Below are 57,671 nucleotides of genomic sequence, written 5' to 3' on the forward strand. Positions count from 1 at the left end.
CACGTTCAGTCCTCTTTGTTCCGACCAAATATCCGTTTAGGTATAAGCGTTAGCGCTTATCCGAATGGCATTAAGCAATAAATGCTGGCCTTAAGTAAGAGTTAACCCTTAATCAACTTGCTTAATTTGCAACTCTTTAGGCACTTCAAAGAACATGTTCTCTTCACGGCCTTGAATCTCTTCTACTGAGCGAGTACCAACCAGATCTTTAATACGACCTAAGATTTGATTCACAAGCTCTTCTGGTGCAGAGGCGCCAGCAGTAACGCCAACCTTAACTTTACCTTCGAACCATTTCGGTTCGATATCTTCAGGGCAATCCGTTAAGTAACCTGGCGTACCTAGCTTTTCGGCCAGCTCTTTTAAACGAGTCGAATTCGATGAGTTTTTAGAACCAACAACAATCACCACATCTACGTCTGTTGCCATTTCACGCACCGCATCTTGGCGGTTTTGTGTCGCATAACAGATATCGTCTTTACGTGGACCTTGAATATCAGGGAATACGCGACGCAGCTCTTCAATCACATCTGCCGTTTCATCAACGGATAACGTAGTTTGGCTTACGTAATGCAGATGGCTTGGATCTTTCACCAACTCTTTCAACTTAAGTACGTCTTCTGGTCTTTCAACCAAGTACATACCGCCTTCATCACTGGCGTATTGACCCATAGTGCCTTCAACTTCAGGGTGACCAGCATGACCAATTAAGACGACTTCCATATGCTTGCGACTCGCACGAGCTACTTCCATATGAACCTTAGTCACAAGCGGACAAGTTGCATCAAACACGGTTAAGTCACGAGCTTTGGCTTCTTTGCGTACTGCCTGAGATACACCATGAGCAGAGAAGATAACGATGTTGTCATCTGGCACTTCACTTAACTCTTCAACAAAGATAGCCCCGCGCTGCTTTAACCCTTCCACAACAAAACGGTTATGTACCACTTCGTGGCGTACATATATCGGTGGTTGGTACATTTCTAAAGCACGCTCAACGATGCTGATGGCACGATCTACACCGGCACAAAAACCGCGAGGGTTAGCTAACTTAATTTTCATTTCATTGCTCATGGAGTCGTTTTCTTCTTTGGGCGCTTATTCTACTGACAAAATCTCAACTTCAAAAGTCACATCTTGCCCTGCAAGTGGATGGTTGAAGTCTACTGTTACTGAATCACCGGCGATTTCGGTAATAATGCCTGGGATCTCCATACCATCACGGCCAGAGAAGGCCATTATAGTACCAACTTCAACCTCAGCATCACCGACAAACTTTGCGCGGTCCATGTGGTGGACGTGATCAGGATTTGGCATACCAAACGCGTCTTCCGCTTTAAGCTCAATCGCTTTTTGGTCACCAGTCTTTAAACCGACTAAGCACTGCTCAAAGTTTGCACTTAAGCTGCCATCGCCGATCACAAGCTTTGCTGGTTTACCCATATTATGGGTACTGTCTGCAACCGAACCGTCTTTCATTTTAATGGTAAAATGCAGAGTCACTGCTGAATCTTGGGCAATTGTCGTCACGTTACTGCTTCCTTGAAGTCATTCTAGTTTTATAGGTGTATACCCTAAATAGTTGGAGTTGCAGCTAGGCGACAAGATAATTCAACCCTATGAGCATAGTGCGCTATGTGATTAGGGGGAATTATCGCAGTCAACAACGCTGCAGCTTCAAATATGACGGGTATACTAAAAAGCGCCACCGGAATCAACCAACAGCGCTTAAGGTTATTTGATCAATCACGAATTACGCTTTGGCTTCTTCTTTGTTACGAAAGCCATCAAGAATAATCATGGCTGCGCCGATACAAATCGTGGTATCCGCCAGATTGAATGCAGGCCAGTGGTAATCACCCCAGAAGAAGTCTAGGTAATCGACAACAAACCCATGCACTACACGGTCAAACACATTACCTACAGCGCCACCAATAATCATCGCATAAGCAATATTATTCCACTTCTCTTTTGCTGGTAGTTTGCTCATCCAGTACGTCAGCATACCGGTTACCGCAAAGGCAATACCCGTAAACAGCCAACGCTGCCAGCCTGCTTGATCACTTAGGAAGCTAAATGCTGCGCCGTAGTTGTGCACATACAGCAGGTTAAAGAACGGTAGCACTTCGATACGATTTGCCCAGCCATAACCCATGTTGTCCATCACAAACAACTTGATACCAATATCAGCTAAGAAGATAACGATCGCTAGCCAAAGCCAACGTACACCTGATTGTTTTAATGGAATATTTGACATTCTATCCCCTAAAAAATGAGCCCTAACAATGGAGCCTAAAAATAACCCCAGTATGTACTGGGGCTATAATATTTCAATAAAGTTCAACTACTAGTTGCTCTAAATTATTGACGTTGTAGCAAGGCGACAAATTTACGAGGCTCCTGAGCATAGTTGTCCTATGTGATGGAGCGAGTCAATGTAGTCAACGCAGCTACAACGCCAAGAATGACGAGCAATTATGCGAATTTACGAACTTCACCTTCACCATCAACGTTAGTTGCACAGCGACCACAGATCTTCTCGTGACCTTCGATTGTGCCTACGTCTGGCGTGTGGTGCCAACAACGGTCACACTTCTCGTTTGCCGTTGCTGCGACTTCTACGAACAGGCCTTCAACGTCAGTTGCTTGGGCAGCTTCTGTCTTCTCGCTTAGAGGCTTCACTGTTGCTGCAGACGTTAGAAGAACAAAGCGTAGTTCATCTTCAAGTTTGTTGATTTTCGCCGCTAGCGCATCATCTGCGTATAGGGTTACTTCTGCTTGTAGTGAACCACCGATCGTCTTGTCTTTACGCGCATCTTCTAGCAGCTTGTTCACGCCACCACGAACCGTTTGCATCTCTGCCCAGAATTCGTTATTGAGCTCTTCGCCTTCAGCAAGACCGAATAGGCCTTCGAACCACTCACCAGTGAAGACGAACTTATCGCGCTCACCAGGCATTTCGTTCCAGATTTCGTCTGCGGTGAATGACATGATTGGCGCCATCCAACGAACAAGAGCTTCTACAATGTAGTAAAGCGCCGTCTGACAACTACGTTGAGCGTGACCACCCAGTTTCGCTGTGTACTGACGGTCTTTGATCACGTCTAGGTAGAATGAACCCATTTCAATCGAACAGAACTGCATTAGACGCTGTGTTACTGCGTGCGTGTTGTACTCACCGTACGCTTTAACAATCTCTTCTTGCGCAGCCAGTGCACGACCTACAGCCCAACGGTCAAGTGCCACCATCTCTTCTGCAGGAACGATATCTGTCTCAGGGTTAAAGCCGCTTAGGTTCGCTAGGAAGAAACGTGCCGTGTTACGGATACGACGGTATGCATCTGCGCTGCGCTTCAAGATTTCATCAGATACTGCTACTTCACCAGTGTAGTCTGTAGACGCAACCCATAGACGTAGGATATCTGCACCTAGCTTGTTAGTTACATCTTTTGGCGCAACTACGTTACCGATAGATTTAGACATCTTACGGCCGTGACCATCAACCACGAAACCGTGTGTGAGTACTTGTTTGTATGGCGCTTCACCTTTCATCGCGATAGATGAGATCAGTGAAGATTGGAACCAACCGCGGTGTTGGTCAGAACCTTCTAGGTATAGGTCTGCGCTTGCACCGTTGTACTCTTCACGAGCATCAACCACTGAGTAGTGAGTCACACCTGAATCGAACCATACGTCTAGTGTATCAAGTACTTTCTCGTACTTGTCTGCTTCTTCGCCTAGTAGGTCTGCGATTTCCACATCCCACCATGCTTGAATGCCTTTCTCTTCAACTAGCTGAGCGACTTTCTCAACCAGTTCAATTGTGTTCGGGTGAAGCTCTGCTGTTTCTTTATGAACGAATAGAGCGATTGGCACACCCCAAGTACGTTGACGAGAGATACACCACTCTGGGCGACCTTCAACCATACCTTCGATACGGCTTTGACCCCACTCAGGCATCCACTCAACACCCTTGATTGACTCTAGTGCTTTTGCACGTAGGCCAGCTTGGTCCATAGATACGAACCACTGTGGTGTTGCACGGAAGATGATTGGAGTTTTGTGTCTCCAACAATGTGGATAGCTGTGCTCGTAAGCGTGGTGGTGTAGTAGTGCGCCTTTCTCTTTCAGTACTTCAAGTACTGAATCATTCGCTTTGAAGACGTGCTGACCAGCAAATAGCTCTGTGTCAGGTAGGTAAACACCGTTAGAGCCTACTGGGTTTGCGATTTCTAGGTCGTATTTCTTACCAACCACAAAGTCTTCTTGACCATGGCCTGGTGCAGTGTGAACGACACCTGTACCTGATTCAGTCGTCACGTGATCGCCAAGGATAGCTGGCACTGTGAAGTCGTAGAATGGGTGGTTGAACTGAGTCAGTTCAAGATCTGAGCCCGTAGCAAAACCAAGGTTGTGGAAGTGCTCAATACCAGCACGATCCATTACGTCTTTCGCTAGCTCAGACGCGACGATGATACGTTGCGCTGCTTGCTCACCATTTGCTTCCACTTGGATAAGAACGTATTCCAGATCATCACGTAGACATACTGCGCGGTTTGCTGGCAGTGTCCATGGCGTAGTAGTCCAAATAACGATAGAAATATCGCCTTGGCCTTCGTGACCTTCTGCTAGGTTAAATTTAGCCAGAAGAGCGGCTTCATCTGCTGCTGTGAATTTCACATCAATAGATGGCGACACTTTATCTTTGTATTCAACTTCCGCTTCAGCAAGCGCACTGCCACAGTCAGTACACCAGTGAACAGGCTTGAAGCCTTTTAGCAGGTGGCCGTTATCGGCGATTTTACCTAGCGCACGGATGATGTTTGCTTCGGTACCGAAGTCCATAGTGCGGTATGGCTTATCCCACTCACCCATGATACCTAGGCGTTTGAAGCTCTCTTTTTGACCTTCAACCTGACCTGCCGCGTACTTACGACACTCTTCACGGAATTCTGCCGCAGAGATTTTTTGGCCTGGTTTGCCTTTTTTCTTTTCTACCATTAGTTCAATTGGTAGACCGTGACAGTCCCAACCAGGAATGTACGGTGCATCAAAACCAGAAAGTGTTTTGGATTTAATAATAATGTCTTTAAGAATCTTGTTTAGTGCGTGACCAATGTGGATGTCACCATTTGCGTATGGAGGGCCATCATGCAGAACGAAAGATTTTTTGCCTTTCTTCGCTTTACGGATCTCACCGTAAAGGTCTTCTTTGTACCAACGCTTAAGCATTTCTGGCTCGCGATTCGCCAGATTGCCGCGCATCGGAAACCCTGTTTCAGGAAGGTTCAGGGTATCTTTATACTCACTCATCGATTCTTAATTCCGTTGTGTTGGGTGACAGTTAGACATTATGCCAAGCAGCGAACTAAACCGCTTGGTCTTTACGCTGACGCAGCCACACCCTTGCTGCTTCAGCATCCAATTCAATTTGTTGTTTTAAAGCTTCGAATGATTCAAATTTATGCTCATCTCGAATCTTATCTAAAAGTACAATTTCTAGCTGTTTACCATATAAATTGGCTTTAAAGTCGAATAGATGTACTTCTAGTTGTTGGCGAACCCCATTTACGGTTGGTCGGTTACCAATGTTCGCCACGCCTCCTATTGGTTGTTCACCAAGGCCAAGAGCCTCAACGGTATACACACCAGAGACAGGAGATACGCAACGCTTTAGGGGAATATTCGCCGTAGGAAAGCCGATCGTACGACCTAATTTGCGACCATGTGATACACGGCCGCTAATACTATAATCTCGCCCTAGCATTTCTGCTGCGGCGTAAAGCTTATCTTTCGCTAATGCTTTACGGATGGCAGTGCTGCTAACTCGCAGTTGTTCCAAACGAAAACTTTGAGTACTCACGACTTCAAAGCCATACTGTTTGCCCGCTTTTTGCAACATTGCAAAGTTGCCTTCACGGCCACGGCCAAAGCAAAAGTCATCACCTACGACGAGAAACTTAACACCCAAACGCTTCACCAACAAGTCACTAATAAATTCATCAGCACTTTGGTTGGCAAACCTATGGTTAAAATTAACACAAAGCAGCCTTTCAATGTTGAGCTTACTCAACTGGACATATTTATCTCTTAAGCGAGTTAAACGTGCTGGCGCTTTATCTTTAGCAAACAATTCCAAAGGCTGAGGATCAAAGGTCATCACCGTTGACGGTAAACCCAATACGCTTGCCTGCTCAGACACTTGGCGTAATACTTCTTGGTGGCCTAAGTGCACACCATCGAAGTTTCCGATCGTCAATACACACCCTTGATGGTGTGATTTGATGTTATGAATGCCTCGGATCAATTCCATTGGAAACCGCTAAAAACCTATCTTTGTATTAATTACTCTTCGAAAAAGAGTCATGTTGCGTAAAACTGACGGATTATATACTAATCAGGTTCACTCTGTCGCTGCTTTTAAGTCTTTTAACCGAACACCTAAAAGGAGCAAGGTTACTAGATAAGCCGCAGCACCTAATCCAATCAACATCACCAGTCCCGTCGCCCGCTCAACAAAGCTCCAAGTGAGCCAAACAGACATGTCTTCTAATTGCCACAATATAGCAGCGACCATTAAGCCACCAGCAATCACTAACTTGATAATAAAGGTGATGGTTCTACGTGTTAGCTTGTACACCCCAGCGAGATGCAAACCACGATAGAGTAATGACATATTGACGAAGGCAGACAGCGCAGTCGCGATAGCCAAGCCCACATAACCATAGAACCAGGCAAAGATAGCATTGAACACCATATTGGTGACCATAGCGATAATGCCGTACTTAACTGGAGTTTTGGTGTCTTGTCGAGAGTAATATCCCGGCGCTAATACTTTGATCAGCATGAAGTTTAATAGGCCTGATGCGTAAGCAACCAAAGACATCGATGCAAACTGAACATCTTGCGGGCTAAATTCACCACGCATAAATAGCACCATCAGCATGGGTTTAGCGAGAACCATCAACCCCAACATCGCTGGAATACCAAGCAGCGTCACCATACGCACGCCCCAGTCCATAGTCTGGGCGAAGCCGTCACTTTGCGCATCAACGTGTTTACGCGACAGCGCAGGAAGGATTACTGTCGCAATCGCAATACCGAACAGACCTAGAGGGAACTCCAATAAACGGTCTGAGTAATAAAGCCAACTGATTGAGCCAGTTTGTAAGAAACTGGCAATGAAGGTATCAAACAAAAGGTTAATTTGACTCACTGACACACCAAACAGAGCTGGAATCATCAGAGTGCGAATTTTGACAACACCAGGATCGCGCCACCCCCACTTTGGCCTAACCATGACGCCTGCTTTAATAAGGAAGGGAATCTGGAACAAGAACTGCACGAGGCCGCCAAGGAACACACCGATGGAGAGACCAATTTCTGGCTGGTCTAACTGAGGTGCGATATACCATGCCGACAAAATGATCATGACATTGAGGAAGACAGGCGTAAAAGAAGAGACCGCAAACTTACCCATGGTGTTGAGTATCGCTCCCGACAGAGCGACAAAGGTAATGAACCACAAATACGGGAAGGTAATTTTGAGCATAAAGCTCGCTAGCTCAAATTTTTCTGCTGAAGGCCCGCCATTCATCCAATCAAGGAACCAGCCAAAACCGAACATCGCCGTCACTACACCAGAGCCTAAAATGCCAAGTAACGTAACAATAGAGACAATCACCCCGAGAGTACCCGCCGCTCTAGCGATCAGCTCACGGGTTTTGTCCATGTCCCCAGCCGCATGGCTCTCAGTTAATACTGGAACAAAGGCTTGTGAAAATGCCCCTTCTGCAAATAAGCGACGCAGAAAGTTAGGAATTTTGTTAGCAAAGAAGAAGACATCAGCGCTCGCCCCTGCCCCCATTAAATTGGCAACAACAACGTCTCGCACTAAGCCTAAAACGCGAGAAATCAATGTCATGGCACTTACAATCATGCCTGACTTGAGTAGACGTTTACTCACAATAACCTCGGGATTTAAAAATTTTGCCTTACTTTACACTAGGAATGTCATAACCAGAGCAGATTAGTATTAGCATTGAAAAAAAAATACTGTTAGAATCCCCGCCATCTTAACCGTGAAGACCTTTCATTCCAAAATTTGTTTGGCTCGATTGGTTTTTGCACAAATTATTTGACATTTAAGAGCAAATAGGGGATATTCCTCGCCCTTAAATTGTCACTGAACTAAGTTTTTGGGAGTTAGACCCTTGGCAAATAGTAAATCTGCTAAGAAGCGCGCTATCCAGGCTGAGAAACGTCGTCAGCACAACGCTAGCCGTCGCTCAATGATGCGTACTTACATGAAGAAAACTGTTGCTGCTATCGAAGCTGGCGACAAAGCTGCTGCAACTGAAGCATTTGCTACAGTTACACCAATCCTAGACCGTATGGCAACTAAAGGCCTTATTCACAAGAATAAAGCTGCTCGTCATAAGTCTCGTTTCGCTGCTGCAATCAAAGCTCTTTAATTAGAACTCTGATTATACAGTGAAAGAAAAAACCGGCTTGCGCCGGTTTTTTTATATCCAAAATTCAGGTTTTCTACTCAAACCCACACTATTTACTCGCTGCAGTAGAGATCGTGCAATAACTGGATCATCGCCTTCACTTCTTCACTACTCAAAGTGTAGTAAACCGTCTGCGCTTCTTTACGAGTATTCACTAACCCATCACGCCTTAACCATGCAAGGTGCTGAGAAAGTGCCGATTGGCTTAGTTCAAGCTTACTGCACAGCTCTCCGACTGACAGTTCTTGGTTATGCAGCAAACACAGAATCTGTAGGCGACGTTCATTTGCCATCGCCTTAAGTAGTACTACCGCCTGTGCAGAGTTTTTTTCCATCTCTTGTAAATTCATCGGCTACTACCCCTAAAACTATCTAACAACAAGGATTACCTCTCGCTATCCCACAACCAAACTATATAACCACAATTTAAGTAATGAAATTTAACGAGAGTATTTCAAATACTAATCGAATTGTTACAACTAATCTATTTGTTCAAATGAAAAAGGTTCTTAATTAAACAAGGTTGTGAAGTCTGCATCACAAACATTCTTCACTGCAGGGTGTTGAATCATTCGTTCTGCAAAGATGACGTAGTACTCTTCTTTCAACTCTTCGATATGACCAATCAACTGTAGAGGGAGGTCACTCTCAACCTCTGTTACGTATATAGAAGGCGCTAAGAAGATCACATCATGGTGGTAGCGAGCAAATGATTTCATCAATGCGACGTCATCAAACTCACCTAAGATATTCGGCTTTAAGCCTTGGCGATCAAACCACTGCAACACTTTACGCCCCATCGCAGTCCGGCTGCCAGGGATCAGCAATTTTCTTTGCTCTAGTACCGCAGGGAAACTGACGTTGTCGACATTACCAGAGCAGAAGAAGCTCATGTTCGACTCGCCAAGCTTTTTACTATACAAACCAGGGCTTTGACTCGAATCAACCGGACAATCTGACAAGATCATATCCAATTTATGTTGAGCAAGCTGCTCAAGTAGCATTTCGTGGGTGGACTCAAAGCAACGCAGATGAATGCTGTTATCATCCGGCACTGTGGTCATTAAGATCTTGCTGACTAAGCGCTTTGACAACGCATCTGCTACACCGATATCAAACAGGATGTTCGAGCGTTGGCTGTAATTAACGATATCCAGCATCTCGTAGCTCAAACCAAACATACGGTCAGCGTATTTAAACACTAGCTGTCCAAGCTCTGTTGGCTCTAAACTGCGGCCATTTCGCTTAGTCAGCTTACCCTCCATACGCTCTTCTAATGCTTTAATCTGCCCAGTGACAGTTTGCGGGGTCAGGAATAGTGCATCAGCCGCTTTGGTGACTGATCCCTGTTTGCACACCATCCAAAAGTAATAAAGGTGGTTATAGTTTAAGTGCGACATCAACAGATACTCTTGTTAAGCGAATACGATGGTTATATCAGAAGCAAACCATGACAACAATAACTCGACAAAACTAGTGCTAATTGGCGATTTAATTAAGTTTTACCGAATTTTGATTTTATAATATGACAATTCGCTGTCATAAACTTCTACTCACGCTAAATTTTTTGTGTTTTTTTTCGATTCTCGTCACACCTTTTAATCGGCCAAAAACAACAAACAAAGCATTTAAAATTCAACACTTTAAAGGTAATGTAAATTTCCAATTACACACAAAAACTCATCACCCGAGCAAAAAAAAAACCATTACACACAACTGTAATATTACTGAAATATTTCCCCTCTAACATCGGCCTCAGTTTCAACAACAGACCAAAACAAAGACATTAACGGTCCACGGAGAAAATGATTATGAACCAAGCTACTACTACAGCGGCGCCGATTTCGAGCACTACTCGCTGGTTGCGCTGGGCTAACTTGGCATTCATGTTGTATCTGCTACTTCTAGCGGTATCTATGGTAGGCAGTGGTTTCAAATGGGCAACTGGCGATCAAGCTAAAGTTCTATTTGAATTTGCCTCTCACCCTGTAGCAGGTTTGATGATCGGTTTAGTTGCAACCGCACTTATCCAGTCTTCAAGTACAGTAACTTCCATTATCGTGGGCTTAGTAGCCGGCGGTCTTCCGGTGGAAACTGCAATCCCAATGGTTATGGGTGCAAACATCGGTACAACAGTAACGAACACACTAGTTTCTCTAGGCCACGTTCGCTGCAAAGAAGAATTTAAACGCGCATTTGCAAGTGCGACGATTCACGACTTCTTCAACCTACTAGCGGTAGCCATTTTCCTACCTCTAGAAATGATGTTCGGCATTCTTGATAAGATCTCACACTGGCTAGTTTCTCCATTCCTAGCAACAGGTGATATGAGCATCAAAGGCCTAAACTTCATCAAACCAATTACTAAGCCAGTTGTAAGTGCTGTTAAAGAGCCACTAGCAACATTCGGTGACCAAGTTGGTGGCGTTCTACTTATCGTTCTGGGTATCGCAACAATCTTCGTTGCAATCACAGTGATGGGTAAACTAATGAAGAGTCTAATGGTTGGCCGTGCTCGTGAAATCCTGAAGAATGCAATCGGTCGTGGTCCAATTCACGGCATCGTATCTGGCTCTGTGGTAACAGTACTTGTTCAGTCTTCTTCTACGACAACAAGTCTAATGGTTCCACTGGTTGGTTCAGGCGTTCTTAAAGTACGTGATGTTTACCCGTTCACTCTTGGTGCAAACATCGGTACATGTATTACGGCTCTACTAGCAGCAACAGCGGTGTCTGGCGAGTTCGCAGTATTCGCCTTACAGATTGCTCTAGTACACCTAGTGTTCAACATCATGGCAACAGTATTCATCTACGGCATCCCGTTCCTACGTGAACTACCAGTAAAAGCCGCTGACTTTATCTCTGATATGGCAGTGAAGAACAAAGCAGTCGTTGCAGGTTACCTTCTAGCAGTATTTGTAGCGCTGCCAGGTACTATCCTAGCGCTGACAGCTTAATACTAAAACCATCGCTTATTGAAAGCCCGCTACTTAGGTAGCGGGCTTTTTTGTGTTTGGACGAAAGCGAGCCAAAGGCTTATTGAGATTCCCTACTCGCTCCTTCGTCACTCTATGGAATGACAGGTTCAACTCCTCTTGAAGGACGAAGTTCTCTCTCTATTCTCGGAACGCAGTGTTCTCATAGCAAAGCGTTTTATAGGGCGCAGCCCACTCCATCACCTACAAAAAAGCCGCCTATGAAAGGCGGCTTAGACAATTAAACTTGTTCGTTATACCGAGAACGGATACTTAATCGCTTCGTGGTGCTCGTAACCTTCGACCCAGAAGTCATCCAATGTTACCCAGGTTTCTAAATCTTCAAGAGACTTAATCTCTGGGTTGATATGGAAAGTCGCAGCCTTTAGTGGCTCACGCTTGAGTTGAACATCACGCATAAGCTCTAGCTGATCTTCATAGATATGCGCATTGACAATCTTGTGGAAGGCCTGACCCGCCTTCTTACCCGTGATCTGCGCCATAATCGCAAGAAACACGTAAACCTGAACCATATTGAAGTTAAGGCCTAGAGGAACATCACATGAGCGCTGAGTACTGTTTAAGTACAGAGTGTCACCTAATAGCGAAAAGTGATGGCTGTACATACAAGGGCGTAAACAGCCCATATGGAACTCACCTGGGTTGTAGAAATTAAGAATTTCACCACGGTCGTCAACGCCACGAGTCAGATCATCAACAATCTTACGTAACTGATCGATATGACCGCCATCTGGTTTAGCCCAAGCACGACCTTGTACACCGTACACGCGTCCCATGTCGTCTTCACCCTTACGCAAAGGGTTATTCAGCCAGGCATCATTCAGGTTGGCATTGGCATCCCAAGTCTTAGTACCTAGTTTACGAAAATCATCGGCATTATCGTAACCGCGGATATAACCAAGTAACTCAGCGACTGCTGCTTTCCAGAAGCTCTTACGGGTTGTCACCAAAGGAAACTGGTTGTTTGCTACATCGTAAGTTAGATCGGCATTAATCACGGTTAGGCAGCGTTTGCCTGTGCGTTCATTTTCTACCCACTCACCTTGGTCAACGATACGCTGACAGAGATCTAAATACTGTTTCACACCAATTCCTTACTTCGTTTGTTGTGGTAACTCGTCTTTGTAATGGCCACGCTTGTACGCCCAAACCATCATCAAAATACCAATGATCACCATAGGTAGAGATAGGATTTGTCCCATTGAGATAAACCCACCAAACAGACCTAAATGAGCATCAGGTTCACGTACATATTCTACTAGGAATCGGAATGTACCATATCCTGCCAAGAATAGCCCTGATACTGCGCCAAGAGGACGAGGCTTCTTAATAAACCAGTTCAAGATGAAGAACAGTACAATCCCTTCTAGGAACATTTCATATAACTGTGAAGGGTGACGTGGCAGTGGGCCACCATTAGGGAAGACAAATGCCCAAGGCACATCAGTCACACGGCCCCAAAGCTCGCTGTTCATAAAGTTACCGAGACGACCCATGCCTAAACCAAATGGCACTAGCGGAGCGATAAAGTCAGCCACACCAAAGAAGGTTCGGCCATTTTTATGCGCATACCAGAACATCGCCGTAATCACACCCAGCAATCCGCCATGGAATGACATCCCCCCCGTCCATACCTTAAATAGGTAGATAGGATCTTGTAGGAACAGCTCAAAGTTGTAGAACAGCACGTAGCCAACTCGACCACCAATCACTACACCGAGGAAGCCGGCAAAAAGTAAGTCTGAAACTTGTTCTCTTGTCCAACCGCTATCAGGCTGATCTGCGCGTCGGTTTGCTAACCAAAGAGCGAAAGCAAAACCCACTAGGTACATTAAACCGTACCAACGAATAGAAAGGGGGCCAATAGAGACCAATACAGGGTCTATATTAGGAAAGGAAAGGTATCCCTGAGACATAGGACTTTTACTCTTATTAAGTTTAGATAATCATGAAGCGTATAGATGAGAGTGCCTTACAGCAACATAGTTCCAGCAACACACATTAAAAACAGCGCAAATATTTTTTTCAAAGTTGGGGTTGGTAAAGATGTCGCCAATTTCGCTCCAGTTCGAGTCATCAACATAGACGTCGAAGCAATAGCGATAAGTGCAGGAAGGTATACGTAGCCTATGCTGTACGCAGGTAAAGACTCGACCTTATAACCATGCATAATAAAACCTAGCATGCCTGAGATCGCAATCATACAACCGCAAACAGACGAGGAACCGACCGCTTTACGCATTTCAATACCGTGGCGATTAAGAAAAGGCACCGACAAAGAGCCACCACCGATACCCGCTAGGCTGGAAATCATGCCAATTCCAGTACCAATCCCCATAGTGACTGCATTACTAGGCATGGTTTTAGCAACCTTACCTTTCAGTGAAAACAGCATTTGCACAGCGAGACATAAAACAATCACACCAAACACTTTAGGTAGGTATTGAGAAGGTATCCATTCTGCAACTTTAGCCCCTAAGAAGCCGCCGACCACAACGCCTGGCATTAACCACTTCACAACATACATATCAACATTACCGAGTCTGAAGTGATTCAAAGCAGATGAACCCGAAGTTGCAATGATGGTTGCAAGAGACGTCGCCAACGCAATGTGCATGCTGATACTAGGGTCAATCCCTGCCATAGGTAACAAAAATAGCAGCGCTGGAACAACGATCAAACCGCCGCCGATGCCCAATAGCCCAGCCATCACACCGACGAAGGCACCAAGCACCATAAATGCGAGAACTAATTCAATTAACACAAACAACCTTACTTATTACCAGCACGGATAAAGCCAGCAAAGCCCTTATCTTCGAAAAATGTCTGCATCATAGTATATATGTCATGACCATAAGGCTGTATCAGCGCTTTGTCAGCAAGAGCTTCAAGTTCGTTTACGTCAGTATGGCGCAGCAGATATTTCACTTTGGCCACGTTTGAGGTATTCATACTCAGGCTACGGTAGCCTAAACCGACCATAAGTAGTGCGCCAATCGGATCACCGGCCAATTCACCACATATACATACCGGCAACTTCAATTGCTGACAACTTTTATGAATATGACTTAACGCCATAATTACTGAAGGGTGCATGGATTCGTAAACATCTGCCACTCGGGCATTGTTGCGATCTACAGCCAATAGATATTGGGTTAAGTCATTGGTACCAATTGAAACAAAATCCACTTTACTCGCAATCAATGGCAACAAGTAGATCATCGAAGGGACTTCAAGCATCACGCCAATTTCTGGCATGCGAACGCGCTCATCAATCTCAGAGATTTCCTCATACGCGCGCTCTATCAGCTCAATCGCATCATCCAACTCCTGTGCACCAGAGACCATTGGCAACAGAATACTCAGGTTTTGATGATTGGCGCTAGCACGCATCATGGCGCGAATCTGCATCAAGAAGATATCCGGGTGATCTAAGGTAAAACGAATGCCACGCCATCCCAAAAATGGGTTGTCTTCTTCGATTGGCAGATATGGCAATGCCTTATCACCACCAACATCAAGGGTACGCATCACCACGCGCTTGTCGGGGTAGCTGTTCATTACCGCTTGATACTGCTGAGTTTGCTCTTCTTCAGATGGAAAGCGATGCTGAAGTAAGAAGGATATTTCCGTACGATACAGCCCCACCCCATCAACACCTTGGTTGATGGCAATATTAGCATCGGCACTTAAGCCGGCATTGAGCATCACTTCGACCCGCTCGCCATCTTTAGTAAACGCTGGCTCTTCGATGCGTTGATTAACCTTGTTGGCTAACTCGCGCTCTTGATTAGCCAGTGAACGATACTCACGCAGCAGCTGTTTATTGGGTGAAATGAGGATCTTACCGCTGTAGCCATCGACCACGCCCAATTTGCCCTTAATCACCTTAGGATTAAGGTTAGCGCCCATAACAGCTGGAATCCCCAGCGCTCGGGATAAGATTGCAGCATGGGAATTGGCCGCGCCCTCGAGCGAGATGACCGCGAGCAGTTTCTCTTTAGGCACCGAGGCAAGTAAGCTTGCCGTTAACTCTCGAACCACCAGAATGACTGGTTTTTCAATAACCTGACGATCTTGTGCGGTATTGTGCAAAAAGAACAATAAGCGCTGGCCCAATTCACGAATGTCTTGAGCTCGTTCGCGTAGGTAAACGTCCGACATGCGAGCAAAACGGTTAGAGTAAGACTCAACCACTTGACGAAGCGCCCAGTCAGCACGATCGCCTTTTTGAATCTGCGCTTTTAAGTCTTTGCGCAGCATCGGGTCATTTAGTAAGTGAGTAAAAAGGTCAAAAATAGCCAGTGCATCTTTGTTAATTTCACTGTCTAATTTTTTGCGCATCCGACGAAAATCGCCCAACGCCTCTTCGATGGCCAGCAGTAACCACTCTTGTTCACGTTCAACATCAAGTGTGGAAGCAGGATAGACATTAGAGAGCTCTGGCTGAGTGTCATCCCACCACAGCTCACCAATAGCGACTCCAGAGGAGGCTGGTACACCACGGATCGCTTGCTGTTTTTTCTCTAAACGCCAGTGACCTTGGGTTTGCGCATGAGCGATGATAACCGCAAGCTGAGCAGCAAGAGTCACCAAAAAGGACTCTTCCATTTCATTAAACAGGCGCGGTGATTTTTGCTGGACGACCAATACCCCAAGCACCTGCTTACGGTAAATAATCGGCGTACCGAGAAAGCTTTGGTAAATCTCTTCACCTAGCTCTGAGAAGTATTTAAATTTGGGGTGTTTAGACGCCTCAGCGAGATTCAAAGGTTCAGCACTACGTTTAACTAAACCAACCAAACCTTCACTGAACCGAATATGGATCTTATCACCTTTGAAACGCAGCCCCTGAGTCGCCATTAACTCTAAGCGCTGCATTTCTTCATTGGCAAGATAGACAGTACAACACTCAGTGTTCATGGCACTGCATGTTTGCTTTACTAGAATATCTAAAGCCTGATGAACCTCATCTACTTTAGATACTTGTTCAACTATGTCCCTTAGCTGAGAAAGCATGTCTACCCTCTTCGGTGTTTACGTTTACCTTTGACTCTGCGTTCTTTAAATGGCATCGCCATCGATGCAAACTCTTTCATTGCGCGTCGATATACATCACGCTTAAAAGAGACCACTTGTCGCACTGGATACCAGTAACTTACCCAACGCCAACCATCAAATTCAGGGGAACTACCTCGCTGCATATTGATCCGTGACTCATCACAATCTAAGCGCAGTAGAAACCATTTCTGTTTTTGGCCGATACAAACAGGTTTAGAATCCCAACGTACAAGTCGTTTTGGTAGTTTATACCTTAACCAATGACGACTTGTCGCAACGATTTTGACATCTTTCTTAGTCAGACCAACCTCTTCATACAACTCCCTGTACATTGCTTGTTCAGGGGTTTCACCTTCATCAATTCCGCCTTGCGGGAACTGCCAAGAGTGTTGTCCGTATCGTTTTGCCCAGAAGACCTGACCATGGCTGTTACAGATTACAATTCCCACATTTAAGCGGTAACCATCGCCATCTATCACTGGCCAACCTCTAATAAATTCTTAATTACAGTGATTTTTCCACATATCCCCAGTAGGAGCAAACTTACTAGTGTGACTCACACAAAAAATATTACCTTCCTCTTAAATAATGAATAACTTTTAATCAAATAAGAGGTTACTCACACGTATGTGAGACATAGCCCACATTTATTCACCTTTTCTGTGTATAACTATGTGAAGAATCAATGAGAAAGTGATCAATAAACGAACACGCTTGAAGTGCGATGGATTTACAGTCAACAAGAAAAATAAATTATATCTTTTAAAACAGTAAATTACAGAAAAACAAACACATTATTTGATGCATAAGATCTAAAAAATACAAGCCTCACACAGATCGGTTAAAGATCAATCAACACTGCATTTATCCACACTGACTTACAACGAACTGAGTAATAACTTGAAAAAACAAGTATTTTATCACCAAGAAAATACTGTTAATTTATACATAGCTAACAAATATAGACTATTTTATTGCCGAGCCTGTGGATAACCCGTTAAGTGATGATCTTTTGCACATAACGATCAATCTTAGCGGATTCGAAATTTGCATAGATTCCGCTACAATAGCGCCCTATTCATAGATAAATTGACGGCACATGAAATCAGAACCTCAGTCAGAACTAGAATTGCTTGAACGAGCGAGCAACATTGCAGGCATTAGCTTTCAAGAACTCGCTGATGAAGCAAAGATCGAGGTTCCGCCAGATCTTCGCCGCGATAAAGGCTGGGTTGGTCAACTGCTCGAATGGCACTTAGGGGCAACAGCAGGGAGCAAACCAACTCAAGACTTTGAGCAGCTAGGGATCGAATTGAAAACCATCCCAATTAGTTATTCAGGAAAGCCTTTAGAAACCACCTTTGTTTGTGTTGCCCCTTTAGTCGGTGTTCACGGCTTAACATGGGAAACCAGTCATGTGAGAAATAAGCTGTCTCGTGTCCTATGGGTTCCAGTTGAAGGAGAGCGAGAGATTCCCTTAGCTGAGCGACGCGTTGGCTCACCACTCATTTGGTCACCTAGTGAAGAAGAAGAATTGCAGCTAAAAACTGACTGGGAAGAGTTAATGGAAATGATCGTTCTAGGCCGTGTCGAACAGATCAATGCCCGACACGGGGAAATGCTCCAGCTGCGACCTAAAGCGGCCAATAGCCGAGTGTTAACCGAAGCGTATGGGGCCAGTGGTAAACCAATCAAAACCCTCCCAAGAGGGTTTTACCTAAGAACACAATTTACTGCTCGTATTCTAGAGCAGCATTATATTTAATGCGTCGTCAGAGACAGTTCCACATCGTGATATAACGGCCCATCGCCGACACCAAATTCATCATAGGCGTTGTGCAAACGCAAATAAGCTCTCTCTACTCCCAACCGTAATAGCTCTTCTTTCACTAGCTCCAGCGAGTCAAAATGGATCGGTTCATCATCGACTTTGATCGGCTCTAGCTTGTGTTTATATTCGACGGCTAATAAATACTGAGATAAATCGGAACAACCAATCACAAACACCTTCGGTGGCTGGTAGCTGTCTTTATGGTGTCCATGGATCCATTTATCTAACTGACTTTTTTGCATAATTCACCTCCATAAAACAGTATTAGCCAACTTATCAAATTTTGCGAATTTGTTATCTGATACCTTTTCTAACCTAAGAAAGATCACCTATAGTGGTATCACTTCAAAAGCCATAACAAGGAAGATCGATGCAATACAATAAGTTACCTCACTCGACTCTTGAGCTAAGTAAGATCTGTCTTGGCACGATGACGTTTGGTGAGCAAAACACAGAGCAAGAAGCTTTTAGCCAACTCGATTATGCCCTTGAGCGTGGTGTAAATTTCATTGATACCGCGGAAATGTATCCGGTTCCACCAAAGGCGACCACGCAAGGATTGACCGAGCAATATATCGGTAATTGGTTAGCAAAATCAGGCAAGCGTGAGAAAGTGGTCCTCGCAACGAAAGTAGCTGGTCCACGTAATGTGCCGTATATCCGAGATAACATGAGCTTGGATAGGAAGAATATCCACTTAGCCATTGATGACAGCCTTAAACGCTTACAGACCGACTATGTCGACTTATATCAATTGCACTGGCCTCAACGTCAAACCAACTGCTTTGGTCAACTCAATTACCCTTACCCAGACTCACAAGAAGAAGTGACGCTAATCGAAACTTTGGAAGCGCTCGCTGAGCTTATCAAAGCGGGGAAAGTTCGCTATATCGGCGTGTCTAATGAAACGCCTTGGGGCTTAATGACCTTATTGCGCCTCGCAGAAAAGCATGAGTTACCTAGAATTGTCTCAATTCAAAACCCATACAATTTGCTCAATCGCAGCTTCGAAGTCGGGTTATCTGAAATTAGCCACTATGAAGGGGTTCAACTGTTAGCCTACTCCCCGCTGGCGTTTGGCTGCCTAAGTGGTAAATACTTAGATGGGGCTCGCCCTGAAGGTGCTCGCTGCTCTTTGTTTGAACGCTTCGTACGTTATTTTACGCCCCAAGGCATTCAAGCTACACAAGCCTATGTTGATTTAGCAAGAGAGCATGGCTTAGATCCCGCTCAAATGGCGCTAGCGTTTGTCAATCAAAGGCCGTTTGTCGCATCCAACATCATTGGAGCGACAAACCTTGAACAACTTAAATCAAATATTGATAGTTTAGATGTCGTATTAACGGATGAGCTGCTTCAAGGGATTCAAGAGATTGGGACGACTTACTCCAACCCTTGCCCATAAACTGTCTAACTAATCGTAGGCAGTAATTGAGTTAGTTCGGGGCAGGTGAAGCAACCTGCCCCTTTTCGTTACGTCAGTATTCGCGCACTGAGTACACGACGAAGATGGCGGATACGACGCTCGGCTTTAACGCTATCAGGCTCGCTGAAACCGATTGGACGACCATCTTGTTCAAGGCCAATATCTTTTAGCAAGTGTGGATTGTTCCATGGAATATCGTACGTGCTGCGACGTAGTTTACGCTTCCATTCGCGTTCTTCACGTTTAAGATCTGCCTTTACTAAGACGGTGGCTAGCTTTAGATATACAGAATGACTCATGAGTTTTCTCCAGTTGAGTAAATGCTGGGGAAAGATCAACGAATCTAGAAAGATTGATTTTTAATTCGCTGCCTTTCCGCAGCCAATTAAAATTAAGAGGGTACGGATTAATTACACTAAATTACCTAGTTTTCGATCGGCCATAACAGAGGTGTGCTTATTGGTACCCATTGCAGGAATGGTTTGATCGACAGACGCACGGATAAATGAGTTAACAGTGATATGTTTCATTGTGCGCCTCCTAGCTAATGTATTAATCCAAAAATAATTCGATGGGTATGAGCCCGAGCTCATGGTTAAATTCTAAGCATCAGAGGTGATATTTCAACCACTTTATTGCATAAAATTCCAAAACAATTTTTTTACCTAGAATTAACCTTTTCGATGTTTTGGATATAAGATATTCAGCTAAGGAATATCCAACCCCCGACAGATAATCTTGATTTTATAAAAAAGCCGCGCAAGATATGGCGCGGCTTTTTTATCGACAAATCAATCAGCTAGGCTGGTATATCTGAGATAAGGTTATGTTTGTTTAACAAACGATACATTGTTGCACGCGAAACCCCCAACTCTTTGGCCGCCATCGACACTTGACCTGAATGAGACTCTAACACCAACAGCAGTGCATCTCTTTCACTACGCTCACGAATGCTCTTCAAACTGCGGCGACTATCGCTGCGTTTCGGTAAATCAAGATTCACCTCATCAAGCATCACGGTATCTGACATCAATACTACTCGCTTAATTTGGTTCATCAATTCACGGACGTTACCAGGCCAATGATAGCGTGTCAGTGCACGTGCCGCTTCTTCAGTGAAGCTACGTGCTTGAGCGTTATACTCTTTGGAATATTCCTGTAAGAAATGGCGCGCTAAGATAACGATGTCCCCTGCTCGCTCTTTCAAACTCGGGACGTTAATTCTCAGCACATTGATATAGTGATAAAGCTCTTCATTGAAATCACCATCGATTAGGGCTTTTTCAATGTCTGCCGAGTTAGCAGCGAGCACGCGTACATCCACTTCTTTACGACCTGATGCAGTATCCACCGTGCCCTCTTGTAAGAAGCGCAATAAATTAAACTGCTGAGATTTAGGTAAGGTAAGAATATCATTGAGCAGAATCGTACCACCGTGCGCTTTTTCTAGGATTGACGGTTCTGACGCGTCTTCACGGTTAATACCAAATAAGTCACTCTCAATACGTCGCTCAGACATCGCGCGACAGTTAACCGAGATAAACTCTTTATTTGCCCGGGCAGAGGTACGATGAACGGCGCGAGCAACTGTTTCTTTACCTGTGCCACTCTCACCATAAATAAGAATGCTGACATCAGTAGGCCCAATACGCTTGATTTGGTCACGCAGACGCTTAACAGGCATCGAATCACCGATTAGCCCCATATCACTTTGATTGCCATAGTGAGGCCACACTTTTTTCTCTAGCTTAAGCATACCAAGCTGGTGACCAATGGTGCTTAATAACTGCGCATCAGGAATTGGCGCAGTGAAAAAGTCGATACAAAAGTTAACGATAAACTGGCAGATAGTATCTGAGCTCAGTTGCGACTCACGAATAAAGGCTAACCATCGAACCTGCTTATGTTTGCTCACCAAGTTAGCAATTCCGTTTAAGCTAAACTCGTCGTGGCTCAAATCCACAATGCCGATACAAGGACCCGTTTCAGTAAACAGTTCATCCGCTTTACGTAAATCACCGCACTGAGTACATCTCCAACCAACTTGCTCTAAGACTGAAAGCCAGGGCTCATAGGTTCCTCCAACTACAACCAAAGAGCCTGGAACGGAATCCATCCGGAATTGACTACCCATGAAGCTAGTTCCTTATTATTGATAACGTAAATAATGTGCACACAAAAGCGCATAACAACTTATGTGGTTACATTATAGAGACTCGACCAGAGAATCTGTCTCAATAATAAGACTAGTGGTTGAATCGGCCTTTTTCCATACATAGTGAGAGTGGTCTCAAAGAAATTTGCGGCTTTATTTTGGTTTTCAGTAGGTTACAGGATGATATTTTGCTAGGGTATCATTTCTTAGACAATAAAAAAGCCATCCGAAGATGGCTTTTTTGAATCGTCTATCTCAGCACTTACGCTTGTGGGCGCATCGCTGGGAATAGGATCACGTCACGGATAGTGTGCGTGTTTGTGAATAGCATCGCTAAGCGGTCAATACCAATACCTTGACCCGCCGTTGGCGGTAAGCCGTGTTCTAGTGCAGTAATGTAGTCTGCATCGTAGTACATTGCTTCATCATCACCCGCATCTTTTGCGTTCACTTGCGCTTTGAAACGCTCATCTTGGTCTTGTGCATCGTTAAGCTCTGAGAAGCCGTTTGCAACTTCACGACCACCGATAAAGAACTCAAAACGGTCAGTAAAGAACGGGTTGTCATCGCTACGGCGAGCCAGTGGAGAGATATCCGCTGGGTAGCCTGTGATGAAAGTTGGTTGAATTAGCTGAGGCTCAGCTGTTTCACCAAAGATCTCTTCAAGAAGCTGGCCACATGTCCAGAAAGACTCAACTTCAACATGTACAGATTTAGCAATTGCTACCATCTTGTCGCGGTCTTGTAGATCGGCTTCTGTAAGCGCTTGAATTTCAGCGTGCTCAGGGTTGTACTGCTTGATTGCATCAAACATGCTTAGACGCGCGTACTTACCACCAAACTCTACCGTCTCATCACCGTAAGGCATAGATGTTGAACCAAGAACATCCATTGCTACTGTGCTTAGCATCTCTTCAGTCAGATCCATTAGATCTTTGTAATCAGAGTACGCTTGGTAGAATTCCATCATAGTGAATTCTGGGTTATGACGTGGTGATAGACCTTCGTTACGGAAGTTACGGTTGATCTCGAATACACGGTCAAAACCACCTACAACTAGACGCTTCAAGTAAAGCTCTGGAGCAACACGTAGGTACATGTCGATATCTAGTGCATTGTGGTGTGTGATAAATGGACGAGCCGTTGCACCACCTGGGATCACGTGCATCATTGGCGTTTCAACTTCTAGGTAGCCTTTTGAGCTCATGAAGTTACGAATAGCCGATACAAGCTTAGAGCGAATGATGAATGCTTCACGCGAATCTTGGTTCACGATTAGGTCAACGTAACGCTGACGGTAGCGCATCTCTTGGTCAGTTAGACCGTGGAACTTCTCTGGAAGTGGACGAAGTGCTTTAGTTAGCAACTCGTAAGATTCCATGTTCACGTAAAGATCGCCTTTACCTGACTTATGAAGTGCACCTTTAACACCGATGATGTCACCGATATCTAGACCTTGGTACTTTTCTTTCAGCTCTTTTTGTACATCTTTCGCTGCGTACGCTTGGATACGACCCGATGTTTCTTGAATCGCAAGGAAAGGACCACGCTTAGCCATTACACGACCTGCAATTGCAACTACATGATTTAGCTCTTCCAGCTCTTCCTTAGTCTTTTCACCGAACTCTTTTTGAAGGTCGCCCGCTAGTGCGTCACGACGGAAGTCATTTGGGTGACCATTTGCTTTGCAGCTCTGACGGATATGATCCAGTTTAGCGCGGCGCTCAGCAATTAGCTTGTTCTCTTCAGGGAGAGAGCCTTCTTGTACGTTTTCGTTTTGAACAGCATCAGTCATTTTCGATGTATCCTGTCTTGCTATATGAAAAATAGTTTTTTCGGTGAAAAGCTTAAAGACCTGATTTCAGGCTAGCTTCAATAAATTTGTCTAGATCGCCGTCAAGAACCGCTTGAGTATTGCGGTTTTCAACGCCAGTACGTAAATCTTTAATACGTGAGTCATCCAGAACGTAAGAACGAATCTGGCTACCCCAACCGATATCAGACTTCGCATCTTCATTGGCTTGCTTCTCAGCATTTTGCTTTTGAATCTCTAATTCAAATAACTTGGCGCGAAGCTGCTTCATCGCTTGGTCTTTGTTCTTATGCTGAGAACGGTCATTCTGACACTGAACCACAGTATTGGTTGGTACGTGAGTAATACGCACCGCAGATTCAGTGGTGTTTACGTGCTGACCACCCGCGCCAGATGCGCGGTAAACATCAATACGAAGATCCGAAGGGTTAATGTCGATCTGAATGTTGTCATCAATCTCTGGGTATATAAACGCAGAAGCAAACGACGTATGGCGACGACCACTAGAATCGAATGGAGACTTACGAACAAGGCGGTGAACACCGGTCTCAGTACGTAACCAACCGTAAGCGTACTCACCAGAGATCTTGACTGTCGCGCCTTTAAGGCCAGCAACTTCACCTTCTGATACTTCGATAACCTCGGTCTTAAAGCCTTTCGCTTCAGCCCAACGTAGGTACATACGTAACATCATTGATGTCCAGTCTTGCGCTTCTGTACCACCAGAACCAGACTGCAAGTCAATGTAGCAATCCGATGAGTCATGGTCGCCAGAGAACATACGACGGAATTCAAGCTTCTCGAGTTTCGCTTCAAGTTCAGCCAATTCTGGTTCGATCTCGTCAAACGTCTCTTGATCTTCTTCTTCAACAGCAAGCTCTAAAAGACCTTCAACGTCTTCGACACCTTGCTCAAGTTGATCAATCGTTTCAACAACCGCTTCCAATGAAGAACGTTCTTTACCTAGCGCTTGCGCACGCTCAGGCTCGTTCCATACATCCGGCTGTTCTAGTTCTGCGTTGACTTCTTCTAGACGCTCTTGCTTAGCGTCATAGTCAAAGGTACCCCCTCAGGACATCAGTGCGCTCAGACACGTCCTTTAGGCGGTTTTTAATAGGATTGATTTCAAACATGTTTGCTCAACATTTATGAGTAGAATTTAACCGAAGAATTGTACTCAAAAGTGTGACGAAGATACAGGAATTTTTTATTGGCGAGTAAAAATCTACCGATATAAAAAATCCCCTGCCACGCCTTACGTGACAGGGGATCAATGATTCAGGTTTACTGAGTTATTATGCAGTTTCTTCTGCGATTGCAGCTTGTTCTGCTTTGCCGACGAACATCATCGCAATCATCGCTACAACGGTCGGTAACAACCAACCCATACCGATATTAAATAGCGGCAGCATGTTGAATGCAGACACGTCAACGCCAGCAACTTTAGCTGCATCAATCAAAGCAAACATTAAAGACACTAGGATCACTATGCGGTATGCCGCTTTAGGGTTTGGTAGTTTCTTACGTAAGAAGGTCAATGCCACTAGCGCAATAGCCACCGGATATAAAGCAAATAATGCCGGCACAGATAAAGCAATCAATTGAGACAGCCCTACATTAGCGACGGTTGCACACGCGATACCATTGATGATCACCCAGCCTTTATAAGAAATAGGAGTCAACGAGCTAAAGAAATCAGAGCAAGCAGAGATAAGGCCAATCGCCGTCGTTAAACAAGCAAGTAGCACGATAATAGACAAAGCAAACTGACCATATGGACCAAAAAGAGACTGAACATATAGGCTAAGGATCACACCACCATTGTCTGCACCTGATGCAACAGCCGCACTGGTTGCACCCAAGTAAAACAATGCTACATAAACAACTGTCAGACCAACGGCTGCAATACACGCAGCGCTAATTAAATACTTAGACGTTGCTTTTTGCTCAGTAATACCTTTGCGTTTTAAAGCATCAACCATTAATGCGCCGAACATCAATGAAGCAAAAGTATCCATCGTGTTGTAACCTTCAAGGAAACCTTTCTGCAGTGGATGAGTTAAGTACTCTCCATGAGCAGCGACAATTTCACCTTGAGGGTCAATAAATACGGCAACTGCAAGTGTAATTAGTCCCAGGCAAAGAACAGGAGTTAGCACCTTACCGATGACATCGATAAGCTTGCCTTGAGACCACGAGAAAGACATTGCTACAGCAAAAAACAGTATAGAAAAGATGGTCAAATGCGATTGTGTAGCCTCGACAAAAAATGGTTTGATTGCCATCTCATAAGCCGCTAACCCAGTTCTTGGAGCTGCAAAAGCAGGGCCAATAATAATAAATATCAGTATCGCGATGGTCATAGCCGCACGTTTCGGCAGGTCTTTAGTCAAGTGATCCCAAGAGCCACCAGAAACTGCAATAGCAACGATGGTAATTAGAGGAAGACCTACCGCAGTTAAAAGGAAACCTGCCATCGCCGGCAATAAATTCTCACCAGCAAGCTGACCAGCCAATGGAGGGAATATGATGTTACCTGCACCTAAAAAGAATGCGAAAAGCATAAAGCCTACCGCAATAATATCTGTTAATTTTAAAGTCTGATTCACTGTAGACCCTTTCATTATTATTTAATCGATGTTGTGTTTGTTGAGCAGTACAAATAGATGTCCACTCTATAAAATTTAGGCGCGCATAATGACGAAATCCTGATTCAGTAGCAAGTCATCGACTGAAAACGCCATATAAATTCAAAATATCGTCACAAATGCAGCATATATCACTACACCAATAAAAATAACCAGGTCAATTAACTAATCAATAAGCACTACAAATAGAAAACAATCAGAACAAAAATCCAAACAATTAATTAACAACAGATCATTTAACTTAAAAATCAAACATTGACCGATAAACATAATTTTTTATGAAAAAGACAAAAAGTTTTGAATTTAAACAATTTAGCATCTCGGGAGGATACTCGGGGATGCCTGTCAGCACCGACGGAGTGCTGTTGGGTGCTTGGACTAAACTGGAGAACCCTAAAACCTTACTCGATATAGGTACTGGTACTGGACTACTGAGTCTAATGAGTGCCCAACGTAACCTATCTTTAAGCATTGAGGCGATTGAGATCGAAAATCATGCTGTGGAAGCGGCGAAATACAATTTTACCCATTCTCCTTGGCATAATCGTATCGAGCTTCACTGTGGAGATGTGCTGACCCACTCATTCCCTAACAAGTTTGATTGCATTATCTGCAACCCTCCTTACTTTAATAGCGGAGAACAAGCGCAAAATATCAGCCGAGCAACCGCGAGACACACTACTAGCTTAAGCCATCAAGACTTACTCAAACGCTGCTGGGATCTATTAACCGCTCAAGGCTACGCTAGCTTTGTGCTGCCTAAAGTAGAAGGGGATATATTTATTGCTCTCGCCGAGCAGCAAGGGTGGTCACTACAACGCCTTTGCCAAGTTAAACCAACTGAGCACAAAGAGGTATCTAGGCTACTGATTCAATTAGGTAAAGTACCCATCCCTGTGGTTCACTCAGCATTAACCATTCATGAGAATGACGGCTATAGCAGTGACTTTGTTCAGCTAACAAAGGCGTTTTATCTAAAGATGTAGAAAATAAGGTGTGATCCTTATCACCGAACACTCTATAATACGACCCCTTAAATTTAATGCTCACACCAACTCGCTTGTGGAGACCTTATAGTGATCAGAAATTTCGCTGAATTGGAGCTAGACTCTAACCTACTCCTCGCCATTGAAGAAATGGGTTATGACCGCCCAACACAAATTCAGGCTGAAGCCATTCCGCAAGCGTTAGATGGCCGAGACATCTTGGCTTCTGCCCCAACAGGGACAGGTAAAACAGCCGCATTTGCATTACCTGCACTGCAATATTTGCAAGATTTTCCTCGTCGTAAGCCGGGACCTGCTCGTGTGCTAATTTTAACGCCAACACGTGAGTTAGCGATGCAGGTTGCAGACCAAGCACGTGCACTAGCGAAGCATACTAAGCTCAATATCTTTACTATCACTGGTGGTGTTCAGTACCAAGAGCATGCAGATATCTTAGGTAAAACCCAAGATATCGTGGTAGCAACACCTGGCCGTTTGATGGAATACATCAACGCAGAGCGTTTTGACTGTCGTGCGATTGAATGGCTGATCCTTGATGAAGCCGATCGCATGCTAGATATGGGGTTTGGCCCAACGGTTGATCGCCTTTCTACAGAATGTCGCTGGCGTAAACAGACGCTACTCTTTTCTGCAACGCTTGAAGGTAAAGGTGTTGAGGGCTTCACAGCCGACCTACTAAAAGAGCCTGCAGAAATTGACGCTGAACCATCTCGTCGTGAGCGTAAGAAAATCGCACAGTGGTACCACCGTGCTGATGACATGAACCATAAACTTGAGCTGCTTAAAAAGATCATCACTGATCAAGCTGAGCGCTCAATTGTGTTCTTAAAAACTCGTGAGCGTCTTGGTGAGCTTCGCGCTGAACTGGAAAAAGCGCAAATTCCGTGTGCTTGGATTCAAGGTGAAATGCCACAAGATCGTCGTAACAACGCCATCGCCCGTTTCCGTGACGGTACAGTAAACGTATTACTGGCAACCGACGTTGCAGCGCGTGGTATCGACCTTCCTGACGTAAGCCATGTAATCAACTACGACATGCCTCGTAGTGCAGACGTTTACCTGCACCGAATTGGCCGTACTGCTCGTGCTGGTAAAAAAGGTAATGCGGTATCTCTTGTTGAAGCGCACGACCAACCAATGCTAGACCGCGTTGCTCGCTACGTAAAAGAAGAGATCAAAGAGCGCTTTATCAAAGAGATGCGCCCTAAACACAAAAAACCTGTGTTTAAGAAAAAGAACAAGAAAAAAGACGACAAGAAGAAAACTGCCGCTAAAGGTAAGAAGAAAGTCGCTACGAAGAAAAAGTAATCTTTTGATTTAAATAATATTAGTAAGGGTTGATGTGAAAGCGTCAACCCTTTCTTTTTTCCGTCATCCTCAAGAGTGAGGTACGAACGAGTTGGGGATCTCATCAAAGCTACGACGCGCTTTGAGAGATTCCTTACTCACTCCTTCGTCGCTCTAAGGAATGACATACTCTGCTTTTACCAGATAAAAAAATACCGCCTTAATCAGGCGGTATTTTTTATAGCTTAGATTATCTAAAGATCTTCTAAGTAGTTGGGGTTAGAACAAGGCAACAAGCAAATTCATCCCCATGAGCATAGTCCGCTATGTGATTGGGGTGAATTTGCGAAGTTAACGCAGTTATCCCCCCAAATACGACGAAGATTAGTGTTCGCGAGTCGCTCGGAACTCCACATCTGGAAAACGCTCTTTCGCCAGATTCAAATTCACCATAGTTGGTGCGATGTACGTCAGGTTGTCACCACCATCCAGTGCTAGGTTGGTTTGGTTCTTACGCTGGAAGTCATCTAGCTTCTTACCGTCTGAACACTCCACCCAACGTGCTGTCGCAACGTTAACACCTTCATAGATAGCTTCTACGTTGTATTCTGCTTTTAGACGCGCAACAACCACATCAAACTGAAGCACACCTACCGCACCTACGATAAGGTCGTTATTTTGTAGTGGACGGAATACTTGCACTGCACCTTCTTCAGAAAGCTGAACTAGACCTTTTAGTAGTTGCTTCTGCTTCAATGGATCTTTTAGTCGGATGCGTCGGAACAGTTCAGGAGCAAAGTTGGGAATACCAGAGAACTTCAGTGCTTCACCTTGAGTAAAAGTATCACCAATCTGAATCGTACCGTGGTTATGCAGACCAATGATATCACCTGCGTAAGCATTCTCAGCGCGAGAACGATCGCCTGCCATAAAGGTTACCGCATCAGAAATACTGACGTTTTTACCGGTACGCACGTGGTTCATTTTCATGCCCTGGGTGTAAGTACCTGATACGATACGCATGAATGCAATACGGTCACGGTGTTTAGGATCCATGTTTGCTTGGATCTTAAATACAAAGCCTGAAAACTTATCTTCTGTTGCTTCAACGTCACGCTCTACCGCTTGACGCGCTTTCGGTGCTGGCGCCCACTTAGTTAGGCCATCAAGCATATGGTCAACACCAAAGTTACCTAATGCGGTACCAAAGTATACAGGCGTAAGTTCACCCGCTAAGAAAAGCTCTTGGTCAAACTCAGGACATGCACCCATTACGAGCTCAAGCTCTTCACGCACGCTTTCCGCTAGATCAGCTCCAACTTTTTCATCAAGCTCTGGGTTATCGAGACCTTTGATGATGCGTACTTCTTGGATTTCATGACCGTGGCCAGATTCGTACAAAATCGTTTCATCACGGTGAATGTGGTAAACACCTTTAAACTCTTTACCACAACCGATAGGCCATGAAATTGGCGCACACGCCATGCCAAGTTCACTTTCTACTTCGTCAAGCACTTCCATTGGATCACGTACATCACGGTCCAATTTGTTCATGAAGGTCACGATTGGAGTATCACGTAAGCGCGTTACTTCCATTAGTTTACGGGTACGGTCTTCGACACCTTTCGCCGCATCGATAACCATTAGACATGAGTCTACCGCTGTCAGTGTACGGTAAGTATCTTCCGAGAAGTCTTCGTGTCCTGGAGTATCGAGTAGGTTTACTAGACAATCATTGTAAGGGAACTGCATTACAGAGGTTGTCACCGAGATACCACGCTCTTTCTCCATCTCCATCCAGTCAGATTTCGCATGTTGAGCAGAGCCACGACCTTTTACTGTACCTGCTTTTTGGATTGCGTTTCCGAATAACAGTACTTTTTCTGTAATAGTGGTTTTACCCGCATCTGGGTGCGAGATGATAGCGAAAGTTCTACGTTTAGAAACTTCGCCAAGAAAAGGTGTATTTGACATGAAAGGGTTCTTCTTCTGTCTATGAGCTATATCGAGCGAGTCACAACTCTAGCTCTAGCGGTTCGATTCAATTTTGCGCGGTATTTTCGCTTATATTCACTTAAGGGGCAACTTCATCAATGAAAATGACGCAAAAAGAGTTTCTATCCTGCTACAAATTAAAATATCAATAAATATGGACTATAACTAAAGAAGTAGAAGGAACTTATCTCAACTATGCCAGAAAACAAAAAAATTAACTCACTCGCTTTTAGACAAGCTAAAACAGTTTTCCTCGTATCGGTCATTTTAGGGATCTGCTTTAGCTTCTATCATATTCTGGTGGATCTCCATCAGGAGCAAAAGCGCATTGAAGAACACTATCAATTTAAGCTACTACAGAACTACTCTAACGCTAGCCAAGCCGCCTATCACTTAAACCAACTGCTCGCAGAGCAAGTCGCATCAAGCTTGATGATGGATAATGCGATTTACCAAGTGCAAATTATTGATGACTTTGGTGACACCTTGACCGAGCGAGAAAAAAACATTTCTCAGCAAAGCGACTTTACTGAAGCACTTTCACGCTATTTAACGCCCACTACACCGATTTATAGGACCGACCTGCATCAGCCTAATTCTCATGTCGTAGTCGGTACCTTACGCTTTTCGGTGAACGGCGCTTATATCGCCAAAGATTTTATCGCTAAGACAACCCAGATTCTGCTGTTTGATCTGTTCCGAAATATCCTGCTGACATCGATCTTATTGATGTTCTTTTATCAAAAACTGTCGAAGCCATTAGTGACTCTGATTGACTGGGTGCGTTCTTTGCAGAATAAAAACAGTGTGCTTCCACCTCCGACACAATATCGCGACGACGAACTCGGTCACTTGGCACAAACCTTTCACACCCTGTGGAAAGACAGAGAAGCCGCAGAGGTCAAACTCAATCAGCTTGCTTACTATGACTCCTTAACTGGTCTAGCAAACCGCAGTTTGATGCTACAAATGCTGGAAGAAGCCATTGCTCATGCCAACAAGGACAACCAATCCGGGGCACTCTTTTATCTCGATTTAGACCGCTTTAAAACTATCAATGATTCTCTCGGACATACCATTGGCGATCATCTTATCAAAGCAATTTCAATGCGTGTGGAAGCATGGCTACAAGCGGAATTTACCGCGGCGCGCATCGGTGGTGATGAGTTTGCCATACTTCTTCCCAACACCTCGGTAGATAAAGCTCATGAACTGGCTCAACAGTTACTGGCACTTATTTCCAACCCCTATTCAATTGACGATCACCAACTTTATTGTACCGTCAGTGTCGGTATCGCCGTTTTCCCTTCTGTTGGAGGCACAAATATTGATGTGCTTCGTCAAGCGGACACGGCCCTCTATCGAGCCAAAGTGGCGGGTCGCAACAAGTACATGTTCTATGAACCTGAGATGCAAGCTCAAGTAGAGTCATTCTTGGAAATAGAGAAAGGACTGCATGAAGCGATTAATAAAGGTCAGCTAGAGCTCTACTATCAACCTCAGGTGGATGACAAACACCATATCATTGGTGTGGAGGCTTTAATTCGTTGGAACCACCCAGACAAAGGGCTGTTACCGCCTGGAATCTTCATGCCGATTGCGGAAGAGACCGGACAGATACTGCAAATCGGTAATTGGATTATTGAACAAGCATGCTATCAGTACGCTAATTGGAAAAAATTCGACCAGTTACCCGATACTTTCCGCCGATTAGCGATCAATATCAGCCCTTTGCAGTTTTCCCAAAGCTCGTTTGTAGAACATATCGTCGACTCGATGGCACAGGCAGGCATTAGTGGAGAACATATTGAACTGGAAATTACCGAGAACTTGCTGCTAGAGGATGTGGAAGGGACAGTAAAAAAAATGAAGGAGCTTAAGCAACATAATTTGAAAACCTCTATCGATGACTTCGGTACCGGCTATTCTTCACTACGTTACCTCAAGCACCTGTCTGTCGATGTGTTGAAAATCGATCGTTCATTCGTCACTCAACTTCACTTAGATGAGAGTGATCAAGCAATCGTGGACACCATCATTATGACGGCAAAAAGACTCAACCTAGAAGTGATTGCGGAAGGTGTCGAAGATGCTTATGAACTGCAAGCTCTGAAACAACTGGGCTGTGACCAATTCCAAGGTTACTTATTTGATAAACCTCTTCCAGTAACAGAGCTAACGCATAGATTTGAAAAGAATTTCTACCCAGTAGATGAGCCGACCGTTATTAAAGCCGTGCAGAAATAGTCTAGAAAAAGATATAGCTCATGATAATCGCATCTTCTTTGCCCTTAATCGTAGGGTAATAGTTGATACGTCGATCGACTTCATTAAAGCCTACCGCCTCATACAAGGCTGTCGCGCGAATATTACTTTCTCTTACCTCGAGCCACGCACTGTCTGCTTTCGCCTGCTCACACATGGTTAGAAAGCTCTCAATCAACTGCTTACCATAGCCTTTGCCCTGCTCATTCGGATCAACAGCGATATTAAGTAAAGTGACTTCACCAACAATATTCTGCGCGTAAAAGTAACCCACCACCTTATCATCTTGCACTAAGACATGATGACTAGCGCCGCGACTATTGATGTCTCGAATCAGATTTTCTGACCAAGGATGACTATGCGCTGCGCGCTCGATACGTAACACACTGTCTAAGTGAGCATTATCTAAGGGAAGGATTGAGTTTTTCATTTTTGGTATGAACAAATTTGTTGCCAAAGAGCACGACGTTGCTCGTTGTTTCCATCAATATCGCTGAGCAAAGGAGACGTTAGCATCTGTCCTGAGACTTGCGATGGCGCTTCACAGCCAGCGAACCATATCCATCCAGTAAAAGGCTGAGCCAGCTGAGAGAGCTGCTCTGGGTAAATATGTAACGCCTGTGATAAGTCCAACTTGATACTTTTCAACACCCGTTCAAACATTAAAGCTGTCTCTTTTTTCGGATATTGGGGAGATACCAGCAAAAGTTTACAAGACTCTTGCAATACTATATTTGGCGATTGATAGCCTTGCAGCCTTTCTGGGTGGTTCAGTTGGTAATACTGAATTCCCATTTCTTGTAAATACTGTATCTCGTGGTGTGGCATAAGGCATCGTCACTAAATTAAACGAGGCAATCCTAACATAAAACGCAGAGGTAACATGAAACAAATCATCACAATTTTACTGTCATCACTGGTTCTATTTTTTGCTCCGCACAGTTTCGCCAAAGAGGCCGATGGCTGGGTATTAATCAGCGATAAGGTGGTTAACTATAAAGCTGAAACCGATACTGTTGAGCCTTTGGCCTATATCAGTGAACGAAACTTCAGCAAGTTAAAAATCAAAGTCGTTCAAGGCACAGTAAACCTTAAAGAGCTGGTTGTCACCATGTCAGATGGCAGCACTAAAGAGCTAAAAACAATGGGCACCTTGACTAAAGGTATGTCGACTCGTGCATGGACTTTACCAGGTGATGAAAATGCCAAGTTTAAAAAGCTCGATATGAGTTATGATAGCTGGGGCAGCAACACACTCAGCGCAGTCGGCTTAAGCAAAAAAGCAAAAATTGAAGTATGGGGCAAAAAGCGCACTGAAGAAGAATAACGATTTGCCAATAAAAAAAGCCACCTCGTCAGGTGGCTTCTTTCAATATTAGCGCTTATTGTTAAAAGCTTGCTTTTACTGCATCAGCAATCTTGAGTGCTGAAGCTTGAACAAGTTCACCATCTTGTCCTTCCACCATGACGCGAATCAACGGCTCTGTACCTGATTTACGCAATAGCACTCTACCTTTATCGCCAAGCTCAGCTTCAACTTCTGCCGTCGCTTGTTTTACGGCTTCCGCTTCAAGTGGGTTTGAGTCGCCTTCAAAACGAACGTTTTCTAGCACCTGCGGGTAGAGTGTCATGCCTTGTGATAGGTCATGGAGAGACATATCACTGCCGACAACAGAAGCAAGTACTTGTAGCGCCGCCACAATCGCGTCACCTGTAGTGACTTTGTCTAGTAGAATGACGTGACCCGAGTTCTCTGCACCGATCTTCCAACCTTTCGCCAGCAGTTGCTCCATCACATAACGGTCACCAACAGCGGCACGAACAAATGGAATACCCAACTGCTTAAGGCCGTTTTCCATACCTAGGTTGGTCATCAGTGTACCAACAACACCGCCTTTTAACTCACCGCGACGCAGAGCATCGCGAGCGATAATGTAAGCAATTTGGTCACCATCGATCTTATTACCTAAGTGATCAACCATGATGATTCGGTCGCCATCGCCATCAAAAGCAAGACCAAGAGCAGCACCTTCTTCAACGACACGTTTTTGTAGCGCACGAACATCGGTCGCGCCAACTTCGTGGTTGATATTAGTCCCATTTGGCTCAATACCCATGGCAACCACTTCTGCGCCTAGTTCGCTAAATACCGCAGGAGCGATATGGTAAGTCGCACCATGTGCACAATCGACTACGATTTTTTGACCCGCTAGGCTTAACTCTGTCGGGAAAGTACTCTTACAGAATTCAATGTAACGTCCCGCAGCATCATTAAGTCGAGTCGCTTTACCAAGCAGTGATGACTCGACACATTCAATGTCTTTATCTAGCTCAGCTTCAATCGCTAACTCAATGTCATCTGGTAGTTTAGTACCTTCCGATGAGAAGAACTTGATGCCATTGTCGTAGTAAGGGTTGTGTGATGCAGAGATAACAATGCCAGCTTCAGCACGGAAGGTTTGAGTTAGATAAGCAACAGCAGGCGTTGGCATTGGGCCAGTAAAGGTTGCTTTCAAACCTGCAGCCGCAAGTCCAGCTTCTAACGCTGACTCCAGCATATACCCTGAAATACGGGTATCTTTACCAATGATCACTTTCTTAGTGCCCTGCTTAGCCAGTACGCGGCCTGCTGCCCAACCTAGCTTCAAGACAAAATCAGGAGTAATAGGATATTGACCTACTTTGCCACGGACACCATCGGTACCAAAATAACGTCTCTTGTCTGACATAGTTATTCCTTTATATTTTTTAATTTTCAATGGTTTTCTTTGACCATTGAGACAATTTTCATAGCATCAAGCGTTTGTTCAAAATCATGAACACGAATAATTTGTGCGCCCTTCATCGCGGCAATCGTTGCACAGCTGACACTGGCAGCGACACACTCTGCAGGGGCTTTATCAAGTAACTTAAACAACATCGATTTACGCGACATACCCGCAAGAATTGGCAAGCCAAACTGATGGAAAGCTTCAAGATGAGCAAGCATATGATAGTTATGTTCCAGCGTTTTGCCAAAACCAAAACCGGGGTCGAGAATGAGCTGTTCACGTTGAATGCCAACTTGCTCGCAAGCCTCGATGCGTTCTTGCAAAAACTCCCCGACTTCTTTGACTAAGTCTCCATAGTGCGGGTTCGCTTGCATGGTGCGTGGTTGGCCTTGCATATGCATTAAGCAAATCGGTAGGCTCGCTTGCGCTGCCACCTCTAATGCACCCGGTTCTTGCAATGCACGAACGTCATTAATGATATCAGCTCCAGCCTCGATAGCTTGGCGCATCACCTCTGCTTTGCTGGTATCAATCGAAATCCATACATCACTATGCTGGCGAATAGCCGTGATGACAGGAATCACACGTTGCAGCTCTTCTTCTAACGCAACATCCGGAGCTCCAGGACGCGTCGATTCGCCACCGATATCGATAATAGTCACACCGGCTTCAATCATACGTTTGGCCTGGGTAAGCGCATTATCTAGTGTGTCGAACTTACCGCCATCAGAAAATGAATCAGGAGTAACGTTAAGAATCCCCATCACTTGGGGCTTGGATAAATCGAGAGATTTATTATTGGCTTTCAAGATCATAATAAATGCAAAAACCCCGAGTTTCCCCGGGGTTTGGTCTTAAGCAGTGAATTACTCAGAGTCTTTTTTCTCTGGCGCTTCAGTCGTTGTTTCCTCAGAAGTTACTTTTTCTTCTGCTGGTTTATCCGCTTCCTGCTCTGCAGGTGCTTCTTCAGCTTTCACTTCTGGCTTTTCTTCAGGTTTGTTGGCGTTATCACCCCAACCTGCTGGTTCACGAATGTCGTCTTTACGAGCCATTAGGTCTTCAATCTGACCAGCATCGATCGTTTCGTACTTCATCAACGCATCTTTCATTGCGTGCATGATATCCATGTTCTCTTCAAGGATCTGTTTAGCACGAGAGTAGTTGCGGTCGATGATTTGACGAATCTCTGTGTCGATTAGCTTCGCTGTATCATCAGACATGTGTTTAGTCTGTGTCACGCTGCGGCCTAAGAACACTTCACCTTCTTCTTCTGCGTAAAGAAGAGGACCAAGCTTTTCAGAGAAACCCCACTGAGTCACCATCTTACGAGCAATATCAGTCGCACGTTCAATATCATTTGAAGCGCCTGTTGATACTTTGTCTGCACCGTAGATTAGCTCTTCAGCAAGACGACCACCGTATAGGCTTGAAACCATAGACTCAAGGTGTTGACGAGACATGCTTACGCGATCTTGCTCTGGTAGATACATAGTCACACCCAGCGCACGGCCACGTGGAATGATCGATACCTTGTACACTGGATCGTGTTCTGGCACTAAGCGACCAACAATTGCATGACCGGCTTCGTGGTACGCGGTTGACTCTTTAGTCTCTTCAGACATCACCATAGAACGGCGCTCTGCACCCATCATGATCTTGTCTTTTGCCAGTTCAAACTCAACCATAGAAACGTTGCGCTTGTTACCGCGAGCAGCAAACAACGCCGCTTCGTTAACTAGGTTAGCTAGGTCTGCACCTGAGAAGCCTGGAGTACCACGTGCGATTAGAGATGGCTCTACGTCACCCGATAGAGGAACTTTACGCATGTGTACTTTAAGAATCTGTTCACGACCACGTACATCTGGTAGACCAACCACAACTTGGCGGTCAAAACGGCCCGGACGCAATAGCGCAGGGTCAAGTACGTCAGGACGGTTAGTCGCGGCGATAACGATAATACCTTCGTTACCTTCGAAACCATCCATTTCAACCAGCATTTGGTTTAGTGTTTGTTCACGTTCATCGTGACCACCACCAACACCAGCACCACGCTGGCGACCTACCGCATCGATTTCATCGATGAAGATAATACAAGGTGCCGCTTTCTTCGCCTGTTCGAACATGTCACGCACACGAGATGCACCAACACCAACAAACATTTCAACGAAGTCAGAACCTGAAATAGTAAAGAACGGTACTTTCGCTTCACCTGCAATCGCTTTTGCAAGTAGCGTTTTACCAGTACCAGGAGGACCAACCATCAACACACCCGTTGGAATCTTACCGCCCAGTTTCTGGAAGCGGCTTGGATCACGTAGGTAGTCCACTAGCTCTTTTACATCTTCTTTTGCTTCGTCACAGCCTGCAACATCAGCAAAAGTGGTCTTAATTTGTTCTTCGCTCATCATTCGAGCTTTGCTCTTACCGAAAGACATAGCGCCTTTACCGCCGCCGCCTTGCATTTGACGCATGAAGAAAATCCATACACCAATCAGTAAGATCATAGGGAACCAAGAAATAAAGATAGTACCTAGTAGGCTTTGCTCTTCAGGAGGTGTACCTTGTACTTTCACATTCTGGTTAATTAGGTCATCAAGGAGCTTTTGGTCGTAGACTGGCATGTAAGTAACATAACGCGCGCCGCCGCCACGACGAGTGAAACTAATCTCACCGTCTTTAAAAGTTGCTTCCTGAATCTGGCCTTGGCCAACTTCCTGTACAAACGTGGTGTAATCCACCGCTCTGCCATTGCTCTCTCCAGGGCCAAAGCTCTGGAAAACCGACATCAATACGACAGCGATAACAAGCCACAGAATTAAATTTTTTGCCATGTCACTCAAGGTGTCAGCCTCTCGATAACTAATTGTAATTAAAGGTAGGGTACTACAGTTTATAACCTGTAGCTATAGTGTTAACTCGGCCATTAGAGGCCAAAATAGTTAACCTTTGTAACCAGTGGCTACAACAAAGACTTCTCGAGAGCGAGCTCGCGATGAGTCAGGTTTTCGGATTTTCACAGCTTTAAACATGTCACGAGCTTCTTTCACAAATTGATCGAAGCCTTCACCCTGGAAAACCTTTACAACAAAGCTACCATTAGGTGCTAGAACTTGTCGACACATATCTAAAGCCAATTCAACTAAATACATAGCGCGCGGCTGATCCACAGAGTTATTGCCTGCAATGTTTGGTGCCATATCCGACATTACCACGTCCACCATTGAAGGTTGGATACGCTCAAGTAATGCTTCAAGTACCGCTTCATCACGGAAATCACCTTGTAAAAAGCTTACGCCAGCGATTGGGTCCATTGGAAGTAGGTCACATGCAATGATCTGTCCTTCTTCACCTATTATCTTAGCAGCATATTGAGACCAACCGCCCGGAGCCGCACCAAGATCGACAACGGTCATACCCGGTTTTAGTAATTTATCCTTGGTTTGGATCTCTTCAATCTTGAAGTAAGCACGTGAACGATAGCCTTTTTTTCGCGCTTCGTTGGCGTACTTATCATCAAAATGCTCTTTCAACCAGCGACCAGAACTGGCCGAGTGTTTCTGTTTACTCATTGGTATCCTAATAGATAGAGGGAACAACTAACCCAATAAATTATAGTCTTCAGAGTTAGATGGCGTTAAAATGGTATTTTTCAACCCTTATATTAAAGAAAATTGGCCGCGTAATGAACCTAAGCACTAAACAAAAGCAGCATCTAAAAGGCCTAGCGCACAGTCTAAAACCTGTTGTGCTTATGGGCGCTAACGGACTAACTGAAGCTGTTCTAGCGGAAATCGAAATTGCTCTTAACCACCACGAGCTGATCAAAGTGAAAGTTGCGTCTGAAGACCGCGATACTAAAAACTTGATCATTGAAGCTATCGTGCGTGAAACTGGCGCAGAAAAAGTACAAGTAATTGGTAAAACTCTTGTGCTATTCCGCCAAGGCGAAGAGCGTAAAATCGAATTGCCACGTAAGTAATCTTACGTCAATCGGCAATAAAAAAGGTCGCTAATGCGACCTTTTTTGATATTTGTGCAATAGGCATTGCTAGCTTAGAGATACTCTACGCTGTCGATTTCAAAATCACGATCACCGCCCGGTGTAGAAATGACTACTTCGTCACCTTCCATCTTACCGATTAGACCACGTGCAATTGGCGAGCTTACCGAAATACGACCGGCTTTAATGTCCGCTTCGTCATCACCAACGATCTGGTAAGTTTTCTCTTCTTCAGTATCACAGTCAATTAGAGTCACTGTTGAACCAAAGATAACTTTACCTGAGTTGTCCATCTTAGTTACGTCAATCACTTGAGCCACAGACAGCTTGTATTCGATATCACGAATCTGCGCTTCACAGATACCCTGCTCTTCACGAGCAGCGTGGTATTCAGCGTTCTCTTTTAGATCGCCAAGTTCACGAGCTTCTGCAATTGCTTCAGAAATCTGTGGACGAAGCTTTAATAAACGGTCTAATTCTACACGTAGCTGCTGTTCGCCACGTAGTGTCATTGGGACTTTTTCCATTATGTACCTCTTTGCCAAAGCAATCTTTGGACAAAACAAAACTACCTAATCCGATGGACTAGGTAGTGTGTTAACTAACAATTTCTTCTAGTGTAAACAAACTTGGCAACTAAATCACCTTAAATCAACCCCAGCCCAAAAAGTGAGATCGGTGCCAAATTAACCAGCACTGTAAAAAACTTCAAAAAACTCTAACTCAAGCATCATTGAATAAAAAAAACTAAAACTATTTCTAAGTAAAATCCAATTAGGAAACATCAAAAATACCTATTAAACAATGAGTTGATGTTTTTTTACCACAAATAAAACACTGTTCATAATTGCCTTTTATATCGTTTTACTACCCCACAGCGGAACTTTAACGGTAAAACATTGCACAGCGATTGCTCATGCGTGTTTTTGGATGCTTCATAAATTTGACATAAGTCTCACATATGAACATTGATTCACGAGAGGAATAAGTAGAGGATAACCCCACGTGAGTTATCACTCGCAAAAACAACTATTTATGGACAGTAAATTAGGACTAATAAGATGAACAAAACTCTGATTGCTCTAGCAGTTTCAGCTGCAGCAGTGGCGACAGGCGCAGTAGCGGCTGACGGTAAACAAGCTGGCGGTATCGAAGGTACTTCAGTATACAGCTCAAACGGCAACTCTCTAGAGATCGGTGGTCGTGCTGAAGCTCGTCTATCTCTTAAAGATGGCAAAGCACAAGACAACACTCGTGTACGTCTAAACTTCCTAGGTAAGACTCAAATCACTGACGGCCTATACGGTGTTGGTTTCTACGAAGCTGAATACAACGCAAACGACAACACTGGCGGCGACGACATCGACCACCGTTACACATACGCTGGTATCGGCGGTGACTTCGGTGAAGTAACTTACGGTAAAAACGACGGTGCGCTAGGCGTTATCACTGACTTTACCGATATCATGTCTTACCACGGTAACTCTGCTGCAGACAAAATCGCTGTAGCTGACCGTACGGACAACATGATTTCTTACAAAGGCCAATTTGCTGACCTAGGTCTAAAAGCAAGCTACCGTTTTGCTGACCGTACAGAAAACAAAGTTGGCGACACTGTAGTTTCTTATGACGACAATAAAGCAGATGGCTATTCATTATCTGCAATCTACGCTCTAGGTGACACTGGCCTTAAACTAGGTGGTGGTTACGCTGACCAAGACGAGCAGAACGAATACATGCTTGCAGCATCTTACCGTATCAGCGATCTATACTTCGCTGGTGTATTTACAGACGGTGAAAAAGCAAAAGACAACGGCGACTACACTGGTTACGAATTCGCAACAGCGTACACGCTAGAGAAGACAGTATTCACAGCAACGTACAACAACGCTGAAACTGATGGCGAAACATCAGCAGACAACGTTGCAATCGATGCAACTTACTACTTCAAGCCTAACTTCCGTACTTACATCTCGTACAACTTCAACCTAATCAGTGCAGGCGATGCAATTGGTGAGATTGGCGCAGGTAACGGTACTGCTACTAAAGCACAAGCTGAAGACGAACTAGCAATCGGTCTACGTTACGACTTCTAATTTATGGCTTAATGTCATGAATCTAAGACGCCCGCTCTATAGCGGGCGTTTTTTTTACCCGTTATACTGAACTTCTCGACTCAATAGTGGCTCTTTAACTATGCGACACACCTTACAGCACCTCTCTCTCGCTCTCTTAGCGCTTTTACTCCCTACGTTAGCCGTAGCGTCTTCGTATTCTCCACTCAACGAATTGCCTCAAGGCAGTCGCGCTGCGCTTAAAGTTCAAGGGCTATCGAATAATCAAAGCTATGTCGCGACAGACAATCAGAGCCAGCTTTTTCCACCAGCAAGTACCCTAAAAATCGTCACGGCTCTAGCAGCTAAACTCGAACTTGGCGATGACTTCTATTATCAAACCAGTATCGATAAATCAGGCAAAGACGTCATTGTTCGCTTTAGTGGCGACCCAACCTTAACGACCAAAGATCTTAAGCAGCTCCTCACCACGATGCGAGATAGTGGCGTAAAAACAATTCAAGGGGATTTGTGGTTAGACAATAGCGCGTTTACTGGCTACGACCGTGCAGTCGGTTGGCCGTGGGATATCCTTGGCGTCTGCTATAGTGCGCCTGCAAGTGCCATTACTCTTGATGACAACTGCGTACAAGCTTCAATTTACACCCAAGACGATGGCAAAACCCGTGTTTACGTACCGGAGCATCAACCAATCTATGTAACGACACAGGCGGCCAGCGTCTCTAAAAGTGAGCAAGAGAGCCTGCAGTGCGATTTAGAACTCCTCACCTCTCCAAACAATCATTACCAATTGCAAGGGTGTCTGCAGCAACGTAGTAAGCCATTGCCACTGAAGTTTGCGGTGCAAGATCCTTCGCTGTACACCCAGCGCGTCGTTCATACACTGCTTTCTCAACTGAGTATTGAGCTCAAGGGTAGTATTAAAGTCGGTTCAGCCAATCAACAAGGTAAACAGTTAGCGACTCATAACTCAAAAATGCTACCTGAACTCCTTGAAGTGATGCTACGTAAATCTGATAACTTAATTGCCGATAACCTAACTAAAACCATTGGCGCTAAGTTCTATATCCAACCAGGCAGCTTTGGTAATGGTACTCAAGCGATCAAGCAGATCTTATTTGCTAATACAGGAATTGATATCGAGCATACGCCATTAGCTGACGGCTCTGGCTTATCACGCAATAACCGTTTTACCAGCCAAAATATGGCCGCAGTTTTACGCTATATCTGGCAACATGACGATGAATTAGACCTGATCGCCTTGATGCCAACTTCTGGCACAAATGGCACATTAAAATACCGTCGCAGCATGCGTAAAGCGCCAGTGAAAGGTGAGATCACTGCCAAAAGCGGCTCGCTATACGGCAGTTCAAATATGGCAGGATTTGGGTTAGATAAATCAGGCAAGCCGAGCACACTGTTTGTTCAGTTTGTTGCTGACTACCATCCTCCTAAAGTAAAGAGCGACAGTAAACCTACCGTCGCTCCAATTACTCAGTTTGAAACTCTGTTCTATCAAGATGTGGTTAACTTCAGTCAGGCAATGCCTAAGAAGTAATTCACTACCGAGAAATAGATCCACATACCAGAGATATCAACAATTGACGCTAATACTGGACTCACAAGAACCGCTGGGTCCAGTCTAAATGCTCTGGCTAAGATCGGCAGTAAGCCACCTAGCGTAGTCGACATGGTCACTTGAATAAACAGCGCTATCGCTATCGCCAATGCAATCAGGTTAAGGTCAAAACCACCGGTAGAACTGGCGTCACTGAATAGTAAAATTCGACCAACAATCACCAGCGATATGGCTAAGGCTAGACATAAAGCCACTCGGCTTTCTTTCCAAAATACCGCTAGCCATTGGCGTTTACGTAGCTCTCCTGTTGCCAGAGCACGAATAACTAACGTCGCCGCCTGAGTACCGGTATTTCCCCCTGCCGCTGCAATAACTGGCATGTATATCGCCAAAAGCACAAGTTGGCTTAAGGTATCTTCATACTGAGAAATAATAAGCCCAGAAACTATCCCTAATAGCGCTAACGCGATGATCCAGCCGATACGCTGCTTAACATGCGCCACTACCGTAGTATCAAGATAGCTACTTGCTGTCTCAACTTCAGAGTGGATAAAACCAAGCTGGTGAGCATAATGCCTTGCTAGCTTGTCATGTCCTTCCACTTCTAACGCTGAAATCAATTGTTGCACGTAACCAATAGAACAGTGATGAAGTATGGCTACCGCTTCTTCAACAGGCATTACCGTTAATAGATGAACCTGTTGAGTTTGCTCATAACGCAGAAATGCATTGCGAGCGGCCCCGATCTCTTCATTGGAAAAGTGAGGTGTATTTTCAATGTAAGTATTGCTCATTACCGTCATGGCGAATCTCCCGATTGGCAATAGGTAACGACCATCAAACACCAGCTAGCCATCAAATATGGCGGTGTAGACGAAGTCAGACACGACTAACTACGATCACTAAACGGTTCAGTGAGGCTAGCTGAGTATTTAAGTACTAGTTTTCATGGAGAAAAATGAGAGGAATCAGAGAAAAGCGGACTGCTCTACCACATAGGTAGAGGCAAATATGACAATACCGATGAGGTTTATTTTTCTCCCTTGATACTAGGAGGATGGTCGATATTGTTCATAAAAGTCTCCGAATAAACTGCTGTAATAGCAGCGCGGGCATAGTAACAAAATCCAAACAGAAAATCAGTCACTTTAGGCAAAAAAAGCACAACATTTGAGCGGGTTATAGGTCAGATAGAAAATATAAAAAAAGCGCCTAACTAGGCGCTTTTATGGACGGTCAGCTGAATGACTTTATCGTCGATTACTTGATAGTAATACGAGCAAACTTACGCTTACCAACTTGGAATACGTATGTGCCTGCTTCTGGTGCAAATTTAGAATCAGCTACCTTCTCACCTTCAATCTTCGCTGCGCCCTGCTTAACCATACGCATCGCTTCTGAAGTAGACGCACATAGACCCGCTTCTTTAAGAAGATTGCTTACAGGAAGACCTGCATCAAACTCAAACTCTGGCATTTCGTCAGGGATTTGGTTCTTAGCGAAACGGTTAACGAACTCTTGCTCTGCAGCGTCAGCATCGGCTTCGCTGTGGAAACGCGCAATGATCTCTTTTGCTAGTGCAACTTTCACATCACGTGGGTTTTTACCCGCTTCAACGCCAGCTTTAAGATCTGCGATCTCTTCCAGAGGACGGAAAGAAAGCAGCTCGTAGTAGCTCCACATAAGATCGTCTGAGATAGACATGATCTTACCGAACATTTCACTCGGCGCTTCGCTCACACCAATGTAGTTGTGCGCTGACTTAGACATCTTCTTCTCGCCATCAAGGCCAACAAGAAGTGGCATTGTCAGAACAACCTGAGGTTTTTGGCCGTGTGCTTTTTGCAGCTCACGACCCATCAGTAGGTTGAACTTTTGGTCAGTACCACCTAGCTCAACGTCTGTTTCCATTGCTACTGAGTCATAACCTTGTAGGAGTGGATACATAAACTCATGGATAGCAATTGGCTGGCCACCTGTGTAGCGCTTTTTAAAGTCATCACGCTCAAGCATACGAGCAACAGTCTGGTTAGCAGCTAGGCGAATCATACCTTCAGCACCAAGTTCAGATAGCCACTCAGAGTTAAATTGAATCTTGGTCTTTGCTGGATCAAGAATCTTGAACACCTGCTCTTTATACGTTTCAGCGTTACGCAGAACGTCTTCACGAGTCAGTGGTGGACGAGTCGTGTTCTTACCAGTTGGGTCACCAACCATGCCCGTGAAGTCACCGATTAGGAACGTCACATCATGACCTAGTTCTTGAAACGCACGCAGCTTGTTCAAAATAACTGTATGACCTAGGTGGATATCAGGAGCAGTTGGATCGGCACCCAATTTGATGCGAAGAGGACGACCCTCTTTCAATTTAGCAATCAGTTCTTCTTCTGGAATTAATTCGTCAACACCGCGCTTAATCTCGGCTAGTGCAGCTTCAATGCTCGCCATTCTTGTTCACTCCCACAGATTTGGCAAAAATTTGTTAGTTTGCCATCTTACTTGAATAGCGATGCTTTTTGAAACCAGTTAGACTAAACAGCTTAGCTTTTTTATTGAATTTTTTAGAACGGACATAAGATGTTGTCGCTTTTCGCTCGACTTCCATGGATTCACCGAGCTCTCATCGCTTTTTTTAGCGCCATTATTGTTGTCGCGCTGTTTCTTCCTGCACCGAAAGATCTTCGTGACGAGGAAAGCAATTATCAAATCGGCAAGGCTTACCCGATCAAAATTGATCAAGGGGTATTCGTCGAGCAATCCTCGGTACCAACACTTGCTGTACTGCGCTGGGAAAAACACACCATAGGCTCGGGCGATAGCATGGCTTTGCTATTTCAACGTGCTGGTCTATCTTCTCGCCTACTGTATGAATTGACTTCGACCAACAAAGATATTGAGCGTCAGTTAACGCGAGTAAGACCTGGAGACTCTTTTCAATTTGGTTTTGATGCAGACAATCAACTGATTCAGATTAAGCGTCAACTTAGCCCGTACGAAGCATTCTTAGTGACTAAGTCTGATAATGGCTACACCTCCACCATCGATAAAAAAGATGTCCACTTTCAATACAACTACGCTGAAGCAAAAATCACGTCCAACTTCTGGAATGCGGGTATTAATGCAGGTTTAACAGCCAATCAGATTATGGAACTGGCGGGAATTTTTGGCTGGGATATCGACTTCGCACTCGATATTCGTAATGGCGATAACTTTAGAATCCTCTACCAAGAAAAAGTGGTCGAAGGTGAAGTGGTAGGCCGAGGTAAAATCATTGCTGCGATCTTTACCAACCAAGGCGATACCTTTACTGCCATCCGTGATGATAAGAGCGGAAATTACTATGATGAAAACGGCCGCGCGATGAAGAAAGCCTTCTTACGCTCACCGCTTGATTTTCGTCGTGTAACGTCCAACTTCAATCCAACTCGCCGCCACCCAGTAACGGGCAAAGTCCGAGCACACCGCGGCACCGATTACGCTGCGCCTGTGGGGACACCGATTTGGGCTGCAGGTGACGGGATTGTCCAGAAGTCTAGCTACAACCAGTTCAATGGTAACTACGTATTTATCAAACACAGCAATACGTACATTACCAAGTACCTTCACTTAACCAAACGTACCGTGAAAACAGGCCAACGCGTTAAACAGGGCCAAACCATTGGTACTCTGGGCGGAACAGGTCGCGTGACAGGCCCTCACCTTCATTATGAGTTCCTCGTTAATGGGGTACATAAAAATGCCAGAACGGTTAAGTTACCTCAGTCTAAGTCTTTAACTGGCAAAACAAAGGCCACCTTTATTGCTAATGCGAAGATAAGATTGGATAAACTGGAACGATATGGTGAACTGCTTGCGACACCATAGAGCACAAATAAAAAGACCCGCCTACTAGTGCGGGTCTTGTTCTATTTGAGTCTCTTCGGCTAATCAGCGTCTATCACTGTATTGGCCTGCTCTTCAACCTTGTGCTGCTTACCCAGCATCAGCAGGCACGGCGTCAGAACTAAGGTCAGAACCGTAGCAAACGCCAATCCACCCGCAACCGCAGTCGCTAATTGCGACCACCACTGAGTACTCGGCGCACCAAACTCAATCTTCTGGTTAATCAAGTCGATGTTCATCTCTAGCACCATAGGCAACAGCCCTAAAATCGTCGTCACTGTAGTCAATAATACGGGGCGCAGACGCTGTACACCGGTACGTAATATGGCTTCTCGTTTATCCAGTCCACGTTTTAACAACTGATTATAGGTATCAATTAAAACGATGTTGTTGTTTACCACTATGCCCGCTAAGGCAATCACACCGATACCCGACATAATGATGCCAAACGGCTTTTGGAATACCAGCAAACCAACAAATACCCCAACGGTTGAAAACAGCACTGCACTTAGAATTAAGAACGCCTGATAGAAGCTATTAAATTGAGTGATCAATATCAGCGCCATCACGACAAGCGCGACCATAAACGCATTTTGCAAGAAGGCAGAAGAGTTCTCTTGCTCCTCGTTCTGTCCGCGGATCTTAAACTCAACCCCTGAAGGTAAGTCTAGCTGGGCGACCGCTTCAGTTATCTTGGGCAACTCAAGCGCTAGGTTATAGCCCTCTTTCATGTCAGCCATTATGTTGATCACGCGATGGCCATCAATACGGCGGATGGTGTCTTGCTTATGTTCAGGAACAATATTGGCAAAGTTAGTGATCGGCACCAGTCCGGCGGGCGTTTTTACCCGCAACTGATCGAATCGACCAATATCGCGTTTATCTTCTGGGTAACGCACTAGAATATCGACTTCCTCAGTGGCATCATCCGGCAGGTAGTCACCAATTTTCAGGCCATTAGTCACAAACTGTACCGTATTGCCGACCAATGTTGCATCGGCTGCAAAACGAGAGGCATCATCACGGCGAATATCAATCTGCCAGTCGATACCTTCTTTACTGGAGGTGTCACTGATATTAGTAAACGCCGGATGGTTATCCGCCCACTGCCTGACTAACTTAGCTGCGTTATCTAATTCACCTGGGATGCGAGCCGACATTTCGATCACTAGGTCGTGAGCTACTGGAGGACCTGCGTCTGGGAACTTATATTCAATCTCAACCCCAGCATAATGATCGGTTTGCTGTTTCAACTCTTCAATGATGGTTTTCACTTTACGTCGATACTGCCAATCAACCGGCGTAATCTGAATCTGACCGATTTCATCATCGCCACCGGTACGTGTATAGACACTTTCAAACTCATCATGGCCCAGCATTACCGCTTCAATATCACGCATAATCACGTCTTTCTCATCAAGAGATAAGTCACCATACGAACGAACTTTGACAGTAAAGAATGGCGGATCAACTTCAGGGAAGAATTCCGCACCCAGCCCCGCTTTGGCATAGGTAAAGCCCACCGCAATAGCGAGCAAAATAGCACTAAAGAGGATTTTTAGCGGATGCTTGATAGCAATATCTAAGGTATGGAAATAGAGTTTGGTCAGCCCTGTCGCTTTTGAAAAATCGCCATCGTGTAACGCGACCATTTTCTCGCGCTGCTCTTTGGTCACATGCTGAGGTCGGCCAATCAAACTGCCCAACACAGGCACTAATAATAATGCCATGGCTAGCGAAGCACTGAGCGTTGCGATCAAGGTTAACGGTAAGTACTTCATAAACTCGCCAGTGACATCAGGCCAGAATAGTAGCGGAGCGAACGCAGCTAATGTGGTTGCTGTTGATGCGGTAATCGGCCAAGCCATACGCTTAGCGGCATCTCGGTATGCTTCTCGTCTCGACGTACCCTCTTGCATGCGCCTGTCAGCAAACTCAGTGACAACAATCGCCCCATCCACCAGCATACCCACTGCCATGATCAATGAGAAAAGCACCACGATATTGACCGTTAGGCCGAACACCGAAAGCACCAATAAACCCGTTAGGAAAGAGCCTGGGATCGAAACCCCAACCAGAAATGCGGTTCTGACGCCTAAGACAGCAATGATGACAATCACTACTAAAATGATCGCTGACAAGATGTTGTTTTGTAGATCATTAAGCATCACTTTGACATCTTTCGACTGATCCCAAGTGTACTTAACCAATAAGTTGTTCGGCCATTCAGGTCGCTTCTGCGCTTCTTCCAATACCAACTTAATCAAGTCAACGGTTTCGATGATGTTCTCGCCCGCACGCTTTTTCACGTCCATAACGATAGCTGACTTACCATCCAATCGCGCATAGCTTTCTGAGTCGCGGAACGCTCGTCTAACCGTCGCGACATCGCCAAAAGTAATCACTTGCTTACCGTCGACTTTAACTGGCAAATCCAATACGTCTTTCAAAGAGTCAAATACCGATGGTACTTTAACCGAGAAACGCCCATAGCCAGTATCAACAAAGCCTGCGGCAACCACGCGGTTATTCAGTGCAATTAGGTTGTAGATATCCGCTTGATCAAGACCGTAGCTTTCCATCAGCAGCGGGTCGACGATGATCTCAACAATATCTTCTCGATCACCAGCAATATCGACTTCTAGGATCTGACGATAGCTTTCCAGTTTGTCTCTTAGCTGACGAGAAATTTGGACAATGGTTCTTTCCGGTACGGTGCCATAAAGCACCACGGACAGCGCAGGCTCTTCCGAAGCCAATGTCACTTCATTTACCGTCGGTTCATCACTGTCACTAGGCAGCTTAGGTTTGGCTAAGTCGACCGCTTCACGGACATCCGCCATCGCTTTATTCAAGTCAACACCAACACTGAACTCGAGCATCACCGAAGCGTGACCTTCCGAAGCAGTCGAGGTCATCTCTTTCACCCCTTCAATCGCTCTTAGCTCTTGCTCGATAGGTCGAACTAACAATCGCTCAGCATCGTTAGGGGAAATGCCTTGGTGTCCAACCGACACATAAATAATCGGGATGGTGATATCCGGACTCGACTCTTTAGGAATAGTGATATAAGTGCCGATACCTGCCAGCAAAATGAATATCAGTAATACCATCATGGTACGGGTACGTGACATCGCGGCATCAATCAATGCAAACATAATTGTGCCTCCTAGTTTTGCTGTTCTACGGCAATGACTTGGTCGCCATCACGCACAAAACCTTGTCCAGTAGTGACAATCTTAACTCGTTCACCAAGCCCAGTGAGCCAAACCCCATCTTGCTCGGCCTTCACCAATTGGATAGGTACAAACTCGATATGCTCTTTGACTAGTGTTTTGACGCCCAAATTCCCGGCGGCATCAAGCGCTAACATTGCCGGGGTTATCTTAATCGCCAACTGATCTTGCAGGTTTAATGTCACTTCGGCGCTGATACCGGCTGGAATTTTTTGCTCAGGATTGGCCATTTCGATTTCAATTGGAAAGGTATTAGTCGAAGCCGATGATACACGCGAAATGTAGCGCACGGTTCCTGTCGCTTCCTGGCCACTGATAAAGCGAACTTTCGCTTGTTGATCCGCGACTAGGTCTTGAATATGACGCTCACTGACATCCGCTTCAATAATGATTTTTTCTAGATCAATCAGAGTCGCGACCGGATCGCCAATCCCAACAAAATCACCTTTCTCGATAAACAAATGATCTACCACGCCGCTAAAAGGAGCAGTAACGGATGTATTTCTTAATGCTATCTTGGCATTACTGACACTTGCCTTTGCTTCGACTAATCCGGCTTGGGCATTGGTAAACGCCACTTCACCTTGTAAGCCTTTGCTTTTTAGTGATTGGGCCGCTTTATACTCTTTCTCTTTTACTTTTAGCATCGCTTGAGCACGCTGAAGTTGAATATCGAGATCGCCTTTATCAATCAGAGCAATTACCTGACCTTGTTTAACACTGTCCCCTTTTCTCACTTTAAGCTGAATAATCTTGCCAGCAATTTCAGCCCCTAACTTAGCTTGTTTGTTAGGCGCCGTGCGGCCATAAAGATCTATCGACTTATGCGTCGATTGAGCTGTAAAGGTGGTAAAAGCCACTTTAGCCAGTGGAATCTGTTCCGTTTCCTTCTGCGGAGCGGTGTCTTCAGCGTTGAGCATACCAACACCAAGCCACAGCGTCAGAACTGTGACCAGAATCAGAGAGATCAAATAGGGGCGTACTGCGAAAAAACGCAGTGGAGAGAAACTAGCCATAACTGTCCTTAGTGTTGCTACTTAGTATTTAGATACGCGTCAAATGCGGTTAAAACATCATCTTTTATGTATTGCAGCTCAGAACTAAACGAGAACTATTAATCAGGATATAAATTAACCAGTGAAAAATAAAATACAGTTGGACAGTAATTTAGGGCAGGTCTCAGTTTCTGGAATGATCACGGAGTTGAGATAAGGAATATTAGATAAAACAAAGGCTGCGAAAGCAGCCTTAGGGAAGTTATTAGTGATTAAACACTGAATGATGCACCACAACCACAGGTTGTTGTCGCATTCGGGTTGTTAACAAAGAAGCGCGCGCCTTCTAGACCTTCAGTGTAGTCCACTTGGCCACCCACTAGATATTGCAAACTCATAGGGTCAACAACTAATGTCACACCGCTATTTACGATTGTTGTGTCACCTTCATTGACGCTCTCGTCAAAAGTGAAACCGTATTGGAAACCGCTACAGCCACCACCCGTGATGTAAACACGCAGTTTTAGATTCGGATTTTCTTCTTCAGCAATCAGCGCCCCAACTCGGTTAGCGGCTGCGTCTGAAAATGTTAGTGGGATATTTACTTCGCTCACGATGACCTCTCTCAGTCGTCTATACCCAGACCGCTCTCACCATCTGGAGTTTTATATTCTAATATTAGGCTGATTATCTAATACCTGAGTGAAGCGTTCAAGTATTCACCACTTTTGAAGCTATTTTTTACGCAAAAACTGGCCTATTTGCTGCCAAAGTACTCAGAATGTGGCGCAAAGCGTTTTATTGAATTGGATTGGGCAGGTACAATGCGAGCCAAATTGGTCCGAGCAATCAAAAGAGGATATCCCATGACCAAATCAGCAGATCTATTTCAAAAAGCACAACAAACCATTCCTGGTGGCGTGAATTCTCCAGTACGTGCTTTTAATGGCGTTGGCGGCGCACCGATTTTCGTTGAGCGTGCAGATGGCCCATTGATTTTTGATGCTGATGGCAAGGCGTACATTGACTACGTTGGTTCTTGGGGTCCTATGATTCTAGGTCACAACCATGCCGTGATCCGTGAAGCAGTTATTGATGCAGCGCAGCGCGGCCTTAGCTTTGGCGCTCCTACTGAGATGGAAATCGCTATGGCTGAGCTTGTGTCAGAGCTCGTACCTTCAATGGAGCAAATCCGTATGGTGAGCTCAGGTACAGAAGCGACGATGAGTGCGATTCGCCTAGCTCGTGGTTACACTGGCCGCGATAAAATCATGAAATTTGAAGGCTGTTACCACGGTCACGCAGATAGCCTATTGGTTAAAGCAGGTTCTGGCGCGCTAACACTAGGCCAACCAAGCTCTCCAGGTGTGCCTGCAGACTTTGCAAAGCATACCCTAACCGCAACATTTAACGATCTTGACTCAGTGCGCGAGCTGTTCGCTGCAAACAAAGGTGAAATCGCTTGTATCATTGTTGAGCCAGTTGCGGGCAACATGAACTGTATCCCACCCGTTGAAGGCTTCCACGAAGGTCTGCGTCAAATCTGTGATGAAGAAGGTGCACTGCTAATCTTTGATGAAGTTATGACTGGCTTCCGCGTTGCTCTTGGTGGCGCTCAAGGTTACTACAACATCAAGCCAGACCTAACGACACTAGGTAAAGTGATTGGTGGCGGCATGCCAGTAGGCGCATTTGGTGGCCGTAAAGAAGTGATGCAATACATCGCTCCAACAGGTCCAGTTTACCAAGCAGGTACACTTTCAGGTAACCCTGTAGCCATGGCTGCGGGCTTCGCATGTCTTAACCTACTAAAAGAAGAAGGCAACGAGAAACGCCTAGCTTCTAAGACTAAACAACTGGCAGATGGCTTTAAATCACTGGCAGAGAGTCACGGTATCCCATTGGTTGTTAACCAAGTAGGCGGTATGTTTGGTTTCTTCTTCACAGAGCAAGAGAGCATCACTCGCTACGAAGACGTCACTAAGTGTGATATCGAACGCTTTAAGCGCTTCTTCCACCTAATGCTTAAGCACGGTGTTTACCTAGCGCCTTCAGCATTTGAAGCAAGCTTTACTTCACTAGCACATGGCAGTAAAGAAATTGAAGCAACGCTAGAAGCAGCAGACCGCTGTTTTGCTATCCTTGCTCAAGAAGCTTAATTAGCTCCTTACTTATAAAAAAAGCTGCCTAGTGCAGCTTTTTTTATTGCCAGTTAAGTACTACCAACACAACCAATGCAGCAATTAGCAGACTAAACCAAGGGAGGTTACGTCTCTTTGCCTTAGCTTCACTTGCGCACTTCTCATTGTTACAACAGCCCATAAAATAAATGCCTCATGATAACTTTTTGATTTTGAATTGAAGACTGGAAATTTTGCAGCCATTATACTGGTATAAAATCGCATCATTGGACAACTATTGTGTCAGATAAGGTCAAAATAACTTCCAGCCATTGGGTATTGATTGTTGCACTACTTGCTGCAGGCTTTGCTTGCTTCTTACTTGTAGAGCCTTACATCAACTCAATTGTTATGGCATTCATCATCTCTTTACTGATGTTCCCTATTCATGAGTGGCTAGAGAAACGTCTGCCTAATCATCACAACATCACCTCATTGCTGTCGTGCATTGTGCTGACCTTTATCGTCGTTGTGCCACTGTTGTTTGTATTCGCTGCAATAGTGCAGCAAGGCTCCAACTTTTCTCAGAATGTCTATCAATGGGTGACAAACGGCGGTATCCAAGCAATTTTCGAACATCCATGGGTGGTCAAAGGCTTGTCTCTGGTCAATACCTACTTACCTTTCGATACCATCGAACCACAAGAAGTCGCACAAAAAGTGGCGCAATTTGCCACATCATTTGGTAGTAACCTTGTCGGCATCAGTGCAAAAATCTTAGGTGATGCAACAAGCTTCCTGATGGATTTCTTCTTGATGTTGTTTGTGCTGTTCTTCTTGCTGCGTGACCACGATAAGATCATCAGTGCCATGCGTCACATTTTGCCTCTTTCTCGCAGCCAAGAAGACAAACTGTTGGATGAAATTGAGCAAGTTTCAAAGTCAGCGGTGATGGGCTCATTCCTCACCGCCATTGCACAAGGTGTTGCCGGTGGTTTAGGTATGTGGCTTGCTGGCTTCCCAGGATTATTCTGGGGAACCATGATGGGCTTTGCTTCCTTTATTCCTGTCGTCGGTACCGCGCTAATTTGGATTCCTGCAGCGATCTACCTATACGTTACTGGGGATACCACTTGGGCTATCTTCTTAACCGTTTGGAGTGTTGCGATTGTAGGCTCTATCGATAACCTATTACGCCCACTACTGATGCAGGGCAGCGGTAATGCAGGCATGAGCACTCTGATGATCTTCTTCTCGCTCCTAGGTGGTCTACACTTATTCGGCTTGATCGGCTTAATTTACGGCCCACTGATCTTCGCCATCACTATGGTGCTGTTTAATATCTATGAAGAAGAGTTTCAGGGCTTCCTAGATCAGCAAGATCGTAGCTAGTCAGTCAACACGATTTACCACTACACGCGGAGGGAGGATTATGCGAGAATCCTCCCTCACTTTTTTACACCGAGTTCATTATGTCTGCTTACATCGCTCCTAGCCAAATTGCTCAGCGACAACTTGCTTACTTTGAAGGTAAACACGTCCTAGTTGCTGGAGAAGCCGAAGATCTTTTCCCTGTTGAACTAGCGAATCATTGCCACTCAGTCACTGTGTTTACCACTAACTATGGTTATTACAGACAGCTTGAGTCGCAACCTAACATCAAAAGTGTGTTTGGTGCAGAGTTTGATCAAGATACACAAGCAGATATGGTGTTGCTCTATTGGCCAAAAGCGAAGGCTGAAGCTGAGTACTTACTTGCCATGCTTATGAGCAAGCTTGGGGAAGATACTGAAATCGTTGTTGTGGGTGAAAACCGCTCAGGTATTAAGAGCATTGAAAAGATGTTCAAGCCTTACGGCCCAATCACTAAATACGACTCTGCGCGACGCTGTTCATTTTACTGGGGCCAGTGTACACAAGCACCACAACGTTTTGAGCTCAATCAATGGTTCAAGAGTTACCAAGTCAGCTACAAAGAGACCTCTTTGACAATCAAAAGCTTACCGGGTGTGTTTAGTCATGGCGAATTCGATATTGGCAGTAAACTGCTGCTAGACACCCTACCTGCTCTTTCAGGCAAAGTGCTCGATTTTGGCTGTGGTGCTGGGGTGATTGGCAGTGTTATGGCGATACTCAACCCAAAGATCGAACTGGAGATGTGCGATATTAGTGCGCTAGCCGTTGAGTCAAGCAAAGCAACGTTAGCGGCCAATGGCTTAAGCGGTAAAGTGTTTGCGTCAGATGTCTATTCAAATACTAGCAATGACTATCACTTCATTATCAGCAACCCTCCATTCCACGCAGGGTTAGACACCAGCTACAGTGCCACTGAGACCTTACTTGCCAAAGCGCCAAGCTATCAGGCTAAATCAGGTCAGCTGTTTATTGTTGCTAATAGCTTTCTAAAATACCCACCAATTATTGAAAAGGCATTCGGTAATTGCGAGACGCTAAATAAGACCAACAAATTCGCTATCTATCAGGCGAAAAAGTAACACAGCCGCCCAATCATCGCCTTTGATTGGGCAAACCTTCAGCGCAATTCGCTAAAATTGCGCTTATCTGCACGCTTTCCTTGCAACTTACTTGTCAAAGTAAAAAAACTCGTTAATTTTGTCATCTTAGGAAAATAACGTTTTCAACTCGCTTGTTGATGTGCACTTTGACGCGACAAGCTGAATTCTCACGGAAAGTCTAATTAGATCATGTTTAAGCTGTATCGAAAGCAAAAATTTAAGCGTCTGCAAAACACCTTAATGCTCGCGTTTCTCGTCTTGAGCATTACCCCTCTTACTGTTATCGCCATTTTCTTCTTACAATCTCATACCAAAGATCTGCAAGAACAGAGCACGTCACATCTAGTCTCTGTCCGAGATAGCAAGCAGCAGCAAGTGATTGACTACCTATACGCCAAAGAGTCAGAAGTGATGGGCTTTGTCCGCTCAGAGTTGGCTTACGCGAGTGGTGGACGCTTCTACGGTTTAGTCAACGCCTTTCAAAGTCTCGGTGTCGATATCGAACAAGCACGTCAATATGCTCAAAAGCGCTATATTGTAGGCTCAGGTGATCAGATCAAAACGTCAATATTGCCGCAATCAAACAACTACAATGGCACCGAGCGATACCGACTGTTGCATAAACGTTACCACTGGGCGTACCAGGAACTACTAAAGCGTTCTGATTTTGACGATATTCTCTTGGTCGATAGAGAGGGTAACGTTACCTACTCTATTTATAAGTACGATAACTACGGCACCAACTTACTGACCGGAAAGTACAAAGACGCTAACTTAGGTAAAACCTTCGCTAAGCTAAACAGCTTAGTGACCGAAAAGCGTAAAACCAACGAAGATTTTACCCCAGTTGTCCTTTCTGATTTCTCTCAAGAGCAAGGTAAATCAGTGGCTTGGTTCGGTGCGCCTATCATCCAACAAGGCTATTTACACAGCTACGCGTTATTCCGCTTACCGAACAACGGCATTACCAAGTTAATCGCTGACACCAACAACATTGCCTCAATGAAAACTCTGCTAGTCGGCAGTGATCACCAATCTCGTACGCTTGCTTATCAACAAGAAGACATTGATAAGAGCCGCCAAGTGGTCGATCTCGCCCTATCAGGACTGACAAATGTTGGTACCTATTCAAATACGGAAAACGAAGCGATCATCGCTGCGTACAGTCCAATTTCACTGAAAGGCATTGATTGGGCCATTGTTGTTGAAGTACCTGAAAGCGTCGCTTTTGCTCGGGTTCACCAACTTGAAACACTGTTTATCTTCGCCATGCTGACCGCTATTTTGCTGGTAGTCATGGCCTCTCATTACCTGTCTAACTTTATTACTTCACCACTGCTTAAATTGACTTGGGCTGCGGAGAAAGTCTCGGCGGGAGATCTTGATGCGGATATGACCAATACTCAGCGTAAAGATGAGATCGGCCGATTGGCGGTCAGTTTTGAGCGTATGCAGCGCTCTATTCGTGAAAAGATCTTGCTCATCAAGCAGCAAAACGAA

Annotated in this window: 48 protein-coding genes (1 of these 48 running past the window's edge); 16 read left to right on the top strand and 32 right to left on the bottom strand. The window is 44.9% G+C overall.

What is annotated here, in order from left to right:
- Window positions 1–108 precede the first annotated feature (108 nt).
- The 6 genes from ispH to murJ all read right to left on the bottom strand — a co-directional run bounded on the left by ispH (window position 109) and on the right by murJ (window position 7,966).
- Window positions 109–1,074, bottom strand: coding sequence for a 4-hydroxy-3-methylbut-2-enyl diphosphate reductase (ispH, locus tag ACHUFZ_RS15270; RefSeq protein WP_394127823.1), 966 nt, complete (start codon window positions 1,072–1,074; stop codon window positions 109–111).
- Between the two features lie 24 nt (window positions 1,075–1,098).
- Window positions 1,099–1,530, bottom strand: coding sequence for an FKBP-type peptidyl-prolyl cis-trans isomerase (fkpB, locus tag ACHUFZ_RS15275; RefSeq protein ID WP_394127824.1), 432 nt, complete (start codon window positions 1,528–1,530; stop codon window positions 1,099–1,101).
- Between the two features lie 223 nt (window positions 1,531–1,753).
- The gene (gene lspA, locus ACHUFZ_RS15280; RefSeq protein WP_394127825.1) at window positions 1,754–2,257 is read right to left on the bottom strand and encodes a signal peptidase II; all 504 of its coding nucleotides are present in this window, start codon (window positions 2,255–2,257) and stop codon (window positions 1,754–1,756) included.
- Between the two features lie 218 nt (window positions 2,258–2,475).
- The gene (gene ileS, locus ACHUFZ_RS15285) at window positions 2,476–5,313 is read right to left on the bottom strand and encodes an isoleucine--tRNA ligase (RefSeq protein ID WP_394127826.1); all 2,838 of its coding nucleotides are present in this window, start codon (window positions 5,311–5,313) and stop codon (window positions 2,476–2,478) included.
- 55 nt (window positions 5,314–5,368) lie between these two features.
- Window positions 5,369–6,313, bottom strand: a complete 945-nt coding sequence (gene ribF, locus ACHUFZ_RS15290) for a bifunctional riboflavin kinase/FAD synthetase (protein ID WP_394127827.1) — start codon at window positions 6,311–6,313, stop codon at window positions 5,369–5,371.
- Window positions 6,314–6,403: 90 nt separating this feature from the next.
- Window positions 6,404–7,966, bottom strand: coding sequence for a murein biosynthesis integral membrane protein MurJ (gene murJ, locus ACHUFZ_RS15295; protein WP_394127828.1), 1,563 nt, complete (start codon window positions 7,964–7,966; stop codon window positions 6,404–6,406).
- Between the two features lie 247 nt (window positions 7,967–8,213).
- Here murJ and rpsT point away from each other — a divergent pair, with 247 nt between their 5' ends.
- Window positions 8,214–8,474, top strand: coding sequence for a 30S ribosomal protein S20 (rpsT, locus tag ACHUFZ_RS15300; protein WP_004410238.1), 261 nt, complete (start codon window positions 8,214–8,216; stop codon window positions 8,472–8,474).
- Window positions 8,475–8,566: 92 nt separating this feature from the next.
- On the opposite strand, the gene ACHUFZ_RS15305 is transcribed toward rpsT, so the two are convergent.
- The gene (locus tag ACHUFZ_RS15305; RefSeq protein ID WP_053441210.1) at window positions 8,567–8,863 is read right to left on the bottom strand and encodes an ArsR/SmtB family transcription factor; all 297 of its coding nucleotides are present in this window, start codon (window positions 8,861–8,863) and stop codon (window positions 8,567–8,569) included.
- Window positions 8,864–9,022: 159 nt separating this feature from the next.
- On the bottom strand, window positions 9,023–9,913 hold the full coding sequence (nhaR, locus tag ACHUFZ_RS15310; RefSeq protein WP_134835985.1) for a transcriptional activator NhaR: 891 nt from the start codon (window positions 9,911–9,913) through the stop codon (window positions 9,023–9,025).
- A 411-nt stretch (window positions 9,914–10,324) separates the two neighbouring features.
- On the opposite strand from nhaR, the gene ACHUFZ_RS15315 reads away from it, so the two are divergent.
- Window positions 10,325–11,470, top strand: a complete 1,146-nt coding sequence (locus ACHUFZ_RS15315) for a Na/Pi symporter (protein ID WP_134835986.1) — start codon at window positions 10,325–10,327, stop codon at window positions 11,468–11,470.
- 272 nt (window positions 11,471–11,742) lie between these two features.
- Here ACHUFZ_RS15315 and ACHUFZ_RS15320 read toward each other — a convergent pair whose 3' ends face one another.
- From ACHUFZ_RS15320 to rppH, 5 genes are read right to left on the bottom strand one after another with little or no spacing between them, the layout of a single operon-like run.
- The gene (locus ACHUFZ_RS15320; RefSeq protein WP_394127829.1) at window positions 11,743–12,594 is read right to left on the bottom strand and encodes a thymidylate synthase; all 852 of its coding nucleotides are present in this window, start codon (window positions 12,592–12,594) and stop codon (window positions 11,743–11,745) included.
- A gap of 9 nt (window positions 12,595–12,603) precedes the next feature.
- The gene (gene lgt / locus ACHUFZ_RS15325) at window positions 12,604–13,425 is read right to left on the bottom strand and encodes a prolipoprotein diacylglyceryl transferase (protein WP_053441204.1); all 822 of its coding nucleotides are present in this window, start codon (window positions 13,423–13,425) and stop codon (window positions 12,604–12,606) included.
- A gap of 56 nt (window positions 13,426–13,481) precedes the next feature.
- On the bottom strand, window positions 13,482–14,246 hold the full coding sequence (locus ACHUFZ_RS15330; RefSeq protein WP_394127947.1) for a sulfite exporter TauE/SafE family protein: 765 nt from the start codon (window positions 14,244–14,246) through the stop codon (window positions 13,482–13,484).
- A gap of 35 nt (window positions 14,247–14,281) precedes the next feature.
- Window positions 14,282–16,528 (bottom strand): phosphoenolpyruvate--protein phosphotransferase, encoded by a 2,247-nt coding sequence (ptsP, locus tag ACHUFZ_RS15335; RefSeq protein WP_394127830.1) that lies wholly within the window; start codon window positions 16,526–16,528, stop codon window positions 14,282–14,284.
- 2 nt (window positions 16,529–16,530) lie between these two features.
- Window positions 16,531–17,049, bottom strand: a complete 519-nt coding sequence (gene rppH / locus ACHUFZ_RS15340) for an RNA pyrophosphohydrolase (protein ID WP_006878813.1) — start codon at window positions 17,047–17,049, stop codon at window positions 16,531–16,533.
- Window positions 17,050–17,669: 620 nt separating this feature from the next.
- Between rppH and mutH the strand changes: the two genes are divergently transcribed.
- The gene (gene mutH, locus ACHUFZ_RS15345; protein ID WP_134835994.1) at window positions 17,670–18,335 is read left to right on the top strand and encodes a DNA mismatch repair endonuclease MutH; all 666 of its coding nucleotides are present in this window, start codon (window positions 17,670–17,672) and stop codon (window positions 18,333–18,335) included.
- Here mutH and ACHUFZ_RS15350 read toward each other — a convergent pair.
- Window positions 18,332–18,643: a DUF6482 family protein gene (locus tag ACHUFZ_RS15350; protein ID WP_134835995.1), complete on the bottom strand. Its 312-nt coding sequence runs from the start codon at window positions 18,641–18,643 to the stop codon at window positions 18,332–18,334. The genes mutH and ACHUFZ_RS15350 overlap by 4 nt on opposite strands.
- A gap of 128 nt (window positions 18,644–18,771) precedes the next feature.
- On the opposite strand from ACHUFZ_RS15350, the gene ACHUFZ_RS15355 reads away from it, so the two are divergent.
- Window positions 18,772–19,806, top strand: coding sequence for an NADP(H)-dependent aldo-keto reductase (locus ACHUFZ_RS15355; protein WP_394127831.1), 1,035 nt, complete (start codon window positions 18,772–18,774; stop codon window positions 19,804–19,806).
- 68 nt (window positions 19,807–19,874) lie between these two features.
- On the opposite strand, the gene ACHUFZ_RS15360 is transcribed toward ACHUFZ_RS15355, so the two are convergent.
- From ACHUFZ_RS15360 to brnQ, 5 genes are all read right to left on the bottom strand, one after another.
- Complete coding sequence (locus tag ACHUFZ_RS15360; protein ID WP_394127832.1) at window positions 19,875–20,126, bottom strand: DUF1127 domain-containing protein; 252 nt, start codon at window positions 20,124–20,126, stop codon at window positions 19,875–19,877.
- Window positions 20,127–20,626: 500 nt separating this feature from the next.
- Entirely contained in the window at window positions 20,627–21,961 is a 1,335-nt protein-coding gene (vpsR, locus tag ACHUFZ_RS15365; RefSeq protein ID WP_134835998.1) for a cyclic-di-GMP-binding transcriptional regulator VpsR, read from the bottom strand.
- A gap of 283 nt (window positions 21,962–22,244) precedes the next feature.
- Complete coding sequence (gene lysS, locus ACHUFZ_RS15370; protein ID WP_394127833.1) at window positions 22,245–23,777, bottom strand: lysine--tRNA ligase; 1,533 nt, start codon at window positions 23,775–23,777, stop codon at window positions 22,245–22,247.
- A gap of 52 nt (window positions 23,778–23,829) precedes the next feature.
- A protein-coding gene (gene prfB, locus ACHUFZ_RS15375; RefSeq protein WP_394127834.1) for a peptide chain release factor 2 occupies window positions 23,830–24,928 on the bottom strand; the annotation gives its coding sequence in 2 pieces (ribosomal slippage) (window positions 23,830–24,852 and window positions 24,854–24,928; 1,098 coding nt in all).
- 162 nt (window positions 24,929–25,090) lie between these two features.
- Window positions 25,091–26,404 (bottom strand): branched-chain amino acid transport system II carrier protein, encoded by a 1,314-nt coding sequence (gene brnQ, locus ACHUFZ_RS15380; RefSeq protein ID WP_394127835.1) that lies wholly within the window; start codon window positions 26,402–26,404, stop codon window positions 25,091–25,093.
- A gap of 377 nt (window positions 26,405–26,781) precedes the next feature.
- On the opposite strand from brnQ, the gene ACHUFZ_RS15385 reads away from it, so the two are divergent.
- Together ACHUFZ_RS15385 and srmB are read left to right on the top strand one after the other, a co-directional pair.
- Window positions 26,782–27,429, top strand: coding sequence for a tRNA1(Val) (adenine(37)-N6)-methyltransferase (locus ACHUFZ_RS15385; protein ID WP_394127836.1), 648 nt, complete (start codon window positions 26,782–26,784; stop codon window positions 27,427–27,429).
- 90 nt (window positions 27,430–27,519) lie between these two features.
- Entirely contained in the window at window positions 27,520–28,758 is a 1,239-nt protein-coding gene (gene srmB / locus ACHUFZ_RS15390) for an ATP-dependent RNA helicase SrmB (protein ID WP_394127837.1), read from the top strand.
- A 363-nt stretch (window positions 28,759–29,121) separates the two neighbouring features.
- On the opposite strand, the gene prfC is transcribed toward srmB, so the two are convergent.
- Window positions 29,122–30,711, bottom strand: coding sequence for a peptide chain release factor 3 (gene prfC, locus ACHUFZ_RS15395; protein WP_394127838.1), 1,590 nt, complete (start codon window positions 30,709–30,711; stop codon window positions 29,122–29,124).
- A 216-nt stretch (window positions 30,712–30,927) separates the two neighbouring features.
- Between prfC and ACHUFZ_RS15400 the strand changes: the two genes are divergently transcribed.
- Window positions 30,928–32,979, top strand: coding sequence for a putative bifunctional diguanylate cyclase/phosphodiesterase (locus ACHUFZ_RS15400; RefSeq protein ID WP_394127839.1), 2,052 nt, complete (start codon window positions 30,928–30,930; stop codon window positions 32,977–32,979).
- A gap of 1 nt (window position 32,980) precedes the next feature.
- On the opposite strand, the gene rimI is transcribed toward ACHUFZ_RS15400, so the two are convergent.
- Both rimI and ACHUFZ_RS15410 read right to left on the bottom strand, forming a co-directional pair.
- Window positions 32,981–33,427 carry a ribosomal protein S18-alanine N-acetyltransferase gene (gene rimI / locus ACHUFZ_RS15405; protein WP_134836005.1) on the bottom strand — a complete coding sequence of 149 codons (447 nt, stop codon included), beginning with the start codon at window positions 33,425–33,427 and terminating at the stop codon, window positions 32,981–32,983.
- Entirely contained in the window at window positions 33,424–33,825 is a 402-nt protein-coding gene (locus tag ACHUFZ_RS15410; RefSeq protein ID WP_394127840.1) for a DNA polymerase III subunit psi, read from the bottom strand. Before ACHUFZ_RS15410 ends, rimI begins: the two co-directional genes overlap by 4 nt.
- Before the next feature lie 55 nt (window positions 33,826–33,880).
- Between ACHUFZ_RS15410 and ACHUFZ_RS15415 the strand changes: the two genes are divergently transcribed.
- Entirely contained in the window at window positions 33,881–34,324 is a 444-nt protein-coding gene (locus ACHUFZ_RS15415) for a hypothetical protein (protein WP_394127841.1), read from the top strand.
- 61 nt (window positions 34,325–34,385) lie between these two features.
- On the opposite strand, the gene glmM is transcribed toward ACHUFZ_RS15415, so the two are convergent.
- From glmM to rlmE, 4 genes are all read right to left on the bottom strand, one after another.
- A complete protein-coding gene (gene glmM / locus ACHUFZ_RS15420) occupies window positions 34,386–35,726 on the bottom strand; it encodes a phosphoglucosamine mutase (RefSeq protein WP_394127842.1) in 1,341 nt (446 codons plus the stop codon).
- A 26-nt stretch (window positions 35,727–35,752) separates the two neighbouring features.
- Complete coding sequence (gene folP, locus ACHUFZ_RS15425; RefSeq protein WP_394127843.1) at window positions 35,753–36,583, bottom strand: dihydropteroate synthase; 831 nt, start codon at window positions 36,581–36,583, stop codon at window positions 35,753–35,755.
- Window positions 36,584–36,634: 51 nt separating this feature from the next.
- A complete protein-coding gene (gene ftsH / locus ACHUFZ_RS15430) occupies window positions 36,635–38,599 on the bottom strand; it encodes an ATP-dependent zinc metalloprotease FtsH (protein ID WP_394127844.1) in 1,965 nt (654 codons plus the stop codon).
- A 108-nt stretch (window positions 38,600–38,707) separates the two neighbouring features.
- Window positions 38,708–39,337, bottom strand: coding sequence for a 23S rRNA (uridine(2552)-2'-O)-methyltransferase RlmE (gene rlmE, locus ACHUFZ_RS15435; RefSeq protein WP_053441183.1), 630 nt, complete (start codon window positions 39,335–39,337; stop codon window positions 38,708–38,710).
- 113 nt (window positions 39,338–39,450) lie between these two features.
- Here rlmE and yhbY point away from each other — a divergent pair, with 113 nt between their 5' ends.
- Window positions 39,451–39,747 carry a ribosome assembly RNA-binding protein YhbY gene (gene yhbY / locus ACHUFZ_RS15440; protein WP_134836012.1) on the top strand — a complete coding sequence of 99 codons (297 nt, stop codon included), beginning with the start codon at window positions 39,451–39,453 and terminating at the stop codon, window positions 39,745–39,747.
- A 74-nt stretch (window positions 39,748–39,821) separates the two neighbouring features.
- Here the strand turns inward: yhbY and greA are convergent, their stop codons facing one another.
- Window positions 39,822–40,295: a transcription elongation factor GreA gene (gene greA, locus ACHUFZ_RS15445; RefSeq protein ID WP_134836013.1), complete on the bottom strand. Its 474-nt coding sequence runs from the start codon at window positions 40,293–40,295 to the stop codon at window positions 39,822–39,824.
- 534 nt (window positions 40,296–40,829) lie between these two features.
- Between greA and ACHUFZ_RS15450 the strand changes: the two genes are divergently transcribed.
- Window positions 40,830–41,864: a porin gene (locus tag ACHUFZ_RS15450; RefSeq protein ID WP_394127845.1), complete on the top strand. Its 1,035-nt coding sequence runs from the start codon at window positions 40,830–40,832 to the stop codon at window positions 41,862–41,864.
- A gap of 100 nt (window positions 41,865–41,964) precedes the next feature.
- Window positions 41,965–43,401, top strand: coding sequence for a serine-type D-Ala-D-Ala carboxypeptidase (gene dacB / locus ACHUFZ_RS15455; protein WP_394127846.1), 1,437 nt, complete (start codon window positions 41,965–41,967; stop codon window positions 43,399–43,401).
- On the opposite strand, the gene ACHUFZ_RS15460 is transcribed toward dacB, so the two are convergent.
- A complete protein-coding gene (locus ACHUFZ_RS15460) occupies window positions 43,380–44,225 on the bottom strand; it encodes a magnesium transporter (protein ID WP_394127847.1) in 846 nt (281 codons plus the stop codon). The genes dacB and ACHUFZ_RS15460 overlap by 22 nt on opposite strands.
- A gap of 457 nt (window positions 44,226–44,682) precedes the next feature.
- The gene (gene tyrS, locus ACHUFZ_RS15465) at window positions 44,683–45,870 is read right to left on the bottom strand and encodes a tyrosine--tRNA ligase (protein WP_394127848.1); all 1,188 of its coding nucleotides are present in this window, start codon (window positions 45,868–45,870) and stop codon (window positions 44,683–44,685) included.
- A 129-nt stretch (window positions 45,871–45,999) separates the two neighbouring features.
- Here tyrS and ACHUFZ_RS15470 point away from each other — a divergent pair, with 129 nt between their 5' ends.
- Window positions 46,000–47,286, top strand: a complete 1,287-nt coding sequence (locus ACHUFZ_RS15470) for a peptidoglycan DD-metalloendopeptidase family protein (protein ID WP_394127849.1) — start codon at window positions 46,000–46,002, stop codon at window positions 47,284–47,286.
- A 59-nt stretch (window positions 47,287–47,345) separates the two neighbouring features.
- On the opposite strand, the gene ACHUFZ_RS15475 is transcribed toward ACHUFZ_RS15470, so the two are convergent.
- The 3 genes from ACHUFZ_RS15475 to erpA form a co-directional block, all read right to left on the bottom strand.
- Window positions 47,346–50,462: an efflux RND transporter permease subunit gene (locus ACHUFZ_RS15475; protein ID WP_394127850.1), complete on the bottom strand. Its 3,117-nt coding sequence runs from the start codon at window positions 50,460–50,462 to the stop codon at window positions 47,346–47,348.
- A gap of 11 nt (window positions 50,463–50,473) precedes the next feature.
- Window positions 50,474–51,556, bottom strand: a complete 1,083-nt coding sequence (locus tag ACHUFZ_RS15480; protein WP_394127851.1) for an efflux RND transporter periplasmic adaptor subunit — start codon at window positions 51,554–51,556, stop codon at window positions 50,474–50,476.
- 251 nt (window positions 51,557–51,807) lie between these two features.
- On the bottom strand, window positions 51,808–52,149 hold the full coding sequence (erpA, locus tag ACHUFZ_RS15485; protein ID WP_004410128.1) for an iron-sulfur cluster insertion protein ErpA: 342 nt from the start codon (window positions 52,147–52,149) through the stop codon (window positions 51,808–51,810).
- 252 nt (window positions 52,150–52,401) lie between these two features.
- Between erpA and hemL the strand changes: the two genes are divergently transcribed.
- The 4 genes from hemL to ACHUFZ_RS15505 form a co-directional block, all read left to right on the top strand.
- Window positions 52,402–53,694, top strand: coding sequence for a glutamate-1-semialdehyde 2,1-aminomutase (hemL, locus tag ACHUFZ_RS15490; protein WP_394127852.1), 1,293 nt, complete (start codon window positions 52,402–52,404; stop codon window positions 53,692–53,694).
- A 261-nt stretch (window positions 53,695–53,955) separates the two neighbouring features.
- Window positions 53,956–55,047 carry an AI-2E family transporter gene (locus ACHUFZ_RS15495; RefSeq protein WP_134836021.1) on the top strand — a complete coding sequence of 364 codons (1,092 nt, stop codon included), beginning with the start codon at window positions 53,956–53,958 and terminating at the stop codon, window positions 55,045–55,047.
- Window positions 55,048–55,127: 80 nt separating this feature from the next.
- Entirely contained in the window at window positions 55,128–56,150 is a 1,023-nt protein-coding gene (gene rsmC / locus ACHUFZ_RS15500) for a 16S rRNA (guanine(1207)-N(2))-methyltransferase RsmC (protein ID WP_134836022.1), read from the top strand.
- A 210-nt stretch (window positions 56,151–56,360) separates the two neighbouring features.
- A protein-coding gene (locus ACHUFZ_RS15505; protein ID WP_394127853.1) for a response regulator crosses the window boundary here: on the top strand, window positions 56,361–57,671 show its 5' end (the start). Its footprint extends 2,076 nt past the window's final position; 1,311 of the gene's 3,387 nt are visible here — the first part of the coding sequence; it begins with the start codon at window positions 56,361–56,363; the stop codon falls past the right edge of the window.

It is taken from the genome of Vibrio hepatarius (genome assembly GCF_043642085.1).
Classification (GTDB): Bacteria; Pseudomonadota; Gammaproteobacteria; order Enterobacterales; family Vibrionaceae; genus Vibrio; species Vibrio hepatarius_C.

Excerpts from the sequence above, each read along its gene's own strand:
- ACHUFZ_RS15475 (WP_394127850.1), bottom strand. The coding sequence starts at position 50,462 with ATGTTTGCATTGATTGATGCCGCGATGTCACGTACCCGTACCATGATG.
- ACHUFZ_RS15315 (WP_134835986.1), top strand. The coding sequence starts at position 10,325 with ATGAACCAAGCTACTACTACAGCGGCGCCGATTTCGAGCACTACTCGC.
- ACHUFZ_RS15400 (WP_394127839.1), top strand. The coding sequence starts at position 30,928 with ATGCCAGAAAACAAAAAAATTAACTCACTCGCTTTTAGACAAGCTAAA.
- folP (WP_394127843.1), bottom strand. The coding sequence starts at position 36,583 with ATGATCTTGAAAGCCAATAATAAATCTCTCGATTTATCCAAGCCCCAA.
- prfC (WP_394127838.1), bottom strand. The coding sequence starts at position 30,711 with ATGTCAAATACACCTTTTCTTGGCGAAGTTTCTAAACGTAGAACTTTC.
- ACHUFZ_RS15350 (WP_134835995.1), bottom strand. The coding sequence starts at position 18,643 with ATGCAAAAAAGTCAGTTAGATAAATGGATCCATGGACACCATAAAGAC.
- hemL (WP_394127852.1), top strand. The coding sequence starts at position 52,402 with ATGACCAAATCAGCAGATCTATTTCAAAAAGCACAACAAACCATTCCT.
- rimI (WP_134836005.1), bottom strand. The coding sequence starts at position 33,427 with ATGAAAAACTCAATCCTTCCCTTAGATAATGCTCACTTAGACAGTGTG.
- glmM (WP_394127842.1), bottom strand. The coding sequence starts at position 35,726 with ATGTCAGACAAGAGACGTTATTTTGGTACCGATGGTGTCCGTGGCAAA.
- ACHUFZ_RS15360 (WP_394127832.1), bottom strand. The coding sequence starts at position 20,126 with ATGAGTCATTCTGTATATCTAAAGCTAGCCACCGTCTTAGTAAAGGCA.
- ispH (WP_394127823.1), bottom strand. The coding sequence starts at position 1,074 with ATGAGCAATGAAATGAAAATTAAGTTAGCTAACCCTCGCGGTTTTTGT.
- ileS (WP_394127826.1), bottom strand. The coding sequence starts at position 5,313 with ATGAGTGAGTATAAAGATACCCTGAACCTTCCTGAAACAGGGTTTCCG.
- rlmE (WP_053441183.1), bottom strand. The coding sequence starts at position 39,337 with ATGAGTAAACAGAAACACTCGGCCAGTTCTGGTCGCTGGTTGAAAGAG.
- ACHUFZ_RS15480 (WP_394127851.1), bottom strand. The coding sequence starts at position 51,556 with ATGGCTAGTTTCTCTCCACTGCGTTTTTTCGCAGTACGCCCCTATTTG.
- lgt (WP_053441204.1), bottom strand. The coding sequence starts at position 13,425 with ATGTCTCAGGGATACCTTTCCTTTCCTAATATAGACCCTGTATTGGTC.
- ptsP (WP_394127830.1), bottom strand. The coding sequence starts at position 16,528 with ATGCTTTCTCAGCTAAGGGACATAGTTGAACAAGTATCTAAAGTAGAT.
- tyrS (WP_394127848.1), bottom strand. The coding sequence starts at position 45,870 with ATGGCGAGCATTGAAGCTGCACTAGCCGAGATTAAGCGCGGTGTTGAC.
- vpsR (WP_134835998.1), bottom strand. The coding sequence starts at position 21,961 with ATGGGTAGTCAATTCCGGATGGATTCCGTTCCAGGCTCTTTGGTTGTA.
- ACHUFZ_RS15330 (WP_394127947.1), bottom strand. The coding sequence starts at position 14,246 with ATGGTGCTTGGTGCCTTCGTCGGTGTGATGGCTGGGCTATTGGGCATC.
- ACHUFZ_RS15385 (WP_394127836.1), top strand. The coding sequence starts at position 26,782 with ATGCCTGTCAGCACCGACGGAGTGCTGTTGGGTGCTTGGACTAAACTG.
- ACHUFZ_RS15415 (WP_394127841.1), top strand. The coding sequence starts at position 33,881 with ATGAAACAAATCATCACAATTTTACTGTCATCACTGGTTCTATTTTTT.
- greA (WP_134836013.1), bottom strand. The coding sequence starts at position 40,295 with ATGGAAAAAGTCCCAATGACACTACGTGGCGAACAGCAGCTACGTGTA.
- yhbY (WP_134836012.1), top strand. The coding sequence starts at position 39,451 with ATGAACCTAAGCACTAAACAAAAGCAGCATCTAAAAGGCCTAGCGCAC.
- ACHUFZ_RS15305 (WP_053441210.1), bottom strand. The coding sequence starts at position 8,863 with ATGAATTTACAAGAGATGGAAAAAAACTCTGCACAGGCGGTAGTACTA.
- ACHUFZ_RS15450 (WP_394127845.1), top strand. The coding sequence starts at position 40,830 with ATGAACAAAACTCTGATTGCTCTAGCAGTTTCAGCTGCAGCAGTGGCG.
- rsmC (WP_134836022.1), top strand. The coding sequence starts at position 55,128 with ATGTCTGCTTACATCGCTCCTAGCCAAATTGCTCAGCGACAACTTGCT.
- ftsH (WP_394127844.1), bottom strand. The coding sequence starts at position 38,599 with ATGGCAAAAAATTTAATTCTGTGGCTTGTTATCGCTGTCGTATTGATG.
- ACHUFZ_RS15355 (WP_394127831.1), top strand. The coding sequence starts at position 18,772 with ATGCAATACAATAAGTTACCTCACTCGACTCTTGAGCTAAGTAAGATC.
- ACHUFZ_RS15470 (WP_394127849.1), top strand. The coding sequence starts at position 46,000 with ATGTTGTCGCTTTTCGCTCGACTTCCATGGATTCACCGAGCTCTCATC.
- ACHUFZ_RS15460 (WP_394127847.1), bottom strand. The coding sequence starts at position 44,225 with ATGACGGTAATGAGCAATACTTACATTGAAAATACACCTCACTTTTCC.
- lysS (WP_394127833.1), bottom strand. The coding sequence starts at position 23,777 with ATGACTGATGCTGTTCAAAACGAAAACGTACAAGAAGGCTCTCTCCCT.
- nhaR (WP_134835985.1), bottom strand. The coding sequence starts at position 9,913 with ATGTCGCACTTAAACTATAACCACCTTTATTACTTTTGGATGGTGTGC.
- ribF (WP_394127827.1), bottom strand. The coding sequence starts at position 6,313 with ATGGAATTGATCCGAGGCATTCATAACATCAAATCACACCATCAAGGG.
- mutH (WP_134835994.1), top strand. The coding sequence starts at position 17,670 with ATGAAATCAGAACCTCAGTCAGAACTAGAATTGCTTGAACGAGCGAGC.
- ACHUFZ_RS15410 (WP_394127840.1), bottom strand. The coding sequence starts at position 33,825 with ATGCCACACCACGAGATACAGTATTTACAAGAAATGGGAATTCAGTAT.
- dacB (WP_394127846.1), top strand. The coding sequence starts at position 41,965 with ATGCGACACACCTTACAGCACCTCTCTCTCGCTCTCTTAGCGCTTTTA.
- lspA (WP_394127825.1), bottom strand. The coding sequence starts at position 2,257 with ATGTCAAATATTCCATTAAAACAATCAGGTGTACGTTGGCTTTGGCTA.